This is a genomic window from uncultured Gordonia sp. (assembly GCF_937858515.1).
Lineage (GTDB): Bacteria > Actinomycetota > Actinomycetes > Mycobacteriales > Mycobacteriaceae > Gordonia.
In genome coordinates this window covers 1-43,187 of the sequence record NZ_CALLZT010000097.1, presented here as the reverse complement: position 1 = coordinate 43,187, position 43,187 = coordinate 1, and the positions used below count along the sequence as shown (strand labels likewise).

Sequence of the window (43,187 nt, the reverse complement as noted above, 5' to 3'; positions counted from 1 at the left end):
TCGATCTCGCCGACGATCTCCTCGGCGATGTCCTCGATGGTGATGATGCCGGCGAAGCCGCCGTATTCGTCGATGACGATGGCCAGTTCGCCGTCGGCGGCCTCGATCTGCTCGAGTACTTCGGTCAGCGGGAGGGAGTCGGGGATGGCGATGGCCGGGCGGCACAGCGCGCCCGCGGTGACGGCCGGGTCGGCGCCCGCATCGGACCAGTTCAGCAGGATCTGCAGGTCGATGATGCCGCGGACCTCGTGCGCACCGTCGACCACCGGGTACCGGGTGTGTCCCGAGCTCATCAGCTCGAGCACCTCGGAGGCGAGGTCGTCGACGGAGACGGTGTCGACGTTGCCGCGCGGGATCATCGCGTGCTCGGCGCTGCGAGTGGGAAAGTCGAGGACCCGATCGAGCAGCGTCGACAACGGCGCGGGCAGTTCCCCGGTTTCCCGCGATTCGGCGACGATGTGTTCGAGGTCGCGCGGGGTCGCCGAATGTTCGACGTCGTGGACGGGTTCGATGTGCAGCAGTCGCAGCAGGAGTTCGGCGGCCTTGTCGAAGACGGTGATGATCGGGCCGAATACCGCCAGGTAGATGGTGGTGGACCGGGCGAGCCAGCGGGCCACCGGGTCGGGTTTGGCGATGGCCAGGTTCTTGGGGACCAGCTCACCGAACACCATCTGCACGACCGTCGAGAATCCGACGGCCAGGACGGTGCCGATCGCGATGCCGACCGACACCGGGATCCCGATATCGCCGAACAGCTCGCCCACTCCGTTGCCGATGAGGGGTTCGGCCACGTAGCCGACGAGCAGGCCGGTGATGGTGATGCCGAGCTGGGCGCCCGACAGCATGAACGACGTGCGGCGCGTCACCGACAGGGTGCGTTTGGCAGCGGCGTCACCGGCTTCGGCGCGGGCGGCCAGGCGCGATCTGTCGACCGACATGAAGGCGAATTCCTGGGCGACGAAATAGCCAGTCAGCGCGGTGATCGCGAAGACGACCAGAATGCCCACCAGGATTCCGAGAACGGTCAGCACGGCAGATCCTCACAGCCCGTAGCCAGGACGTGGATGCCGGGCGGGGCGCAGACGTCAGAGGGGGTCGGGGTCGATCGTCGGCGGCGTTTTCGGCGCTTGGCGCGTCTCATTCTTCTCTCACTGTTCGGGCACCGGCTGTACGGAGCGCCTGGCAGCTCGGCTGCCCGGCAATCGTTCGATCCAGGGTGCCGAAACTCGGTCATCGGTGCAAGTCACTGCGACCCCGATCACCGATCGTCCACCAACCTGGGTGCGGCCGGTCAGGAATTGGCGTAATAGCGGCCGAGGAAGTCGTCGCGGTAGGCGATGTAGTCGCCCGACTCGATGGCCCGGCGCGCACCGTCGACAAGATTCACGACGAACGAGACGTTGTGCAGCGTCGCCAGCGTCGCGGCCAGGCCTTCCTTCGCCTTGAACAGGTGATGCAGGTAGGCGCGACTGTACTGCGAGGTGTAGTTCTCGGTGTCCGGGTCGAGCGGTCCGAAGTCCTTGCGGTATTTCGCGTTGGTGACGTTGTAGCGGCCGTCGCGCGAATAGATCGCGCCGTTGCGGGCGACGCGAGTGGGCGAGACGCAGTCGAAGGTGTCGACACCGTTCTCGATGGCGGTGAAGATGTCGTCGGGTTCGCTGATTCCGAGCAGGTGTTTCGGCGCATCCTGCGGCAGTTCGGAATTGACCCAGCCGACGATCGTGCCCAGGTTGTCCTTTTCGAGGGCGCCGCCGATTCCGTAGCCGCCGAAGCCTTTTCCGCCGGCGGCGCGGTCGGCGTCGCCGAGCGCCACCAGGTCACGAGATGCCTTGCGGCGCAGGTCCTCATACTGCGCACCCTGGATCACCCCCCACAGTGATTGCTGCGGACGGTGACTGCGCTGCACGCTGAGCCGATTGTGTTCGGCGAGGCAACGAATCGCCCACAGCCGGGTACGTTCAAGCGAACTCTCCTGGTACGCACGGGTATTCATCAACGTCGTGAGTTCGTCGAACGCGAAGATGATGTCGGCGCCGAGCTGATGCTGAATCTGCATCGACACCTCGGGGGTGAACCGGTGCTTGGACCCGTCGAGATGGGATTTGAAGGTGACACCGTCGTCGTCGACGTTGGAGAGGCGTTCCTTGCCGTTCGCTGTGAGCTCGTCGTCGGGTGCGTCGGTGGCATCCATCGAGATGACCTTCTTGAACCCGGCGCCGAGCGACATGACCTGAAAGCCGCCGCTGTCGGTGTAGGTGGGTCCGGACCAGTTCATGAATTTCCCGAGCCCGCCCGCCGCGTCGATGATCTCGGGCCCCGGCTGCAGGTACAGGTGGTAGGCATTGGCCAGCACGGCCTGCGCACCGAGCGCGGCCACCGACTCCGGCAGCACCGTCTTGACCGTCGCCTTGGTACCCACCGGCACGAACGCCGGCGTGTGGATGTCACCGTGCGGGGTGCTGATGACGCCGGTGCGGCCGAGAGTGCCGGGCAGCGATGTGCCGACCGTGTAGTCGACGGACGCGCCGGGCTGAATGTCTGATCCGATGGTCACCGGTGCATCTTCCCAGCTCACCACCGGCGGCCTCAAACCGGCGACGTGGGGTTCGCTACCGTAGGTAACCATGACGCGCCGTTTGCCCCGCATTGCCGTTTTCGTCGCCACCGCCGCCCTGGCGTTGTCGCTCGCGGCCTGCGGTTCGGAGGACGACGCGACCGGCTCCCCGTCGTCGGCGCCTTCTGCCTCCTCGTCCGATACGCCGGCTTCTGCCAAGACGTCGGCGAAAACGACGAAACCGCGCTCGGAGAATCCGTCCGCACCGATCGTCGGCGGCCCGGTCCCGGCGTCCCAGCGCAGCTCACACAAGCCGGACCCCGACCGCGAGACCCGCAAGACATCGTCGGCACCCACCCCCACGGACGGTGAATGCGGCACCACGCAGGGCCCCGACGGCGCGCTGCACGTGGTGATCCTCGCCGGCGACGTGACCTGCGCCGAGGCCAAGGACCTGACCAAGCAGTACAACGCCAAGGCGATCGCGACCGGTCAGCAGCAGACATTCGGCGACTGGACCTGCGGCCCGTCCCAGGTCCACGGCCTCCTCGCAGCCTGCCAGAAGGACCAGTCGGTCATCGGCTTCACCCCGTAGAACGTCGGCGCGAGGTAGCTATCCCCGAGCGGCTCGTTTGTCCGGCTTATCTGGTCTCGGTGTCGGTGCCGGCAGTAGTGTCAGTGGTCACTTGACTCAACTGCCCCACGCGTCCCCAACGGATTGGTAACCGCAGGATTCATGGACATCTTCAAGGTGCACCGCCAGCTGGTGGACGACTACAAATCGTTCACCACATCATCGGTTGACATCCGTGAACGACGACTCGCGCAACATGTCCGGGAGCTGGCCGACAGGGGCGAGCAGTGGCCGGAGCCGTGGCTGTCGCTGAATCCGCTGTTCGCCGGCGGCGGCTCGATCAGCGAGCTGGTCACCGAGGGCCTGCTGCACTCCGAGTGCGAACGGATCTTTCGCCCGAAGTCCTCGATGACCGATCCCGGTGGACGCCCGATCACGGTGCACCGGCACCAACGCGAGGCGATCGTCGCGGCACAAACCGGCGAATCGTATGTCCTCACCACCGGCACTGGTTCCGGTAAGTCCCTGGCCTACATCATCCCGATCGTGGATCGTGTCCTGCGAATGCGGGAGCGCCCACCGGGCGTCAAGGCGATCATCGTCTACCCGATGAACGCCTTGGCCAATAGTCAGATGGGCGAGCTGGAGAAGTTCCTGCGCTTCGGCTATGGCGAGGGCAACGAGCCGGTGACATTCGCGCGATACACAGGCCAGGAGAACGACAAGGACCGCGAGCGGATTCTGCGCGATCCGCCCGATATCCTGCTCACGAACTACATGATGCTTGAGCTGGTCCTGACGAGGCCGGAGGAACGCAAGCGCCTGGTTCAGGTCTCCCAGGGGCTGCAGTTTCTGGTTCTCGATGAGTTGCACACCTATCGCGGCAGACAAGGCGCCGACGTTGCAATGCTGGTCCGGCGGGTACGGGATGCGTGTAGCTCCGCAACTCTGCAGTGCGTCGGCACATCCGCGACGATGGCGAGCGCAGGCGATCTCGATGATCAGCGCAGCGTGGTCGCCGGCGTAGCGAGCCAGGTGTTCGGTGCTTCGGTAATCCCCGAACACGTGATCGGGGAAACCCTGACGCGCGCCACGACGGGCGATGTCGATGACTTGTCGGAGCTACGGAAGGAGATCCAGTCGGGGGGCGCCCGTGGCTCCTACGAGGATCTGACGGCGTCCCCGTTGGCAAGCTGGATCGAGTCGACGTTCGGCCTTGATACTGAAACAACATCAGGGCACACGACCCGGCGAAAACCGCAGCAGGTACGCGACACGGCCGCGCTACTGGCCGATCACAGCGGTTGCACCACGGACGAGTGCGGGACTGCGATCCGCGCAACGCTTCTCGCCGGCTCGAATGCGGTCCATCCGGATACCCATCGTCCGTTGTTCGCATTCCGGCTCCACCAGTTCTTGTCCAAGGGCGATACCGTCTACGTGTCAATCGAGTCGGAACGTACTCGGCATGTGACGTCGACGTACCAGGTCGCGGTGCCGGGTGAACCACACAAAGCCCTTATCCCACTGTCCTTCTGCCGCGAATGCGGTCAGGAGTATCTCGTTGTGGCCCGCATCGATGACCGTGGCACCGTCCGCTATCGGCCGAGGCGGGATCGCGATGCAAGTGGTGGCGACGATGCCAACGGGTACCTGTACATCTCCGAGGATCAGCCGTGGCCGCACGATCCGGTGTCCGAGGGCCGTTTTCCCGATTCGTGGATTGCCGATGGTTCGGTGATCGATCGCCTGCGACGTCACCAGCCCCGGATTGTCCGAGTCGCCGTCGACGGCACCGAAGATCCCGGCGGAATCGTCGCCACCTACGTTCCGTCGCCATTCCGATTCTGCTTGCGGTGCAAGGTTTCCTACGAGCAGACCCGCGGAAACGATTTCGCCAAGCTGGCCAGCCTCGACGCGGAGGGCCGCAGTTCGGCGGTGTCAGTGGTGAGTACTTCGATCGTCCGTTCGCTGAAAGAACTGCCCGAATCTGACCTGGACGCGGCCGCCCGCAAATTGTTGACCTTCGTCGACAACCGACAGGATGCCAGTCTGCAGGCCGGGCACTTCAACGACTTCGTTCAGGTGACGCAGATTCGCGGCGCGCTGTTTCGCGCGCTGGCCGATCGTCCGCTGCAGCACGATGAGGTGGCGCAGCGTGTGGTTGCCGCACTCGGCGTCCCGTTCGAGACCTATGCGGCCAATCCGGATGCCAAGTTCGGCCCGCGCACGTCGGCCCAGCGCGCGTTCACCGCGTTTATCGAGTACCGCCTGTACTCCGATCTGGAGCGGGGCTGGCGCGTGACGATGCCTAACCTCGAGCAGACGGCGCTATTACGCATCGAGTACGAGTCGCTGCCCGAGATCGCAGCAGATCCCGACCTGTGGGCATCGAGCCCGTCCGGCTTGCAGCATGCCGATGCAGGCGAACGAGAAGAGCTGTGCCAGATAGTACTTGACGAGTTCCGGCGCAGGCTGGCCGTTGATGTGGAGTGCTTGACCGACGACGGCTTCGAACGGCTACAGCGGCAGTCCGCCCAGCATCTCACCGGATTGTGGTCGGTCTCCGGACGCGACCTGCCCCGGGTGTCGACGGTGTCAGCACATTCCGGTGCGCCGGGCCTTCCCCGGTCGGATACCCGGATGACCGGACGGTCCGCGCTCGGTCGCTATATTCGTGACCGCAGCACGCTGCGCAATCTGGATGGCAGCAGACTCACCACCGACGATGCACAGCAGGTCATCGAAGTCCTTCTGTCCACTTTGGAACGGTGCGGGCTGCTGACTACGGTGCCGGTCCCCGATGATCCCGGTCCCAATTACCGGCTCAAGGCGTCGGCGATCATCTGGCATGCGGGGGACGGCGTCAACGCCGCACCGGATCGGCTGCGCCGGACTGCGAACGCAGATCAAGGCATTCGCGTGAATCCCTTCTTCCGCGATCTGTATCAGAAGGCCGCGTCCACACTGGTCGACTTGCACGCGCACGAGCACACAGCGCAGGTTCCGTCGCAGGTGCGTGCCGACCGCGAACACGAGTTCCGTTCCGGTGCACTGCCGTTGATGTACTGTTCGCCCACGATGGAGTTGGGTGTCGACATTTCCAGCCTCAACGCGGTCGGGCTGCGGAATGTACCGCCGACGCCGGCGAACTACGCCCAGCGTTCGGGTCGCGCCGGACGATCAGGACAGCCCGCATTGGTGGTCACCTACTGCGCAACAGGAAACTCCCACGACCAGTACTACTTCCGGCGATCACAGGACATGGTCGCGGGTTCGGTTGCCGCTCCGCGACTCGATCTGACCAATGAGTCGCTGCTGGCGTCGCACTTACATGCCCTGTGGTTGGCCGAGACCGGCGCGAGCCTCCATTCCCGCATGCCGCAGCTCCTCGATGTCGAGTCGCCAGATATGCCCCTCGTGCCTGATCTGGCGTTCACGTTGAGTCAGCCCGACGCCGTCACCCGGGCAACCACGCGTGCAGCGGCCATCATTGCGCCACTGCGTCCGGAGCTGGAGAGCACGTCCTGGTGGTACGAGGGCTGGACCGAGAAGATTATCGGTTCGGCCGCAACATCATTCAACTACGCCTGTGACCGTTGGCGCGAACTGTACCGCGCCGCCCTCGACGATCAGGTCGAACAGAACCGCATCGTGCTCGGCACCTCCACGAGTGCCAATGCCCGCCGAGCCGCCGAGTCTCGGCGCCGCGACGCCGAGAACCAGCTGAAGTTGCTGCGCAACGAGGACTCCGACACCGGCCATTCCGATTTCTACACCTACCGGTACTTCGCCTCCGAGGGATTCCTGCCCGGGTACAGCTTTCCCCGGCTGCCCCTCGCGGCGTACATCCCGGGCGGGAGGATGCCAGGTGCCGGGTCCGATCAGGGCAACTATCTACAGCGTCCGCGGTTCCTCGCCATCGCGGAGTTCGGACCGGGCGCGTTGATCTATCACGAGGGTGCCCGGTACGAGGTTCGCCGGATCCAGGTGCCGATGGCCGCAGGCGGTGTCGGCACCGTCGACCTGCAGGATGCCCGTCGATGCGAGGACTGCGGGTACCACCACGTCCGGCAGCCAGGTCTCGATGTGTGTGAGAACTGCGGAACGGTTCTGCCGGCACCCCGGCAGAACCTGATGCGCATGCAGACGGTGTTCACCCGGCGCCGCCAGCGCATCTCGTCCGATGAGGAGGAACGCCGGCGGGCCGGTTTCGAGCTCGAGACCTCCTACCGATTCAGCCAGCACGGACCGCAGGCGGGCCGCTCCGACGCCAAGATCACAGCCGATGATCTGCCGCTGGCACAGATCAGTTACGGCGACACCGCAGTAGTCCGGGTGACCAACCTGGGGCGCCGCCGACGGAGGAACCCGAACGAACTCGGGTACTGGCTCGACACGGTCAAGGGCAATTGGCTCAGCGAGAAGGACGCCTCCGATGCCACGCCCGATGACGACGGTCTCGAAGACGTGGACAAGGCGGGTATGGCGCAGAAGGTGATCCCGTACGTCGAGGACACCCGGAACATCGCCGTACTGCGGCTGGCCACTTCCCAGGACGAGACCGTGACCACCACGCTGCGCTATGCGCTGGAACGGGGCATCGAGGCGGAGTTCCAGTTGGAGGATTCGGAACTGTCGAGTGAATCGTTGCCGGACAGTACCGATCACGGCCGGATGCTGTTCACCGAGTCGGCCGAGGGCGGCGCGGGTGTCCTGCGGCGGCTGGTGACCGAACCCGACGCGCTGGCCCGGGTCGCAGCAAGGGCGCTCGGCATCGCACACTTCACCGCAGACGGAACCGATACCGAGGCGGGCAAGCAGCCCGCCGAACGCTGCGAGAAGGCGTGCTACGACTGTCTCCTCTCCTACGGCAATCAGCTCGACCACACTCGCATCGACCGTCATGCGGTACGCGATCTGCTGCTGCGGATGACCCGCAGCCAAACAACACCGAACTCTTCCGGCGCGAACAGCGACCCTTCCGAGCGGATGGCTGAGCTGCGCGCGCTGTGCGCGACCGATGCCGAACGCGCCCTCCTGGACGCGCTCGCGTCGAACGAGTACCGGCTGCCCGACGCAGTCCATGAAACAGTCGGTGATGCCCACGCCGACTTCGTTTTCCACAGCGACTCCGCCTCTGCCGCGGTGTTCGTCGACGAACCGTCCGGCGCTCCCGGACCTGGGCGTGACGATGTTGCCGAGGATTCACTGTTCGATCGGGGCTGGTCGGTGATTCGGTTGCGCGCCGATGAGGACTGGTTGACGCAGATCCGTGAGCACACATATGTATTCGGTACGGGAAGGAACTGAAGTGGGTTTTTCACCCGGCAATCTGGTGACCGCACGCGGCCGGGAGTGGGTGGTGCTGCCGGACAGCACCGACGACTTCCTCCTCCTGCGTCCGCTCGGCGGACTCGATGACGACATCGCGGGCGTGCTCGCCAGTGAGGGAGTGGAGCCTGCCTCCTTTCCGCCGCCGGCCGCCGACGACCTCGGCGACCACTTCAGCGCCCAACTCCTCACGAACGCTCTGCGGATCGGATTCCGTTCCACCGCAGGACCGTTTCGCTGTCTGGGTTCGATCGCGGTGCAGCCACGCGCGTATCAGCTTGTCCCGCTGATGCTGGCACTGCGTCAGGATGTGGTGAGGCTGCTGATCGCCGACGACGTGGGGATCGGCAAGACTGTCGAGGCAGGCTTGATAGCGACCGAGCTGCTGGCGGTCGGTGAGGCCCGCGGATTATCGGTACTGTGCTCGCCGGCACTCGCCGAGCAGTGGCAGTCGGAGCTGCGGGAGAAGTTCGGCATGGAAGCCGAGTTGGTGTTGTCATCGACGGTGCGACGGCTCGAACGAGGCCGGGTCGGCAGTGAGTCGATCTTCGAGCGCTATCCGATCACTGTGGTGTCCACCGACTTCATCAAGTCGTCGAGGAGGCGGCACGAGTTTCTGCGCACCTGCCCGGACATGGTGATCGTCGATGAGGTGCACACCTGCGTCGCCGCGGCCGGGCAGGGCGGGTCCGGCCGGACGCAGCGGTACGAACTGATGCAGGAACTTGCCAAAGACCCTCGACGTCACATGATCTTGGCGAGTGCCACACCGCATTCGGGCAATGAGGAGGCGTTCCGCAATCTGCTCGGGCTCCTCGACCCGGCGCTGGAGAGAGTAGATCTTGACGATCGCCGGGGCCGGGAGTTGCTGGCCCGCCATTTCGTGCAGCGTCGGCGGGGCGATATTCGCCGTTATCTGGACGAGGACACCCCGTTCCCGAAGGACCGGCTCACCAAGGAAGTCGCATACGCGCTGTCACCGGAACATAAGGCGCTCTTCGACAAGGTCCTGGACTATGCGCGGGAAACGGTCCGCACCGACGACGGTGAGCTGACCAAGCGGGTGAACTGGTGGTCTGCGCTGGCGTTGCTCCGTGCGCTCGCGTCGTCACCGCGTGCCGCTGCCCAAACCCTGCGTACCCGTGCCGCCTCGGCGGCAGCCGGAACGCCCCACGAGGCCGACATCATCGGGCGCGCCGTGGTTCTCGATCAGGCCGACGACGAGGCCGTCGAGGCATCCGACACCACGCCGGGCGCTGCGCCGGATTCGGGTCAGACCGCGACCGAACGCAGACTCCGTGGTTTTCTCGCGGAGGCACAGAAGTTGGAGGGCAAGGCTGACCGCAAGGTCACCGCCCTGGTCAAGGAGGTCAAGACGCTCCTCGCGGAGGGCTGCGACCCCATCGTCTTCTGCCGTTTCATCGACACCGCCGAGTACGTCGCCGAGCAGCTCGACAAGGCGTTGGGCCGCAATGTGACTGTGCGGTCGGTGACGGGCACACTGCCACCTGCCGAGCGTGTGTCGCGTATCGAGGAGCTGGCCGCAGAACAGGGACGCCACGTACTGGTGGCCACCGACTGCCTGTCCGAGGGCGTCAACCTGCAGGAGAGTTTCCAGGCTGTGGTGCACTACGACCTGGCGTGGAATCCGACCCGGCATGAGCAGCGGGAGGGCCGGGTCGACCGGTTCGGGCAGCGCGCCGATCAGGTGCGGGCGGTGACGCTGTACGGCCGCGACAACAAGATCGACGGCATCGTGCTGGAGGTGCTGCTGCGCAAACACGAGCAGATCCGTAAGGCGACCGGTGTGTCGGTTCCGGTGCCGGACAGCAACGGTGCGGTGGTCGAGGCACTGATGGAGGGGCTGCTGCTGCGGGGCGCCGACGCCGAGCAACTGTCGCTGGATCTGGGTGTCCAGGCCAAGCAGGGCAGCCTTTTCGACGAATGGCTCTCGAGCGCCGACCGGGAACGTCGTGCACAGACCAAGTACGCACAGCACGCGATCAAACCCGAGGAGGTGTCGGCGGAACTGACGGCGGCACGCGAATCGCTCGGCACCCGCGACCAGGTCCGCACCTGTGTCGAGAATGCTTTGCATGCTTTGCATTCCACGGTGAAGGCCACTGACGATGGCCTGGTTGCCACCCTCGCCCCGCTGCCGCTCGGACTGCAGGATGCGCTCCCACCGGGCAGGAATGATCCCCTGCTGTTCGCCGATGACCTTCCCGTCCGCCGTGGTGATGCCGTCCTGTCTCGCACTGATGCATCGGTGGAGGCCATCGCCGGCTATGTCATCGAGTCGGCACTCGATGACGGTCTCGACCCGGAACTGCGTCCGGCCCGGCGCTGCTCGGTGGTGCGGATGGCCGCGGTGTCGGTACGCACCACACTGATGGTCGCCCGCTACCGTTTTCACCTCGAACTCCCCTCCCGTACTGGGCTGCGCCAGTTGATTGCCGAGGACGCCGCTACGTTCGCGTTCGAAGGTTCCCCGGCCCAGGCCAAGTGGCTCGGCAAGGAGAGGGTCGCCGAATTGCTGGCCGCCGTACCGAGCGGAAACGTTCCCGCGCCGCAGGCCAAACAGTTCATGTCACGTGCGGTCGACGGAATCGATACTCTCCGGCCCTATTTGGAGGATCAAGGCACTGAGATGGCGCAGGAGTTGCTCGCCTCGCACCGGCGGGTGCGGCAGGCGTCGGCCGAGATCGTTCGTGGTCTGAAGGTGACCCCGGAACCCGGTGCCGACGTGCTCGGGGTGTTTGTGTTCGTTCCGGATTCGGGTGCAGGGAGTGCGCAGTGAGCGTGGATCAGTTTGTCGGATTGCGGATTACCGGCGGCCTGCTGCCCGCCGATCTTCCGTCTCAACTGTCGGTCGGGCACGATCCGTCGGGTAAGGTACTGTCCCCCAAGGACTATCACCTGGTGACGGGTGAGACCGTCCGCGATGCGGCGAACCGGGTGTGGGCATACCTTCGCGGTGCCTGGACCGCCTATCGTGAAGCGCTCGACCAGCTTCCCGCCGGCGCGCCCACCACCTCGCTCACCCGTGAACGTTTCCTGCTGGTTCTGCTCGACCAGCTTGGCTATGGGCGAGTACCCACCACCGGGCGTGGTGGCATCACCGTCGACGGTCAGTCCTTCCCCGTGTCGCATCTGTGGGGTGTCACCCCGATCCACCTGCTCGGTTCGGGTACGCCACTGGACACCCGAACCAGGGGCGTCGCGGGTGCTGCCGGGGCATCACCGCAGTCGATGGTCCAGGAACTGCTCAACCGCAGTGAGACGCACCTGTGGGCGATCCTGTCCAATGGTCAGACGCTGCGGTTGCTGCGCGATTCGACGTCGCTGGTCGGGTCGGCCTATGTGGAGTTCGATCTGGAAGCGATCTTCGACGGCGATCTGTTTTCGGATTTTCTGCTGCTGTACACGTTGTGTCAGGTCTCGCGGCTGGAGGTTCGTGACGAGGAGATCGGCGCGGCATCGTGCCGGCTGGAACAGTGGCGCACTGAGGCCGTCGAGTCCGGTTCTCGTGCGCTGAACCAGCTACGCGACGGGGTGGTGGTGGCGTTGCGAACCCTGGGCCACGGTTTCCTCACCCACCCCGACAACAGTGAACTTCGTGAACAGCTCGCGGCCGGTGAGCTGTCGGTGTCCGACGTGAATCATGCCCTGCTGCGCGTGGTGTACCGGCTGCTGTTCACGTTCGTCGCCGAGGACCGGGGCGCGCTCCTCGATCCGGCTGCCGATCCTGCCGCAAAAGCCCGCTACGCCGACTACTTCTCCACCGCACGCCTACGGAAAACGTCGCATCGCCGTCGTGGCGGTGGCCGGTACAGCGACCGCTGGCAGGCACTGACAGTGGTGTGGCGTGGACTGGGCAGCGAAACCGGCCGTCCCGAACTCGGCCTACCCGGTATCGGCGGACTCTTCGACATCGGCGAACTGGACTTTCTCACCGAGCATCAGGTCAGCAACGACGCCCTGCTGTCGGCGGTGCGGTCGTTGTCGTTGATCCGCGAACCCAAATCCGGTGTGCTGCGGGTTGTTGACTACCGCAACCTCGGCGCGGAGGAACTCGGCAGCATCTACGAGGCGCTGCTGGAGTTCGTTCCGCACTGGGACGGCGTGACCAAGAAGTACACCCTGGATATCGCGTCGGGTAATCAGCGCAAGGACACCGGCTCGTACTACACCCCGACGTCCCTGGTCGATTCCCTTCTGGACACCGCCCTCGAACCGATCCTCGATGACGCGGTCAAGTCGGCATCCGGCGCCGACGGCCAGATCGCCGCCCTGCTGGCCGTCACCGTCTGCGACCCTGCTTGTGGCAGTGGCCATTTCCTCGTGGGCGCGGCACGGCGCATCGCCAAACGGGTCGCCGCGATCCGCACCGGCGACCCTGAACCGGCACCCGAACCGGTCCGCACAGCGATGCGCGACGTCGTCGCGAAATGCATCTACGGTGTAGACGTGAATCCACTCGCCGCCGAACTGGCAAAGGTGTCGCTATGGATGGAGGCCCTGGAACCGGGCCGCCCGCTGACCTACCTCGACGGCCAAATCAAGGTGGGCAACGCCCTCGTCGGCGCAACACCCGCCCTCCTCGCCGACGAACTGCCCGATGCCGCGTTCAAACCGATCGAGGGTGACGACAAGAAGATCGCTTCGGCGATCACGAAGGCGAACAAAGCCGAACGCAACAGCCAGGGCAGCCTGTTCGGGTTCACCGACGCACTCCCCACCAATGCCGCCCTTGCCGACGAGGTGCAGCAAGTCGTCGGCCGGGATGCCCTGTCACTTGCCGACGTGCACGTCCAGCAGCAACGCCTGCGGTCCTACCAGGATTCACCCGAGTACCGCAACGCCCGGCTCATCGCCGACGCCTGGTGTGCGGCATTCGTGTGGCCTAAATCTGACGGCGCACCGAAACCGATCACCCACGCCACCCTCACCGGCTTACGCGATGGCACCACCTGGCTGGACAGCGAACAGGACTTCCAGCTCACGCGGCTGACTGCCGAGTACCGATTCTTCCACTGGCACCTGGAGTTTCCGCATATCTTCCCCACTGCCGCTACCGATTCGGGTTCGGTCAATGAGGTGACCGGCTGGGCCGGTGGATTCTCCGTGGTCCTGGGCAACCCTCCATGGGAACGGGTCAAACTGCAGGAGCAGGAGTTCTTCGCTGCCCGCGATCCCAAGATCGCGACCGCACCCAACGCGGCCGCACGCAAGAAGCTGATCGCGGCGCTACCCGACACCAACGACGTCCTGTACCGGTCGTTCGTCGCCGAGAAGCGACGCGCTGAAGGCATTTCGCACATCCTGCGTAACTCAGCGCGCTACCCGCTCACCGGCCGTGGCGATATCAACACGTACGCGGTGTTCGCCGAAACCGACCGAAACCTCGTCGGTAGCAAGGGGCGACTCGGCGTGATCCTTCCGACAGGTATCGCCACCGACGCGACCACCCAGTATTTCTTCAAGGACCTGGTCGAACACGGGTCAATCGCTAGCCTGTACGACTTCGAGAACTCCCGGCCCCTGTTCGAGGGCGTTCATCGAAGCTTCAAGTTCTGCCTGCTCACCCTCACCGGTCGGAACACCCGAGAGCCACAGGCCGATTTCGCGTTCTTCGCCCAGGAACCAACCGACCTACAGCGTCCCAACACCTGCTTCACGTTGAGTCCCGAAGAGATCAAGCTACTCAACCCCAACACCGGCACCTGCCCGGTGTTCCGGTCCCGCCGCGACGCCGAAATCACCCTCGGCATCTACAAGCGCGTCCCCGTCCTCATCAACGAGAACGACCCCAAAAACGGCAACCCCTGGGGCATCAAGTTCATGACCATGTTCCACATGTCGAACGACTCGGGCCTGTTCCACACCCGCGAAGAACTCGAAGCCGACGGCTGGACTCTGCGCGGCAATGTCTTCGAAAAGCAGACCCCCCCCCGAACTCAGGGGTCAAACGAATGATGCCGTTGTACGAGGCCAAGATGATCCATCACTTTGACCACCGCTGGGCCACCTACGAGCCCGACGGCACCACCCGCCTGGTCACCGCCGAAGAAAAAGCCGACCCCACCTTCGTCGTCATGCCAAGGTACTGGGTCGCGGAGTCGGAAGTTGACGAACGTCTCGACGGCAAGGTCGACACAGATTGGCTACTGGGCTGGCGCGACATCTGCCGCAGCACGGACGAACGCACCATGATCACATCCGTCCTGCCGCGTGCCGCCGTCAACCACAAACTACCGCTTGCCTTCACATCCCACCAAGACTCCCTGGCAGCAGTCTGGTCGTCGTTCGCGTTCGACTATGTCGCCCGGCAAAAGATCGGCGGCACATCGATGACCTACTTCTACCTGAAACAGTTCCCATCACCGACACCACGAACAATCAAGTCCTCAGCGTTTGGTCGGCTTGCCACCAGAAATACTTGCCACCTCAGGGAGTCCGAGCTGAGTCCCCAAGACCGCAACCAGGTTCGTGCCGAACTCGACGCCGCCCTCTTCCACCTCTACGGCATCGACCGCGACAACGTCGACTACATCATGGACACCTTCCCCATCGTCAAACGCAAAGACGAAGCCGAGTACGGCGAGTACCGCACCAAACGCCTGATCCTGGCCGCCTACGACGCAATGTCCGAAGCCGAAGCCACCGGCATCCCCTCCCACTCCCCGACCGGAATCGATGACACCGCCATGGAGGCCACCACATGACCACTCAGATCGACAAGGTGCTGCCGCTGTATGAGGGCAAGATGGGCAACATCTTTGACCACCGATCGGCCTACTTCGTCGGGATCGGCGACACCGACATCAAGCCGAACCCTGACCACGGCCCCACCACATCCGTCGTGCCAAGGTACTGGGTCGGCCCCGAGGTCACGAGGGCTCGCCAAGAGCGTCGCACTTGGGGCACACAAACTGCGATGCTCGGGTTCCGCCGAGTCGCCAGGAACACCGACGAACGCACCTGTATCGCCGCGATCCTTCCCTGGGGTGCGGCGTCCTACGGTTGGATCCTATCGGCCGGGCCATCCGCAGACGGTTTGGCGTTCCTTTGCGCGCAGTACAACTCATTCGCCTTCGACTACGTTCTGCGGCAGTTCCTCAGCCAACCGTCGATTCCGCAAGGAACTTTCGAGCAGCTTCCATGTGTCCCCCGCGATGCCTTCTCGACCAACCCTCACCTGACATTCGACTACCGATGGGTTGTCGAGCAATCGGTCCGCCTGTCGGCAACCGACGAGAAACTCGCGACCTGGGCAGCCGAATGCGGTGTCGACTCAGCACCATTCAAGTGGGATCCCGCCGAGCGAGCCCGTATTCGCACCGAACTGGACGCGGCGTTCTTCCACCTCTTCGCAGTCGACCGCGACGACGTCGACTACATCATGGACACGTTCAACTTGATAAGAGATCGGGACACGGCCAACCACGGCGAGTTCCGCACCAAACGCCTGGTCCTAGAGGCATACGACCAGATGGCACACTGAGACGGTGCCCCGCCCGATTCCGACCTATGTCGCGCACTTCACGCACGTCGACAATCTGGCCGGTATCGTCACCGATGGTCTCGTGTGTGATGCTCACTCGGCTGGGCACCTTGTCACCGAGGCCGGTGAGCCTCGCATCAAACGACGACGCAAACGTCGCACGGTCACGGTTGGCCCTGGTGGAGTCGTCGCCGACTACGTTCCCTTCTACTTCGCGCCGCGGAGCCCGATGATGTCCTCAATCCACCATCGCAGTGTCGCGACGTTCACTGGCGATGAGCACGATCTGGTCTACCTGGTGACAACGGTGGAGAGGCTCATCGACCGTGGTCACGACTTGGTGTTCACTGACCGCAACGCGGCGCTGGGTACTGCCACCCACTTCTGCGACACCGACCGCCTCAATGACCTCGTCGACTGGGATCTGATGGAGGCCCGGATATGGAGGAACACCGACACCGACTTTGAGCGCAAGGAGCGACGCATGGCCGAGTGCCTGGTCCACGGACGTGTCGATTTCGCAACATTCGAACAGATAAGCGTATACGACGAGGGTCGGGCGTCTACTGTCGAAACCACCTTGCGTAAGGTTGGAGCCCCCGTACCTCACATCCGAGTGAACCCGGACGCATACTTCTGAAGAGACGGAGCTGATCGTCATGCTGGCAGACGTTGATGGCAATCTGCTGCAAGCAGACGCCGACGCGCTGGTCAACACGGTGAACACGGTCGGAGTGATGGGCAAGGGTATCGCGCTGCAGTTCCGCAAGGCATACCCCGAGATGTTCAAGGCATACGAGAAGGCATGCAAGGACGATGCCGTCTCACTCGGCCGCATGCATGTGTGGGAGACCGGGATGCTGGACGGTCCCCGGTTCATCATCAACTTCCCAACCAAGGGGCATTGGCGTGCCCAGTCGCACCTTGACGACATCAAGACTGGTCTCACCGACCTGGTCCGGGTAATCCGCGACCGAGGAATCACGTCGATAGCGGTACCGCCCCTGGGTTGCGGCAACGGCGGCCTGGACTGGGCCGATGTGCGTCCTCTGATCGTCGATGCGTTCGCCGATCTAGCGGAAGTCGAAGTCCGTCTCTACCCGCCGGCAGATGCTCCTGCAGCCACAGAGATGCGTAACGCGACGAAAGCACCGAATATGACCGTAGGCCGTGCGGCACTCGTCACGCTGCTCGACGGCTACTCACGTGTCGCTCTCGACGCAAGCCTCATCGAGGTCCAGAAACTGATGTACTTCCTTCAGCTCGAAGGCCAACCATTGAAGCTCAACTACGTCAAGAACCTCTACGGGCCGTACGCCGACAACCTCCGCCATGTCCTCAGCCATATCGACGGCCATTTCATCAGCGGTTACGGCGACGGCAACACTCCGGTGAGGGAGGCTGAACCAATCCATGTGCTTCCCGGGGCAGTCCAGCAGGCACAAGCTGTGCTCGCCGAGCACCCGGACACACTCGCACGCATCGACAGGGTCTACGACATCATCGACGGTTTCGAGTCGATGTACAGTCTCGAGCTGCTGGCAACCGTGCATTGGGTGATGACCCACGACGACGCGGCCGCAAAGGATCCTGCCGCGGCGTTCGACCAGGTCCGCACGTGGAACAACCGCAAAGCACGAATGTTCACCAGTGATCACGTCACCACCGCGTGGACCGCCTTGCGCGACCGAGAGGTCGTCAGCGTTACCGACTAGCGGTTCCGATCCGTGCGCGGCGACCCTCCGATAGTGTGGTTGGCAACTGCCAACGTCATGCCGCAGTAGGAGAGGAACGTTCAACATGCCGTCTCTCCCCGTAGGCGTGCGTATCTCCGGTCTCGACTTCGACGACGAAGCCACTTACCAAGTGCTCGGCGAAAAGTTCCCCGATATGTTCATCGCAGGCGAGCAACCTCACGTCCTCATGATGTCGGTGTCCGACGCCGACCCGATCTCGGATGCAATCGAACGGGTACGGGCAGTGCAAGCCGAACTGCCGCAGCTTCGTGTGCACGGTGTCGATCGCGACCTCGTGGGGACTACCGATATCGCACACCGAGCGGGGGTAAGCCGTGAAGGCGCACGGAAATGGACTCAGGCCGAGGGGTTTCCGGTACCGTTTGCCCACATTCGCGCTTCCTCCATGCCGGTCTGGGTGTGGAGCGAGGTCGCACAGTGGTTGGAAACCGTTCGCAGCGTTACCGTCGACAACCCGCTACCCACTTTGGCGGCCCTATCCGAAATCGAGAGCCAGCTGGTACATAAATCTGGATTCAATAGTTCACCCGCAGGGTGATCGAATGGCATTCGCAGAGCAACCAGACCAAGCCGCAATCCGATGCAAGGAGCCGAACCACCTTGTCCGACAACGCAGACACCCTTGGCCCTACCCTGAACCGGCCCGCAGCCCCGGCCGTCGAGGCCGTCGGCCACCGCCTGGTTCACGACTGCCTGGGCGCGGGTGGTTCACTTCTCACACCTGGGATACCGGTGTGGACCGACCGGAATCTGACCGAGCTGCACGAGTACTTTGTCCAACGCCCGGATCTCAGTGCGAAATCCTTCTTCGAGAAGCTTGATGGACAGATAGGCAGCAGGTCTCACGGTGCGATCCAACTGTTCGCCGAGATCTTTATTCTGAACGTCCTACCGATCACGAATGTGAGCGGGCCGAAGAAGGTTGAGCAGACGAAGTCGATCCTCAGGATCGGTGGAGACTCCGTCGAACTCCCCGAGGATGTCCTGGACGCATTGATGTCGGGCGGCGTCTTCAACGGCGGCCAGGCGTTCACCACTCAGAAATGGAAGCAGATCAACTACCTGATTGAGCTGACCCGCGCGTTTCGGGAGCTGCCGGCGGAGGATGCAGCCGCTGTGTTGAGTGACCCGCTCACTTTCAGGGGTTTTGTCCGAACGATCAAGACCGGACAGGCCGCACAGCGTCAAGCACTGCTCTACCTGGCGTTTCCAGAGTTTTACCTTCCAGTCGTAAGCGCCACTCACCTGAAACTCATTCGCGACGCTTTCGCCGAGGAGTATCTCGGCCAAGAACCGACCGAAGATATCGACGTCGATCTCCACCATATCTACTCGAATATCATTGCTGCCGAAGGTAAGTCCGTCGACTTATATACGCCACCCTGGGCAGAAAAGTGGCAGCCATCGAAGTCTCAACCCGAACCGGACCCGGGCACGGCACACGCATGGCGAATCTACGGCTCCAATGTCGCAGGCACCGACATGGTGCCCGTCTGGCAGCAAAAGTCCTCGGTATCGCTTGCCGCGAAGTTCCTTCGTCCCGTGAATTCGGATATCAGCTTCGACAACCTGAAATCAATCGTCGACAAAGACTACTCAACAGTCAATTACACCGCCCGCAAGGAAAAGACCGAAGAGTTCTATTCGTTCCTCACCCAAATGAACCCCGGCGATCTGGTTGTCACCGTCAGCCAGGGCAAGGTCTACTTCGGCACCGTCACGGGCGACGCCACATACGCCGATGACAGCGCAGGGCGATCGAAACTGCGGCGGCCGGTTCACTGGTATGAAGAGTCCATCACCACCGCACAACTCCCACCCGAACTCTCGACTCGCCTCAATGAGAAAGGCGAAGTCCTCGACCTCACCGGGCAGATCGACACAATCCGAACACTCATCGACCTGCCACGACCGACACCAGCCGACTCCTCGCTGCACCTTCCCGACGCCGACGAGTACCTGGCCGAACAACTGAACGTCGACCAGGACTGGCTACAGGAATGTATCGACCTGATCCGCGACCGCCCCCAGCTCATCTTCTACGGCCCGCCCGGAACCGGAAAGACCTACATCGCAAAGACACTGGCCCGATATCTCGCCGGCGAAGACAAGGTCAAGATCGTGCAGTTCCATCCGGCTTACTCGTACGAGGATTTCTTCGAAGGATATCGGCCCGGGCAGCAGACCGGCGGCCAGGTCGGATTCGATCTCAGGAAGGGGCCCCTGCGGAGACTCGTCGACAGGGCCATCGAGAGCCCCCAGGCACCGTTCGTCCTCATCATCGATGAGATCAACCGCGGCAACCTCGCCAAGATCTTCGGTGAGCTGTACTTTCTGCTAGAGTATCGCAACGAGAGCATCGACCTCATGTACAGCACAGCCCCATTCACGTTGCCGCGCAACATCGTCATCATCGGCACCATGAACACCGCCGACCGATCCATCGCGCTGGTCGATGCGGCGATGCGCCGACGATTCTCGTTCGTCACATTGCACCCGTCCCAGGACCCGGCCAACGGGGTCCTGCGCAGTTGGCTCACCGCGACCGACCGCCCCACCGACGTCGCCGACCTCCTCGACGAGCTGAACGCACTCATCGAAGACGACGACTTCAAGATCGGGCCGTCGTACTTCATGCGTGAATCGGCCTTCACCGACACCGGGCTACAGCGGATCTGGCGCACATCAATCCTGCCGCTGCTCGAGGAACACCACTACGGTGACGGCATCAACATCGAACAGCGGTACGGACTGGACACCATCCGCAAGCGAGTAGCCGCCCACATCGATGCCCAAACGGAAAGCCTCGGCGATGCCACGATCACCGCTGACACTGACTGAAGGCGGATACGCCGAACGGCAACTCACCCCAGACGAGTACGTCGCGCTCCTCGGATCACCACTCGTCGACGTCACACCCACGCTCATCGAGGGAGTGTTCACGGTCCGCGCCGCAGCCAACAAGGTGGGCGCACTGGCCGTCGGGGATCTGCAGATCGTCGTCAGACCAAAGATCACCGACCTCAACCGGCTGATCTTCCTCCTCGGTTACGCGCAGAAGCCCGGTATCTGGCGAGACGATCCCGTACACCTGACCACCGAGGACGACCTGTTTCCCGCGCTCGCCGAAGCATTCTCCCGACTCGCCACTCACGCAACCGCCCAGGGTCTATTGCAGGGCTACCGAACTGTCACCGACAGCCTGCCTGTGCTCCGCGGCCGGGTTCTCGCCGGTGAGCAGACGACCCGCCACTATGGTTTCGCCGTACCGCTCGCCGTCGAATACGACGAGTTCACCACCGACATCGCCGAGAACCAGCTCCTGCTGGCCGCCACACTGCGCATGCTGCGCGTTGCCGGCATCACCACCACCGCCCGACGCCGCCTCCAGCGACTGCACCTCGCCTTCGCCGAGGTCACGCCCCCTTCTCGCGGTGTACCCACGCCCGCGTGGCGGCCCACCCGACTCAACGCGCGGTACGTCAACGCGCTACGCCTCGCCGAGGTAATCCTCGCCGCGCAATCGTTCGAACACCACGCCGGCGATCTCGCGGTCAGCGGCTACGTCTTCGACATGTGGAGAATCTTCGAGGACTTCGTCTGCACCGCGCTCGGCGAAGCGATGGCCAATCGAGGACAACGTACGGCCACCCAGCATCGGATCTATCTCGACATCGACGACAGGGTGGCGATGCGGCCCGATCTTCTCTGTTTCGACAGCACCCACAACGCCATCGCCGCCATCGACGCCAAGTACAAGGCCGAGAAGCCCGAAGGCTTCCCCGACGCCGACCTTTACCAAATGCTGGCGTACTGCACGGCCCTCGGTCTGTCACGCGGACACTTGATCTACGCCAAAGGCAACGAGCAGCCGACGGTACACACAGTTCGTCGCGCAGGCGTCACGATCCACTGCCACGCGCTCGACCTGTCGCTCACGCCACCTGAGTTACTCGGCCGCATCAACGGTTTGGCCGCATCGATCCTGATCACCCCAGCAGACAACTGACCGGGCCGCCACCTGCGGCCCACACCGCAGATTTCAGTACGCCAGGTCCGCCCAGTCGATGGCGATCGGGAGCGGAGCCCGGATGACGATGCCGGCGTCGTCCGCAGGGGTCCATTCGCCGGCGAGAAGGTAGTTGGCCTGCCGTAGCGGGCGGTCCCCGTCCGGCAGCGGGCCGGGTGTGGATTCGAGACCGTAGGCGCGGATCGAGGCGATGGCGCTCGCCGAACGATCCAGTGATGCCTCCCAGTACCAGGGGATCCCGGCCGACGCGTACCGGGCTCGTTTGGCTTCCATGTCGGTTTGGGAGTTGCCCGGCGACAGCACCTCACCGACCAGCACGACGTCGGGGGCGCGGAGGTCCTGATATGGCTTGTCGAGGCAGCGGTGTACGAGGAAATCCGGGGTGAGGAAGTCGTTCTTGCCGGTGGTTCCCAGAAAGACGTCGGTTTCGGTGGTGACCCGCAGGCATCGCTCCGGATTGTCCGTCCGATCTGCGCGAACGCACCGCTCCAAGGCCGCCCAGATCCGGTTGGTGAAGGTCTGGTGCTCGGCCGGTCCGCGGCGCATCCACACAACCCTGCCGTCCCACAGTTCCACCTGGGCGGCGATCTCCTCGGGAAGCTCGCCGAGTTCCTCCCACGTCATGCACTCGGGGAGGTCGGGGCGGTCGCCGTGCGGGACGGACATGGATCAACTGTAGCCGCGGGCCTGTCGGCTACGGCCAGATGACGCCGGTGGCCTTCTCCAGGTGCTTCCACAGCCGGTCGGCGGCTGCTTGATCGGTGGTGTACTTCCGTGCTTCGCCGATCTGGGTGGGGCCCTTGTAGCCCTTCGGCCCGACGAACTGTCCGCCGGCGACGGCCGGATCGACGGCTGCGCGGACCAGGGCGTGGGCCCCGAGTTCCTTGGTCTGGCTGAACGACGCCTGCAGCGTATCGACGATCCGTTCCTTCACGGTAGGTTCGTTGATGCCGGGTCCTACGGGGCCGCGGCCGCCGAGCGCGTAGCCGGGATGCGCGATGACGCTGACCAGCGATGATCCTGCCGCGGCGAACCTGCGGGCGGCCTCGGCGCCGACCATCGTCGTGGCGGCCTTGGAGTGGGCGTACACCTTCATCGGCTTGTAGGAGGCCGCGGCTCTGTCGAGTTCGGGGTCGGTGAAGTCGTAGTCGCCCTTGATGGCTGTCGAGCTGCCCAGCCACACGATGTGGGCGGCCTCGGCGAGCTCGCCGAGGACCGAACCGACGAACGCGAAGTGCCCGAGGATGTTGGTGGCGAACAGGAGTTCGTGGCCTTCGTCGGTGACGGTCCGCGTCTTGGGTCCTTTGACGAGGCCAGCGTTGAGGATGAGCCCGTCGAGTCGGGTTCCCGACTCGATGATGTCGTCGGCGGCCCGCTTCGACGACGCGACGGAACTGGTGTCGATGCGCAGCGTGCGGATTCCGGCGGCCGGCACCTTCGCCGATGCGCTGAGCGCGGCGATCGCGGCGTCGAGTTTGGCGGGATTGCGGCCCGCGACGATCACGTCGGCGCCGGCGTGCAGCAGTTGGTCGGCGGCGAAGTAGCCGATACCGCCGTTGGCGCCGGTGATCAGGTAGGTGCGGCCGGTGAGGTCGCCGATGTGTGCGGGGTCCCAGGTCATCGGGATTCTCCTTCGTTGGTGAGGGTGATGGTGACGGTGACGATCTCGCCGTCCTTGACGGCGACGGCATGCCCGGGGTGGGTGGTGCCGTCGACGAGGACGGTGACGTGCGCGCCGTCGCCGGTGAAGTTGCGCCACCACGTCTTGCCGTCGGTGCCGAACTTGGATTGCAGGGTGATGGTGTCTACGCCGGTGCGCTTGTAACCGACGGGTGTGCGGTAAGTGCGGCCGGTTTTTCTTCCGGTGAAGGTGAGGATGGTCAGCCCCTTGCCGAGCACACCGCCGACGACGGGCGCCTCAAGCAGCGACATCATGATCCGGTTGCCCAGCTTCGGTGTGGACGCCCCCATGTTCGCGCTCATGCGAAATCTGCCTTCCCCTGACACATCACCTGTTATATGGAGGATTTTCCTCCGATACAAGTGGAGAGTAATCTTCCGTTTAACGATCGGCAAGTGTTTGACGGGAGACAGCGATGAGATCTGACGCACGTGCCAACCGCACGGCCATCGTCGACGCCGCGCGCACCCTGTTCTCCGCGCGCGGGGTGGATGTTCCGTTGTCCGCGGTCGCCGACGCGGCGCGCATCGGGATCGCGACGCTCTACCGCAACTTCCCCACCCGCGACGACCTGATCCGCGCCGTCGTCGAGGACCTCGCCGACTGCTTCCGGGCAGTCGAAGACGACTACCTGACCCGGATCGACAAGGATCCGGATCAAGGCTGGCACGATTTCGTGCACGCGCTGGCGGCGCTGCGACCCGGAACGCTCATTCCCGCACTGGCGGAGAAGTTCGGCGACACCGGCACCCCCGACTACGTCGAACCGCTGCGCACGGGGGTGCTCGCCGCACAGGAAACGCTCCTGGAACGCGCCAAGGATGCAGGTCTGGTGCGAGATGATGTGTCCGCCAAGAACTTTCAACTCGGCATCGCGTCGATCACCCGACCACTGTCCGAACAGGACGAAGCCGACTGCGACACCCACACGTCCTGGCTCATCGACGTCTACCTGCGCGGCCTGCGCCCGTGAGCCAGCCGATCAGTGTTCGGTGGAGAACCCGGCCCGGCGGCGGTGATTCTCCAGTGCCAGCACCACGAGCCGGTCGATGAGGTCGGCGTAACCGAGACCGGCCGCGTCCCAGAGTTTCGGGTACATCGAGCCGGGGGTGAAGCCGGGGATGGTATTGATCTCGTTGAGGAGCCAGCCGCGGCCGCCCTCCTCGTAGAAGAAGTCGACGCGGGCCAGGCCGGCGCAGCGCAGCGCGAGAAACGACTCGACGGCCAGCTCCCGAACCTTCGCGATCTCTTCGGCGGGCAGGTCGGCGGGGATCGCCAGCTTCGCGGCGCCGGTCACGTACTTGTCCTCGTAGTCGTAGAAGTCGCTGCCGGGCAGGATCTCGCCGGGCACCGACGTTTCGGGGGCGGTGTTGCCCAGGACCGCGACCTCGATCTCGCGGGCGGTCACCGCCTCCTCGATGATGACGGTGTCGTCATAGCGCAATGCGACATCGATGGCTTTGTCGAGTTCGGATTCATTGTGCGCCTTACTGATTCCGACGGACGATCCGAGGTTGGCGGGTTTGACGAACAGCGGCAGACCCAGCGCATCGATGGCGCGGCCGACGATCTCGCGGGCGTCGTCGATGCCGTCGCGGAACTCGATCCATCGGCACTGCGGGATGCCGGCTTGCTCGGTGACGCGCTTGGCCATCGCCTTGTCCATGCACACCGCCGACCCGAGCACACCCGACCCGACGTACGGCAACTTGAACAGTTCCAGTAACCCCTGCATGGTTCCGTCCTCACCATGCGGGCCGTGCAGTAGCGGCAGTACCACGGTTATCGCTTCGGACTGCTCACCCCGCAGCACGGTCAGCGGGTCGACGGCCGTCCCGACGACATCAAGTGCGTTCGGCAGCGGCGTGCCATCGGCAAGCGCGGCCATCGCGTCGTCGTTGCGCACCCACGAGCCGTCCTTGCCGATGCCCACGGGCACCAGCTCGTACTTGGTGCGGTCTGCGGCTGCCAGCACGTGGGCCGCGGTCACACGGGAAACGTCATGTTCTGCCGAGACGCCACCGAACAGGACGACCAGACGCAGGAGGGGCGAAGCCATGCCGCATAGCCTAGTGTCCCCCAAACAGACGCTCTCAACTGCTACGATTGCTACACGCGCCGCGTCGCCTTCAGGAGGCAACTATGCGCACGATCCCGCACCGCGAACTCCGGAACAACTCGTCGAAGATCCTCGAGGAGGTCAGCAACGGTGAGACCTTCGAGATCACCAACCACGGCAAAGTGGTGGCAGTACTGTCACCTCCGGCCCTGACACCCTACGAGCGGCTTATCGCCGCCGGGAAAGTGCAGCGCGGTACGCAACGGAGAAATTTCTCATCCATCAAACCCACAATCGCCGATCGCGATCCGCTGGAAGTCCTCGATGAGATGCGCGGTCAGCGCGACGCGATGTTCGATGAGTGACGCGGCGGGCATCATCGGGTGATCGTCTACATCGACACGTCGGCATTCCTCCGGATGGTGGTTGTCGGGCGCGATGCACAAACCGTCACCGCCGGCGCTCGGGTCAGGAGTTACCTCGACCTGTTCGGAGCCGACGACATAGTCCTATCGTCCGCACTCCTGCGCACCGAAGTTCGCTGCCAGGCCAATCGCCAACCGGAGATCGATATCGATCTTGCAGACTCCACGCTGGCGGAGATCGACATCGTGGACATCGACCAGGATGACTTCGCAAACGCACCGCTGGTTCCCGGACAACTCCGCACGCTCGACGCCTTGCACCTGGCCGTAGCGCTCCGGTTGCGTGCGGACGTCATGGTGTCCCTCGACGCCGAGCTCCTCCGCGCGGCCCGGCTCGCGGGGCTGCGCGTCGGTCCGTGACGCGGGCGCCGACCGGGCGCCCAGTACATTGATCGGCATGCGTTTCACGGCAGCACAGATCGCTCAGGCAACCGGTGGTGAGGTGGTCGGCGACGCCGGCGCCGTGATCGACGAGGTGAACATCGATTCGCGCATCGTCGAACCGGGGCAGTTGTTCGTGCCGATCGTCGCCGAACGGGATGGTCACGCGTTCATCGGTAAGGCCGTCGACGCCGGGGCGACGGTGTATCTGTCGTCGGATACAGGTACCGACGTTCCGGGGGCGACGATCGTCCGGGTCGCCGACACCGCCCTGGCCCTGGCCGATCTGGGCCGCGCGGCCCGCACCCGGCTGCCCGACCGGGTCGTCGGCGTCACCGGCTCGGTGGGCAAGACCTCCACCAAGGATCTGCTGGCCGGGGTGCTGGCCACCACGTATCCGACAGCGGCGAGCGAGAAGTCGTTCAACAACGAACTCGGCCTGCCGATGACGCTGGTGAACGCCCCCGACGACACCGAGGCCGTGGTGCTGGAGATGGGTGCGCGCGGCGTCGGGCACATCGAGCTGCTCTGCGGCATAGGCCGGCCGACGGTCGGGGTGATCACCCGCGTCGAGTCGGTGCATCTGGAGATGTTCGGCTCGCTGGAAGCGGTGTCCCGGGCCAAGGGCGAGCTGATAGAGGCCCTTCCCGACAACGGCGTCGCGGTGCTCAATGCCGACGATCCGGTGGTCGCGGCGATGTCGGCACGTACGTCCGCACCGGTTCTGACGTACGGCCTGTCCGCCTCGGCCGACGTGTACGCGTCCGCGGTGTCGCTGGATGACGAACTGCGGGCGTCGTTCCGGCTGCACAGCCCGTGGGGTGAGTCGGACGTACAACTCGGTGCGCGCGGCGAGCATCAGGTACCCAACGCGCTCGCCGCGGCCGCTGCGGGTGGCGGGGTGGGCGTGCCGGTCGAACAGATCGTGCTCGGCCTGCGCAGTGCCGCGTTGTCGGGGCTGCGGATGGAACTGGTCACCACGCCGGGCGGCGTGATCGTCATCAACGACGCCTACAACGCCAACCCGACGTCGATGACCGCGGCACTGAACTCCCTCGCGACACTCCGGGCGGGCCGCCGGATCGCGGTGCTCGGCACGATGGCCGAACTCGGCGACGACTCCGACGCCGCGCACGCCGGCGTCACCCGCACCGCGCTCGACCTGGGTGTCGAGGTGATCGCCGTGGCCGCACCCGCGTACGGCGACGGTGCCCGGCACGTCGACAGCGTCGATGCGGCCGTCACAGCCCTCGAAGATCTGACCGACGGCGACGCGGTACTGGTCAAGGGCAGCCGCGTGGCTGCTCTCGAACGGGTCGCACAGGGGTTGCTCGGCTAGGCGGCGACCTCCGAGCGTCGGCAGGAAACAGCCCTCGCCGCCCGCAACCACGGCGTAGCATCGGGCCGGTGACGAATACCCTTCGCGTGCTCGTCTATTCGAGCGACTCCGACACGCGTGCCCAGGTGATCGGTGCATTGGGTACCCGCCTCGACGCCGATGGCCCCGAGTTGTCGTACTACGAGGTGGCCACCGCACCGATGCTGTTCACGCAGCTCGACTCCGGATCGGTGGACGCCGCGATCCTCGACGGCGAGGCCTCCCCGGTCGGCGGTCTGGGCATCGCCAAGCAGATGAAGGACGAATACGATCCGGCGCCACCCACGCTGGTGCTGCTCGGCCGCGCCGACGACCGCTGGCTGGCCGACTGGTCACGCACCGAGGCGACGGCCGTGCTCCCGGTCGATCCGCTGGCTCTGTCGGCGGCGTTCGCGCAGATGCTGCACACTGCGGGGATCACCGCCCGGTCATGACCCCGAGCCGGTCGACGAACCGGTCAGTGAGCCCGGCCCGCCGACGGTGAAGGTACCCACGCCGGGCAACGACGGCTGTCCGGCCCGCGGGCTCAGCGGCGAACCGATCACCTGGGTATGGATGACGACGCGGCCCTCCCCGACAATCGCCGTGAGCGAGGTGGGTGTGCTGCCGAGGTAGTTGCGGCACGCCTTGACCGTCGCCGCGCCCGTCCACATCCTCGTCAGGTTCACCCAGTACACCCGTACCAGGGCACCAGCTGCCGAGGTCGCACAGACCGTCGGTGAGGCCGGGGCCGAGAACCGGACGACGGCCGGATTGTCGGTGGTGGTGACGTTGACCGTGGCGAAGTACGGCCCGGGCACGACCAGTCCGCTCACCGCGAGCGCGGTGGACGGGATCTGATAGACGGGAATGCTGACCGGCGCGGCGCTCGCCGGCCCGGTACTCACTGCCGCGAGCGCGACCGCCGCGCATGTACCCGCGACCGCGCGAGCAGCCGTCGAGATCTTGGTCGTCGAGATCTTGGTCGTCGAGGTCTTGATCATGGCGAAATCTCTCCTTGTGGTCGATCCTTCGCACGTCCACGGCCTGGTCGCGACCGCGGGCGCGCATGCCAGATAGCACTCATCGCTTGTGTCGGGTGACACATATCCCTCGTTACACGAACCACCCCGGGCCCACCACCGGCTGTACGAAACCCCGGGAAACAGCAAACGTCCCCACCACGCCGATCACGCCTTGTAGGGTTGTGTTGTAGCTCACAGCCTGGGCTATAGGTAAGTCGACGCATCTCCCGGCGACCACGAGTCGCGGATGGAGGCCCGTTCATGAACGCTTACGTACCGATCATGGTGCTTGCGGCCATCGCCGCGGTGTTCGCCGTGGTGTCGGTGGGCATCGCGGTGTTCATCGGCCCGCGCCGGTACAACCGTGCAAAACTCGAACCCTACGAGTGCGGTATCGAACCGTCGATCAGCCGGACCGGGCAGCGAATACCGGTGAAGTTCTACCTCACCGCGATGCTGTTCATCATCTTCGATATCGAGATCGTCTTCCTCTATCCGTGGGCGGTGGCCGTCGATCAGCTCGCCTGGTTCGGTCTGCTGGCCGTCGGTCTGTTCATCGTCAACGTGTCCATCGCGTACGCCTACGAGTGGCGGCGCGGCGGCCTGAGCTGGGAGTAGACGATGGGACTGGAAGAGAAACTCCCCAGCGGTGTCCTGCTGAGCACCGTCGAGGGTTTGGCCGGGTTCATGCGCAAGGGCTCACTGTGGCCGGCGACGTTCGGCCTCGCGTGTTGCGCGATCGAGATGATGGCCACCACCTCGGGCCGCTACGACCTGGCCAGGTTCGGGATGGAGGCGTTCCGGGCATCGCCCCGGCAGGCCGACCTGATGATCGTGGCAGGCCGGGTGAGTCAGAAGATGGCGCCGGTGCTGCGGCAGATCTACGACCAGATGGCCGAACCGAAATGGGTTCTGGCCATGGGGGTTTGTGCGTCGTCGGGTGGAATGTTCAACAACTACGCCATCATTCAGGGCGTCGACCACGTGGTGCCCGTCGACATCTATCTGCCCGGCTGCCCGCCCCGGCCGGAGATGCTGCTCAACGCGATCCTGACCCTGCATCAGCAGATCCAGGAGATGCCGCTCGGTGTCGACAGGGAGAAGGCGATCTGGGCGGCCGAACGTGCCGCACTCGAAGCCAAACCGACCATCGAGTTCACGGGGCTGCTTCGATGACGACCGATTCTGAACGCAGGGCATCGGAACGCCCGGCGCCCGACCACGAGGTGATCGCCGTCCGGCGTGGCCTGTTCGGCGCGAAGGGTTCCGGTGATACCTCCGGCTACGGCGGGCTCGTCCGGCCGGTGACGCTCGCCGGCGCCTCGGCACGTCCCTATGGCGGCTACTTCGACGAGATCGCCGACACCCTCGCCGACGCACTCGCCGATCGCGGCGGTTCGTACGCCGACGCGGTCGAGAAGGTGGTGATCTACCGCGACGAGATGACCCTGCACATCCGGCGCCGCCACCTGCCGGTGGTGGCGCAGACACTGCGCGACGATCCGCGGCTGCGATTCGAACTGTGTCTGGGCGTCAACGGTGTGCACTATCCCGACGACGCCGAACGCGAACTGCACGCCAGCTATCCACTCTCGTCGATCACGCACGGCCGCCGCATCCGTCTGGAAGTTGCTGTCCCCGACCATGATCCGCATATTCCGACACTGACTCTGATCTATCCCACCAACGACTGGCATGAACGCGAGACCTACGACTTCTTCGGGATCGTCTTCGACGGCCATCGCGCGCTGACCCGTATCGAGATGCCCGACGACTGGCACGGCCATCCGCAGCGCAAGGACTATCCGCTCGGTGGTGTTCCGGTGGAGTACAAGGGCGCCCGTATCGCACCCCCGGATCGCAGGAGGTCGTACAAGTGACCACGCTGGATTCAGAGAACGACGCCCGCCCCGAGCGGGTGTTCACGGTGTCGGGGCAGGACTGGGACGACCTGGTCAACTCGGTGCGCGAGCGTGCCGCCGCCCAACCCGGCGACGAACGCATCGTGGTGAATATGGGGCCGCAGCATCCGTCGACGCACGGGGTGCTGCGGCTGATCCTGGAGATAGAAGGCGAGACGGTTACCGACGCTCGCTGCGGAATCGGCTACCTGCACACCGGGATCGAGAAGAACCTCGAGTACCGGAACTGGACGCAGGGCGTCACCTTCGTGACCCGGATGGACTACCTGTCGCCGTTCTTCAACGAGACCGCCTACTGCCTGGGTGTGGAGAAGCTGCTCGGTATCACCGACGACATCCCCGAACGCGCCACCGTCATCCGGGTGCTGCTGATGGAGCTCAACCGGATCTCCTCGCATCTGGTGGCATTGGCCACGGGCGGAATGGAATTGGGTGCGGTCACCCCGATGTTCGAGGGTTTCCGGGAACGTGAGATGATCCTGGACCTGTTCGAGCACATCACCGGCCTGCGCATGAATCACGCCTTCGTCCGGCCGGGCGGGCTGGCCGCCGACATGCCCGACGACGGCATCGACAAGGTCAAAGCCGTCATCGACGCACTGCCGGCCCGGCTGGCCAAGCTCAGCGACCTGCTCACCCACAATCCGATCTGGAAGGCCCGCACCCGCGACGTCGGGTACCTCGACCTCACCGGCTGCATGGCTTTGGGTATCACCGGGCCGGTGCTGCGCTCCACCGGCCTGCCGCACGATCTGCGCAAGTCCCAGCCGTACTGCGGCTACGAGGACTACGACTTCGACGTCATCACCGAGGACACCTGTGATTCGTACGGGCGCTACATGATCCGGGTGCGGGAGATGAGCGAATCCCTCAAGATCGTCCGCCAGTGCGTGGATCGGTTGGAGCCGGGACCGGTGATGGTCGACGACCGCAAGATCGCCTGGCCGGCCGAACTGTCCCTCGGTCCCGACGGTCTGGGAAACTCACCCGAGCACATCGCCGAGATCATGGGCACGTCGATGGAATCCCTGATCCATCATTTCAAGCTGGTCACCGAGGGTATCCGGGTGCCGGCGGGACAGTGCTTCGTCGAAATCGAATCGCCGCGTGGACAACTCGGCGTGCACATGGTGTCCGACGGCGGAACCCGCCCGTATCGCGTGCATTTCCGCGATCCGTCGTTCACCAATCTGCAGGCGGTGGCGGCGATGTGCGAAGGCGGCACGGTGGCCGATGTGATCACCGCCGTCGCCAGTATCGACCCGGTGATGGGAGGGGTGGACCGATGACCGACCAGGTATTCCTCGGCAGCGATATCGCTGTGGGACACAATAATTCGGGGCCCAAAGAGCCTGCCGCCAGGGAACTTCCGGTGGGAGTCCCGCAAATCACCTTCGGCGGTCCCGATCACTACCCGGACGACGTGCTCGCTCGCCTCACCGACGAGGCCACCGAGATCATCGCCCGCTACCCGCAATCTCGTTCGGCGCTGCTGCCGCTGCTGCATCTGACACAGTCGGTGGATTCGTACATCACCCGGGCCGGTATCGAATTCTGTGCCGCGCAACTGCATCTGACCGCCGCGCAGGTGGCAGCGGTGGCGACGTTCTACACGATGTTCCGGCGCACCCCCACCGGTGAATACCTCGTGGGCGTGTGTACCAACACGCTGTGCGCGGTGCTCGGTGGCGACGAGATCCTTGCCGCCGCAAAGGAACACCTCGGAATAGGGTGCGGCGACACCACAGCCGACGGCCGCATCACCCTCGAACACGTCGAATGCAACGCCGCATGCGATCACGCCCCGGTGGTGATGGTGAACTGGGAGTTCTTCGACGCTCAGGACCCGGAGTCGACGATCGAACTCATCGAGGATCTGCGCGCGGGCCTGAAAGTGCAGCCGTCCCGTGGCACCGGCGGCCTGTGCTCCTTCCGGCAGACCGAACGACTACTCGCCGGGGTACCAGAGGAGCCGGGGCAGTGACCACCACTCTCGATTCCACCACCGCCGAAGCTCCCGATGCCCGTGTGCTGAGCGCACATTGGGACGAGCCGGAATCCTGGACGCTGCGCAACTACCGCTCGCACGGCGGCTACGACGGTGTCCGGGCGGCGTTCGCGATGTCACCCGACGAGGTCATCGAACTGGTGAAGGCATCGGGTCTGCGGGGCCGCGGCGGCGCCGGCTTCCCCGTCGGCATGAAATGGAGTTTCATACCCCAATCCGACGACCCCGACGCCCCGCCACACTATCTGGTGGTCAACGCCGACGAATCCGAACCCGGCACCTGCAAGGACATGCCGCTGATGCTGTCGTCGCCGCATGCGCTGATCGAGGGAATCATCATCGCCTGCTACGCGATTCGGGCCGCCAATGCGTTCATCTACGTGCGCGGTGAGGTTGCTTCCGTGATCCGGCGGCTGCGCACCGCCGTAGCCGAGGCGTACGAGGCGGGGCTTCTCGGCCGCGACATCCTCGGTTCCGGGATCGACATCGACCTGGTGGTGCACGCCGGCGCGGGCGCCTACATCTGCGGCGAGGAGACGGCGCTGCTCAATTCGCTGGAGGGCCGGCGCGGGCAACCCCGGCTGCGGCCCCCGTTCCCGGCCGTGGCAGGCCTGTACGCGAGCCCGACGGTGGTCAACAACGTCGAATCCATCGCCAGCGTCGGACCGATCCTGCGCAACGGCGTCGACTGGTTCCGCACGATGGGCACCGAGAAGTCGCCCGGCTTCACCCTCTACTCGCTGTCCGGACATGTCACCCGCCCCGGCCAGTACGAGGCTCCGCTGGGAATCACGTTGCGCGAGTTGCTCGATCAGGCCGGCGGTGTCCGCGCCGGTCATCAGCTCAAGTTCTGGACGCCCGGCGGGTCGTCGACACCTATGCTCACCCCCGAACACCTCGACGTGCCACTCGACTACGAGGGTGTGGGGGCAGCCGGATCGATGCTGGGCACCAAGGCATTACAGATCTTTGACGACACCACGTGCGTGGTGCGGTGCGTGAGCCGGTGGACCGAGTTCTATGCCCACGAATCGTGCGGCAAATGCACCCCGTGCCGGGAGGGCACCTACTGGCTGGTGCAGGTGCTGCGCCGCATCGAGACGGGCGATGCCACGATGACCGATCTGGACATGCTCGCCGACATCACCGACAGCATCGTCGGAAAATCGTTCTGCGCATTGGGCGATGGTGCGGGCTCACCGATCACCTCCTCGCTCAAGTACTTCCGCGGCGAGTACGAGCAGCACATCACCGGCGGCGGTTGCCCGTTCGATCACGCCAAGTCCACAGTCTTCGGCAGGAAGGCAGGTGCACGATGACCGCTCTCGACGACCGCAAGGCGACCTCGACAACACATCTCACCATCGACGGAACCGAGATCGAGGTTCCCAAGGGCACCTTGATCATCCGGGCCGCCGAACAGGCCGGCATCCAGATCCCCCGGTTCTGCGACCATCCGCTGCTCGCACCCGTCGGCGCCTGCCGCCAATGCCTCGTCGACGTCGAGGGACAACGTAAACCGGTCGCCTCCTGCACCACCCCGGTCGCCGACGACATGGTGGTGCACACCCAGCACAGTTCGGAGGCCGCGGCGTCGGCGCAGCGCGGTGTGATGGAGTTGCTGCTCATCAATCATCCGCTCGATTGTCCGGTGTGCGACAAGGGTGGCGAGTGCCCGCTGCAGAATCAGGCGATGTCGTCGGGGCGCTCACAGTCGCGGTTCATCGACGCCAAACGGATCTTCGAGAAGCCGGTCGCGTTGTCCTCGGAGATCCTGCTGGATCGCGAACGCTGCGTGCTATGCGCCCGCTGCACCCGATTCTCCGATGAGATCGCCGGCGACCCGCTGATCGATCTGGCCGATCGTGGTGCGCTGCAACAGGTCAGCGCCTACGTCGACCAGCCGTTCGAATCGTATTTCTCCGGCAACACCGTGCAGATCTGCCCGGTCGGCGCCCTGACCGGCACCGCGTACCGGTTCCGGGCCCGCCCGTTCGACCTGGTGTCGACGCCGAGCGTCTGCGAACACTGTGCGTCCGGCTGCGCCCAGCGCACCGACCATCGGCGCGGAAAAGTATTGCGGCGCCTGGCCGGTGACGATCCCGAGGTCAACGAGGAATGGAACTGCGACAAGGGCCGGTGGGCATTCGCGTACACCACCGCCACCGACAGGTTGCGTCATCCGCTGGTCCGCGGCAAAGACGGTGAACTGCACGAAACGTCATGGGGTCAGGCGCTGTCGGCGGCCGCGACGGGTCTGCGAAGTGCGATCAGCGGCGGCGTCGGCGTGCTGACCGGCGGCCGGATCACCGTCGAGGACGCCTACACTTACTCCCGGTTCGCGCGAACAGTGTTGCACACCAACGACATCGACTTCCGAGTGCGGGAGCATTCCGACGAGGAGGCCGGCTTCCTGGCGGCACACATCGCAGGGCAGGGCTTCGAGGTCACCTACGACGATCTGTCGGCGGCCCCGGCGGTACTGCTCGTCGGGTTCGAACCGGAGGAAGAATCCCCGATCGTCTATCTGCGGCTGCGCCGCGCGGTGCGCACCGCGGGCCTACGCGTGCACACCGTCGCGCCATTCGTCTCCCCCGGAAACCACAAGCTGCGGGCGAAACTCGTCCGCACCCGCCCCGGCGGCGAGCCCGCGGTGCTCAATACCGCCGACAGGCTTGTCTCCCAGCCGGGTTCGATCGTCATCGTCGGCGAGCGGCTCGCCGCGACACCGGGCGGACTGTTCGCCGCGGCCGGGCTCGCCGCACGCACCGGGGCATCGCTCGCCTGGATTCCGCGGCGCGCCGGCGATCGCGGCGCAGTCGAGGCCGGGGTGCTGCCCAACTTGCTGCCCGGTGGAAATCCGGTGAACGACAACGCCGCCCGTGCCCGCTTCGCGCAGTTGTGGGGCACGGCCGACCTGCCCGCGACCCATGGCAGGCCCACCAGCGGCATCCTGTCGGCCGCCCGGTACGGGTACCTGTCGGGACTGGTCGTCGCCGGCGTCGACCTCGACGACCTACCCGATCCGACCGGTGCCGAAGCCGCGCTGGAGAACACCCCGTTCGTGCTCAGCCTGGAAACGCGACGCTCAGCCGTCACCGAACGCGCCGACGTGGTGCTGCCGGTGGCCACCGTCGCGGAGAAGTCCGGCACGTTCGTCGACTGGGAAGGCAGGCCGCGCCGATTCACCGCCGCGCTCGGGGAGACCGGGATGCTGCCCGAACATCGGGTGCTCACCGCACTCGCGCGGCAACTCGGTGTGGACCTCGACTGCGACAGCACCACCGCCATCGGCCGGCAGCTGGCCGACATCACGCCGTGGGCCGGCGCCCGCCCGGACCTCGAATCGGTTCTCCCCGCGGCCAGACCACGTCCCGGACGCGGTGAGGCGGTCCTGGCGTCGTGGCGGATGCTGCTCGACGCCGGGCGACTACAGGACAACGAGCCGCACCTGGCCGGGACCGCACGTACACCGGTGGTGCGCCTGTCGGCCGCCACGGCCGCCGAGATCGGCGCCCAGGACGGTGGCAGGGTGGCGGTGTCCTCGCTGTTCGGGTCCATCACGCTGCCGCTGGTGATCGACGATCTGCCCGACCGGGTGGTGTGGATACCGATGAATTCGCCGGGGTCGCAGGTGTATCGGACGCTGCGGGCCGGGGTCGGGCAGGTGGTCCTGATCGACCCGGAAACGGCCCGCGCCGGGACGCCCGGGGCGGGGAAGGCAGCGGCGGGGAAGGCGGGGCAATGACTACGCAGACGATCGCCACCGACTTTCCGGAACTGTCCGAATTCGGTCATGATCCGTGGTGGCTGGTCCTCGGCAAAGCGGTGGTGGTATTCGGCTTTCTCGTACTCACCGTGCTGGTGGGCATTCTGCTCGAACGAAAAGTGATGGCCCGCATGCAGTCCCGTACCGGCCCCAACCGGGTGGGACCGCGCGGAATCCTGCAGAGTGCCGCCGACGGGGTGAAACTGGCGCTCAAGGAAGGCATGATCCCCACCGGCGTCGACAAACCGATCTATCTGCTCGCCCCTATCATCGCGGTCATTCCGGCGGTCACGGCGTTCGCGGTGATCCCGTTCGGCCCGACGGTGTCGGTATTCGGGCACCACACACCCCTACAGCTCACCGATCTTCCGGTGGGCGTGCTCTACATCCTGGCGATGACGTCGATCGGGGTGTACGGGATCGTGCTCGCAGGCTGGTCGTCGGGGTCGACATATCCGCTGCTCGGCGGCCTGCGGTCGACCGCGCAGGTGATCTCGTACGAGATCGCGATGGGGCTGGCGTTCGCCGCGGTGTTCCTGCAGTCGAGCACCCTGTCGACGTCCGGCATCGTCGCGGCGCAGGGTGATCGCTGGTTCATCCTGCTGCTGTTGCCGTCGTTCCTGATCTACACCATTTCGATGGTCGGCGAAACCAACCGTGCTCCTTTCGATCTGCCCGAGGCCGAGGGTGAGCTGGTGGGCGGTTTTCACACCGAATACTCCTCGCTCAAGTTCGCCATGTTCATGCTCGCCGAATACATCAACATGGCGACGGTGTCGGCGCTGGCCACCACCCTGTTCCTGGGCGGGTGGCAAGCGCCGTGGCCGCTGAGCCTGATCGGCGCCACCAATGCGGGCTGGGTGCCGGTGCTGTGGTTCGTGATCAAGATGTGGGTGTTCCTGTTCGTATTCTTCTGGCTGCGCACCACGCTGCCGCGACTTCGCTACGACCAGTTCATGAATCTCGGCTGGAAAGTCCTCATCCCGATCTCGCTGGCCTGGGTGATGATCGTCGGCGTGATCCGCGTGGCCACCGCCGACTCCGACACCTGGGTGGGGGAGACGGTGTTGATCGTCGTCGGGCTGATGGTGGCCGCCGCGACCTGTTACGCGGCGACGATCCCCCTGCGCGCGGCCACCGCCGACCAGCCCGCACCGCCACCGCCGACATTCGACCCGATGGCCGGTGGCTTCCCGGTGCCGCCGCTGCCCGGTCAACGAGCAACCGACCAACCTGTGAAGGAGCGTCTGTAGCATGTCCGATTCTTCAAAACCCGCTCCCCTCAAGGCGCTCGCAGGTTTCGGGGTGACCTTCGGCGGGATCTTCACCGAATCGATCACCGAGGAATATCCGGAGGTCAAACGCCCACCCGCACCGCGTTATCACGGCCGCCACCAACTCAATCGGCATCCCGACGGGCTGGAGAAGTGCGTCGGCTGCGAACTGTGCGCGTGGGCGTGCCCGGCAGATGCCATCTACGTCGAGGGCGCCGACAACACCGAGGCAGAACGCTATTCGGTGGGCGAACGCTACGGCCGGGTGTATCAGATCAACTATCTGCGCTGTATTGGCTGCGGCCTGTGCATCGAAGCCTGCCCCACCCGCGCGTTGACGATGACATCGGAATACGAGCTGGCCGACAATAATCGCGCCGACCTCATCTACGAGAAGGATCAACTGCTCGCGCCGCTGCAACCGGAGATGACCGCACCACCGCATGCGATGGTGCCCGGCGCGACGGACGAGGACTACTACCAGGGCAAGGTACGGCCATGACGCCGGTGCCGGTATCCGGCGTACTCACGCTCGCGGCCGAACGGACGTCGACCGGCGAGGCCGTGCAGTTCTGGGTGCTCGGCACCGTCGCGGTACTCGGCGCACTCGGCGTGGTCACCGCCACCAAGGCCGTGTACTCGGCAATCTTCCTGGCCACGACGATGATCGTGCTCGCCGTGTTCTACGTGGCCCAAGGCGCGCTGTTCCTGGGCGTGGTGCAGGTGGTGGTGTACACGGGTGCGGTGATGATGCTGTTCCTGTTCGTGCTCATGCTGATCGGCGTCGACTCCTCCGACTCACTACGAGAAACGTTGCGCGGGCAGCGAACCGCCGCCGTGCTGATCGCCGCCGGGTTCGCCGGTCTGCTGTGCGCGGGCATCGCGAATGCGACCGTGGTGGCCACGACCGGCTCCGAACCAGGCCCCGTCGCGGCGGAAGGTGTCGGGTCGGTGGAAGAGATCGCCCGACTGATCTTCATCGACTACCTGTGGGCGTTCGAGCTCACAGCTGCCCTGCTGATCACGGCAACCCTCGGTGCGGTGGTTCTCGCGCACCGGGAACGGTTCGAGCCCAAGCGAACTCAGCGCGAAGTGTCCATCGAGCGGTTCCGGCGCGGCGGCAACGCCACCCCGCTGCCCAATCCCGGTGTGTACGCCCGGCACAATGCCGCCGACACCCCCGCCCGGCTGCCCAACGGTTCACTGTCCGAACTGTCGGTGCCCGGACATGTCATCACCAAACAGATCCAGACCGACAGTGCCGGATCCGCACGGGCCGGGGCCGGGCAGGTGCGGTCATGAATCCCGAGAACTACCTGTATCTGAGCGTCATTCTCTTTTCCATCGGCGCCGCCGGAGTGTTGGTGCGCCGCAACGCGATCGTCGTATTCATGTGCGTGGAGCTGATGCTCAACGCCGCGAACCTGTCGTTCGTCACGTTCGCTCGTATGCAGCACAGCACCAACGGTCAGGTGATCGCATTCTTCACGATGGTGGTGGCCGCCGCCGAAGTGGTGGTGGGCCTGGCGATCATCATGACGATCTTCCGCTCACGCCGGTCGGCATCCGTCGACGACGCAGATCTCTTGTCCCGCTAGATCCGCCCTGCCGCTAGGAGGTATGTGCCGATGGGTGCCACGGCGACCGCGAATCTGCTCTGGCTGATCTTCTGCCTGCCGCTGGCCGGGGCGGCCATCCTGCTGCTCGGCGGCAGACGCACCGACCGATGGGGACATCTGCTTGCGACGGCGCTGGCCGGATCATCGTTCCTGTTGTGCCTGCTGATGTTCGCGGGCATGGTGGGCCGCAACGCCGAACACCGCGGCGTCGGCGACGTCCTGTTCAGTTGGGTACCGGTGAGCGAGCTCGACGTCGACTTCGGTCTGCAACTCGACCAGTTGTCGGTATGTTTCGTGCTGCTGATCACCGGCGTCGGGACGCTGATCCATATCTATTCGATCGGGTACATGGAACACGACCCCGATCGCCGTCGATTCTTCGCCTACCTCAACCTGTTCCTGGCGGCGATGCTGATCCTGGTGCTCGCCGACAACTACCTCGGCCTGTATCTCGGCTGGGAAGGGGTGGGCCTCGCGTCGTATCTGCTCATCGGTTTCTGGCAGCACAAACCGTCGGCGGCCACCGCGGCCAAGAAGGCGTTCGTGGTCAACCGGGTCGGTGACATCGGGCTGGCCGTCGCACTCATGGTGATGTTCAACGCCTTCGGGTCGGTGTCGTTCACCGCCGTCTTCGAGGGCGCGCCCGGTGCGGGCGACGGTGTGCTCACCGGCATCGGTTTCATGCTGCTGCTCGCCGCGTGCGGCAAATCGGCGCAGGTGCCGCTGCAATCGTGGCTCGGCGATGCGATGGAGGGCCCCACCCCGGTGTCGGCGCTGATCCACGCCGCGACGATGGTCACCGCGGGCGTCTACCTGATCACCCGGTCCGGGCCGATCTTCGACCTCGCCCCGGCCGCACAGACCGGCGTGGTGGTGGTCGGTGCGGTCACCCTGCTGTTCGGCGCGATCATCGGCTGCGCCAAGGACGACATCAAGAAGGCCCTCGCGGCGTCGACGATGAGCCAGATCGGCTATATGGTGCTGGCCGCCGGACTCGGTCCCGCCGGATACGCGTTCGCCATAATGCACCTGCTCACCCACGGCTTCTTCAAGGCCGGACTGTTCCTGGGCGCCGGCTCGGTCATGCACGGGATGAACGACGAGACCGACATGCGCCGTTACGGCGGACTGCGCACCGTCATGCCGATCACGTTCGCGACATTCGGCGTCGGATATCTCGCGATCATCGGCGTGCCGCCGTTCGCCGGATTCTTCTCCAAGGACCACATCATCGAGGCCGCATTCGCCGAAGGCGGGGTGCGCGGAATCGTCCTCGGGTCCGCCGCTCTGCTCGGTGCGGGCATCACGGCCTACTACATGACCCGCGTCATGCTGCTCACCTTCTTCGGACCGAAACGCTGGGCACCCCAAGCACATCCGCATGAATCACCCGCGTCGATGACGTGGCCGATGATCATCCTGGGTATCGGCTCGGTCGCCGCCGGTGGTCTCCTGGTGTTCGGCGACGGGCTGCCCGGTTGGCTCGAACCCGTGGTGGGCGAACACCACAGCGAACTCGCCATCCCGGTCTGGTCGATGACCGTGATCGTGCTCGCCGCGGTGGCGGTCGGTGCCGCAATCGCCTGGCGGCAGTGCTCGGGTGAGGTACCGGTGGTCGCGCCCGAGGACGTGTCGCCGCTGACCATCGCCGCACGCCGCGATCTGTACGGCGACGCCCTCAACGAGAATCTCCTGATGCGTCCCGGTCAGCAGCTCACCGCTGCCCTTGTCGCGGTTGAGGATTCGGGCATCGACGGCACCACCGAGGCCACTGGACACGGCATCGGATCATTGTCGACACGCCTGCGCGGCTGGCAGAACGGCTTCGTCAGATCGTATGCACTGTCCACGTTTGCCGGTGCGGCAATCGTTCTCGCGACAACTCTGGTGGTGGTGTGGTGATGGGCTGGCTCACTGTTCTCTGGCTCGTACCCGCGGTCGCCGCCGCCGGTGTCGTCGCCATACCGTCGTCGCGGGCCGAGGTCGCGAAATGGGTGGGCCCGGCCGCGGCGATGATCACGCTCGGAATCGCCGGCGGACTGGCCGCCGCCTTCGACACCTCGCCCTCGGCACCCCGCTACCAGTTCACCGAAAACCACAGCTGGATACCCACATTCGGTGCCGGCTACGATCTCGGTCTCGACGGTATCGGCCTGGTGATGGTCCTGCTCACCGCCGCCCTGCTCCCCCTTCTCCTCCTCGCCGCCTGGCGCGACGCGGATTCGGTAGGCGTAAGTGGCGGCAGGATCGGCAGCGTCCAGACGTATGTGGCGCTCATCCTGGCCGTCGAGGCGATGGTCCTGATGAGCTTTGTGGCCCTGGACATCCTGCTGTTCTACATCTTCTTCGAAGCCATGCTCATCCCGATGTACTTTCTCATCGGCGGCTTCGGTGGAACGGCCAACCGGTCGGCGGCGGCACTGAAGTTCCTGCTGTACAACCTGTTCGGCGGACTCATCATGCTGGCCGCGGTCGTGGGCCTCTACATGGTCACCACCCGGTCCGACATCGGCGGCACCTTCAACCTGCCCGCGATCGCAGATGCCGCCGCAGCCGGGGAACTCGACGCCGGATCGGGCCTGCTGAAAGTCCTGTTCCTCGGTTTCCTGTTCGCATTCGCAGTGAAGGCCCCGCTGTGGCCGTTCCATACCTGGCTGCCCGACGCCGCCGTCGCCGCCACCCCGGCGAGCGCGGTGCTGATGATGGCGATCGTCGACAAGGTGGGAACCTTTGCGATGCTGCGGTTCTGTCTGCAGTTGTTTCCCGACGCGGCGTCGTATTTCGCTCCGGTGATCGCGGCGCTGGCGGTGGTCGGCATTCTGTACGGCGCGATCCTGGCGATCGGACAGCAGGATGTGATGCGCCTGATCGCGTACACGTCGATCTCCCATTTCGGGTTCATCATTCTGGGCATCTTCGCGATGACCGCGCAATCGCAGGCCGGCGCCACCCTGTACATGGTCAATCACGGAATCTCCACCGCCGCACTGTTCCTCGTCGCCGGATTCCTGGTGTCCCGACGCGGCAGTCGGCTCATCGCCGACTTCGGCGGGGTGCAGAAGGTGGCACCGGTGCTGGCCGGGACATTCCTGATCGCCGGACTGGCCACGCTATCGCTGCCCGGTCTGGCACCGTTCATCAGCGAATTCCTGGTGCTCATCGGCACCTATCCACGCTTCCCGATCGCGGCCGTGGTGGCGACGGGCGCACTCGTGCTGGCCGCGATCTACATCCTGTGGACCTACCAGCGGATGATGGGCGGCCCGGTACGGATACCGAATGCCCCGGCACGGGAAGGTCCCGGAACACAACGTGATCCGGCGCGGACGATGCGGGACATGCTGCCGATGGAGAAGCTGGTGATCGTCCCGATGCTGGTGGCCCTCGTCGCCCTCGGCGTCTATCCGAAACCGGTCCTCGACACCGTGACACCGGCGGTGCAGCACACCGTCACACTCACCGAACCAGGGGGACAGCGATGACTTACGATCCGCCGAGCATCGCCTACGGGGCGCTCTCTCCGATGCTGATCGTCCTGGGTGCCGCGGTGGTGGGAGTGCTGCTGGAGGCGGTGCTGCCACGTGCGGTACGGTTCCGGGCTCAGCTCGGACTGGCGCTGGTGGCTATTGTCGCGGCATTCGCGGCGCTGGTTGTCGTCGCATCGACCAAATCTGAAAGTGTGACCACGGTTTCGGGCGCCGTCGTCCTCGACGGTACGGCGATGTTCCTGCAGGGCACGGTGCTGCTGGTATCCCTTGTGGCGGTGGCCTTCATGGGCGAACGACGACTCGAACGGGTGGTCAGGCAACCCGAGTTGGTCGGCGCGGCAACAGGTTCCGGAACCAATGGCACCGGCGACATCACCGACGCCGACATGTTCACCTCGTCGGGTGCGTCGGTGCCCGGCAGCG

At 65.0% G+C, this 43,187-nt stretch carries 34 protein-coding genes and 2 pseudogenes; 29 read left to right on the top strand and 7 right to left on the bottom strand.

What is annotated here, in order from left to right:
• Nucleotides 1–1,031: hemolysin family protein (locus Q0627_RS08905; RefSeq protein WP_298809153.1), on the bottom strand; the 1,031-nt coding region annotated here is incomplete at its 3' end.
• A 260-nt stretch (nucleotides 1,032–1,291) separates the two neighbouring features.
• The gene (tgt, locus tag Q0627_RS08900; RefSeq protein ID WP_291013179.1) at nucleotides 1,292–2,554 is read right to left on the bottom strand and encodes a tRNA guanosine(34) transglycosylase Tgt; all 1,263 of its coding nucleotides are present in this window, start codon (nucleotides 2,552–2,554) and stop codon (nucleotides 1,292–1,294) included.
• Between the two features lie 70 nt (nucleotides 2,555–2,624).
• On the opposite strand from tgt, the gene Q0627_RS08895 reads away from it, so the two are divergent.
• From Q0627_RS08895 to Q0627_RS08845, 11 genes are all read left to right on the top strand, one after another.
• Nucleotides 2,625–3,149 (top strand): hypothetical protein, encoded by a 525-nt coding sequence (locus Q0627_RS08895; RefSeq protein WP_298809149.1) that lies wholly within the window; start codon nucleotides 2,625–2,627, stop codon nucleotides 3,147–3,149.
• Nucleotides 3,150–3,290: 141 nt separating this feature from the next.
• On the top strand, nucleotides 3,291–8,441 hold the full coding sequence (locus Q0627_RS08890; protein ID WP_291012629.1) for a DEAD/DEAH box helicase: 5,151 nt from the start codon (nucleotides 3,291–3,293) through the stop codon (nucleotides 8,439–8,441).
• 1 nt (nucleotide 8,442) lies between these two features.
• A complete protein-coding gene (locus Q0627_RS08885; RefSeq protein WP_291012627.1) occupies nucleotides 8,443–11,262 on the top strand; it encodes a helicase-related protein in 2,820 nt (939 codons plus the stop codon).
• Nucleotides 11,259–14,441, top strand: coding sequence for a DNA replication factor Cdt1 C-terminal domain-containing protein (locus Q0627_RS08880; protein ID WP_298809144.1), 3,183 nt, complete (start codon nucleotides 11,259–11,261; stop codon nucleotides 14,439–14,441). Before Q0627_RS08885 ends, Q0627_RS08880 begins: the two co-directional genes overlap by 4 nt.
• 20 nt (nucleotides 14,442–14,461) lie before the next feature.
• Entirely contained in the window at nucleotides 14,462–15,190 is a 729-nt protein-coding gene (locus Q0627_RS08875) for a hypothetical protein (RefSeq protein ID WP_298809142.1), read from the top strand.
• The gene (locus tag Q0627_RS08870) at nucleotides 15,187–15,969 is read left to right on the top strand and encodes a hypothetical protein (protein ID WP_291012622.1); all 783 of its coding nucleotides are present in this window, start codon (nucleotides 15,187–15,189) and stop codon (nucleotides 15,967–15,969) included. The genes Q0627_RS08875 and Q0627_RS08870 overlap by 4 nt, the downstream gene beginning before the upstream one ends.
• A gap of 4 nt (nucleotides 15,970–15,973) precedes the next feature.
• The gene (locus Q0627_RS08865) at nucleotides 15,974–16,609 is read left to right on the top strand and encodes a DUF4433 domain-containing protein (protein WP_291012619.1); all 636 of its coding nucleotides are present in this window, start codon (nucleotides 15,974–15,976) and stop codon (nucleotides 16,607–16,609) included.
• 19 nt (nucleotides 16,610–16,628) lie between these two features.
• Nucleotides 16,629–17,684 (top strand): macro domain-containing protein, encoded by a 1,056-nt coding sequence (locus tag Q0627_RS08860; protein ID WP_298809137.1) that lies wholly within the window; start codon nucleotides 16,629–16,631, stop codon nucleotides 17,682–17,684.
• 85 nt (nucleotides 17,685–17,769) lie between these two features.
• Nucleotides 17,770–18,264 (top strand): AlpA family transcriptional regulator, encoded by a 495-nt coding sequence (locus Q0627_RS08855; protein WP_298809134.1) that lies wholly within the window; start codon nucleotides 17,770–17,772, stop codon nucleotides 18,262–18,264.
• A gap of 194 nt (nucleotides 18,265–18,458) precedes the next feature.
• On the top strand, nucleotides 18,459–20,567 hold the full coding sequence (locus Q0627_RS08850) for an McrB family protein (RefSeq protein ID WP_298809131.1): 2,109 nt from the start codon (nucleotides 18,459–18,461) through the stop codon (nucleotides 20,565–20,567).
• Entirely contained in the window at nucleotides 20,539–21,735 is a 1,197-nt protein-coding gene (locus Q0627_RS08845; RefSeq protein WP_291014049.1) for a 5-methylcytosine restriction system specificity protein McrC, read from the top strand. Before Q0627_RS08850 ends, Q0627_RS08845 begins: the two co-directional genes overlap by 29 nt.
• 33 nt (nucleotides 21,736–21,768) lie before the next feature.
• On the opposite strand, the gene Q0627_RS08840 is transcribed toward Q0627_RS08845, so the two are convergent.
• The 3 genes from Q0627_RS08840 to Q0627_RS08830 are packed head-to-tail and all read right to left on the bottom strand — an operon-like array spanning nucleotide 21,769 to nucleotide 23,739.
• Nucleotides 21,769–22,422, bottom strand: coding sequence for a Uma2 family endonuclease (locus tag Q0627_RS08840; protein WP_291014047.1), 654 nt, complete (start codon nucleotides 22,420–22,422; stop codon nucleotides 21,769–21,771).
• A gap of 28 nt (nucleotides 22,423–22,450) precedes the next feature.
• Complete coding sequence (locus tag Q0627_RS08835) at nucleotides 22,451–23,377, bottom strand: SDR family NAD(P)-dependent oxidoreductase (RefSeq protein ID WP_298809126.1); 927 nt, start codon at nucleotides 23,375–23,377, stop codon at nucleotides 22,451–22,453.
• Nucleotides 23,374–23,739: a nitroreductase/quinone reductase family protein gene (locus Q0627_RS08830; RefSeq protein ID WP_291014041.1), complete on the bottom strand. Its 366-nt coding sequence runs from the start codon at nucleotides 23,737–23,739 to the stop codon at nucleotides 23,374–23,376. Before Q0627_RS08830 ends, Q0627_RS08835 begins: the two co-directional genes overlap by 4 nt.
• Before the next feature lie 113 nt (nucleotides 23,740–23,852).
• Here Q0627_RS08830 and Q0627_RS08825 point away from each other — a divergent pair, with 113 nt between their 5' ends.
• A complete protein-coding gene (locus tag Q0627_RS08825; RefSeq protein WP_291014038.1) occupies nucleotides 23,853–24,410 on the top strand; it encodes a helix-turn-helix domain-containing protein in 558 nt (185 codons plus the stop codon).
• Nucleotides 24,411–24,419: 9 nt separating this feature from the next.
• Here Q0627_RS08825 and Q0627_RS08820 read toward each other — a convergent pair whose 3' ends face one another.
• A complete protein-coding gene (locus Q0627_RS08820) occupies nucleotides 24,420–25,496 on the bottom strand; it encodes a D-alanine--D-alanine ligase family protein (protein WP_291014035.1) in 1,077 nt (358 codons plus the stop codon).
• A gap of 83 nt (nucleotides 25,497–25,579) precedes the next feature.
• Between Q0627_RS08820 and Q0627_RS08815 the strand changes: the two genes are divergently transcribed.
• The 4 genes from Q0627_RS08815 to Q0627_RS08800 all read left to right on the top strand — a co-directional run bounded on the left by Q0627_RS08815 (nucleotide 25,580) and on the right by Q0627_RS08800 (nucleotide 28,114).
• The gene (locus Q0627_RS08815; RefSeq protein ID WP_291014033.1) at nucleotides 25,580–25,861 is read left to right on the top strand and encodes a type II toxin-antitoxin system prevent-host-death family antitoxin; all 282 of its coding nucleotides are present in this window, start codon (nucleotides 25,580–25,582) and stop codon (nucleotides 25,859–25,861) included.
• 18 nt (nucleotides 25,862–25,879) lie between these two features.
• Complete coding sequence (locus Q0627_RS08810) at nucleotides 25,880–26,281, top strand: type II toxin-antitoxin system VapC family toxin (RefSeq protein ID WP_291014030.1); 402 nt, start codon at nucleotides 25,880–25,882, stop codon at nucleotides 26,279–26,281.
• Between the two features lie 37 nt (nucleotides 26,282–26,318).
• On the top strand, nucleotides 26,319–27,641 hold the full coding sequence (gene murF, locus Q0627_RS08805; RefSeq protein ID WP_291015661.1) for a UDP-N-acetylmuramoyl-tripeptide--D-alanyl-D-alanine ligase: 1,323 nt from the start codon (nucleotides 26,319–26,321) through the stop codon (nucleotides 27,639–27,641).
• Nucleotides 27,642–27,709: 68 nt separating this feature from the next.
• The gene (locus tag Q0627_RS08800) at nucleotides 27,710–28,114 is read left to right on the top strand and encodes a hypothetical protein (RefSeq protein WP_291015659.1); all 405 of its coding nucleotides are present in this window, start codon (nucleotides 27,710–27,712) and stop codon (nucleotides 28,112–28,114) included.
• On the opposite strand, the gene Q0627_RS08795 is transcribed toward Q0627_RS08800, so the two are convergent.
• A complete protein-coding gene (locus Q0627_RS08795) occupies nucleotides 28,109–28,663 on the bottom strand; it encodes a hypothetical protein (protein ID WP_298809116.1) in 555 nt (184 codons plus the stop codon). The two genes, Q0627_RS08800 and Q0627_RS08795, sit on opposite strands and share 6 nt — an antisense overlap.
• A 282-nt stretch (nucleotides 28,664–28,945) precedes the next feature.
• Between Q0627_RS08795 and Q0627_RS08790 the strand changes: the two genes are divergently transcribed.
• The 13 genes and pseudogenes from Q0627_RS08790 to Q0627_RS08730 all read left to right on the top strand — a co-directional run.
• Nucleotides 28,946–29,302: an NADH-quinone oxidoreductase subunit A gene (locus Q0627_RS08790; RefSeq protein ID WP_291015655.1), complete on the top strand. Its 357-nt coding sequence runs from the start codon at nucleotides 28,946–28,948 to the stop codon at nucleotides 29,300–29,302.
• 3 nt (nucleotides 29,303–29,305) lie between these two features.
• Nucleotides 29,306–29,860, top strand: coding sequence for an NADH-quinone oxidoreductase subunit B family protein (locus Q0627_RS08785; RefSeq protein WP_291015653.1), 555 nt, complete (start codon nucleotides 29,306–29,308; stop codon nucleotides 29,858–29,860).
• The gene (locus tag Q0627_RS08780; protein WP_298809110.1) at nucleotides 29,857–30,564 is read left to right on the top strand and encodes an NADH-quinone oxidoreductase subunit C; all 708 of its coding nucleotides are present in this window, start codon (nucleotides 29,857–29,859) and stop codon (nucleotides 30,562–30,564) included. The genes Q0627_RS08785 and Q0627_RS08780 overlap by 4 nt, the downstream gene beginning before the upstream one ends.
• Nucleotides 30,561–31,895, top strand: coding sequence for an NADH dehydrogenase (quinone) subunit D (nuoD, locus tag Q0627_RS08775; RefSeq protein ID WP_291020749.1), 1,335 nt, complete (start codon nucleotides 30,561–30,563; stop codon nucleotides 31,893–31,895). Before Q0627_RS08780 ends, nuoD begins: the two co-directional genes overlap by 4 nt.
• Nucleotides 31,892–33,933, top strand: a pseudogene (gene nuoF / locus Q0627_RS08770) (NADH-quinone oxidoreductase subunit NuoF). Before nuoD ends, nuoF begins: the two are co-directional and overlap by 4 nt.
• Complete coding sequence (locus tag Q0627_RS08765; RefSeq protein ID WP_298809101.1) at nucleotides 33,930–36,362, top strand: NADH-quinone oxidoreductase subunit G; 2,433 nt, start codon at nucleotides 33,930–33,932, stop codon at nucleotides 36,360–36,362. The pseudogene nuoF and the gene Q0627_RS08765 overlap by 4 nt, the downstream one beginning before the upstream one ends.
• Complete coding sequence (gene nuoH / locus Q0627_RS08760; RefSeq protein ID WP_291014834.1) at nucleotides 36,359–37,636, top strand: NADH-quinone oxidoreductase subunit NuoH; 1,278 nt, start codon at nucleotides 36,359–36,361, stop codon at nucleotides 37,634–37,636. The genes Q0627_RS08765 and nuoH overlap by 4 nt, the downstream gene beginning before the upstream one ends.
• Nucleotide 37,637: 1 nt before the next feature.
• Nucleotides 37,638–38,159, top strand: coding sequence for an NADH-quinone oxidoreductase subunit NuoI (gene nuoI / locus Q0627_RS08755; RefSeq protein WP_291014832.1), 522 nt, complete (start codon nucleotides 37,638–37,640; stop codon nucleotides 38,157–38,159).
• Nucleotides 38,156–38,959 (top strand): NADH-quinone oxidoreductase subunit J, encoded by an 804-nt coding sequence (locus Q0627_RS08750; protein WP_291014830.1) that lies wholly within the window; start codon nucleotides 38,156–38,158, stop codon nucleotides 38,957–38,959. The genes nuoI and Q0627_RS08750 overlap by 4 nt, the downstream gene beginning before the upstream one ends.
• A complete protein-coding gene (gene nuoK, locus Q0627_RS08745; protein ID WP_291014828.1) occupies nucleotides 38,956–39,255 on the top strand; it encodes an NADH-quinone oxidoreductase subunit NuoK in 300 nt (99 codons plus the stop codon). Before Q0627_RS08750 ends, nuoK begins: the two co-directional genes overlap by 4 nt.
• Before the next feature lie 30 nt (nucleotides 39,256–39,285).
• On the top strand, nucleotides 39,286–41,178 hold the full coding sequence (nuoL, locus tag Q0627_RS08740; RefSeq protein ID WP_291014826.1) for an NADH-quinone oxidoreductase subunit L: 1,893 nt from the start codon (nucleotides 39,286–39,288) through the stop codon (nucleotides 41,176–41,178).
• On the top strand, nucleotides 41,178–42,758 hold the full coding sequence (locus tag Q0627_RS08735; protein ID WP_298809094.1) for an NADH-quinone oxidoreductase subunit M: 1,581 nt from the start codon (nucleotides 41,178–41,180) through the stop codon (nucleotides 42,756–42,758). The genes nuoL and Q0627_RS08735 overlap by 1 nt, the downstream gene beginning before the upstream one ends.
• A pseudogene (locus Q0627_RS08730) lies at nucleotides 42,755–43,187 on the top strand (NADH-quinone oxidoreductase subunit N); the annotation flags it as partial. The gene Q0627_RS08735 and the pseudogene Q0627_RS08730, both read left to right, overlap by 4 nt.

Coding starts and splice junctions, on each gene's coding strand:
- Q0627_RS08820 (WP_291014035.1), bottom strand. CDS start 25,496: ATGGCTTCGCCCCTCCTGCGTCTGGTCGTCCTGTTCGGTGGCGTCTCG.
- Q0627_RS08765 (WP_298809101.1), top strand. CDS start 33,930: ATGACCGCTCTCGACGACCGCAAGGCGACCTCGACAACACATCTCACC.
- Q0627_RS08735 (WP_298809094.1), top strand. CDS start 41,178: ATGGGCTGGCTCACTGTTCTCTGGCTCGTACCCGCGGTCGCCGCCGCC.
- Q0627_RS08780 (WP_298809110.1), top strand. CDS start 29,857: ATGACGACCGATTCTGAACGCAGGGCATCGGAACGCCCGGCGCCCGAC.
- Q0627_RS08750 (WP_291014830.1), top strand. CDS start 38,156: ATGACGCCGGTGCCGGTATCCGGCGTACTCACGCTCGCGGCCGAACGG.
- Q0627_RS08855 (WP_298809134.1), top strand. CDS start 17,770: ATGCCGTCTCTCCCCGTAGGCGTGCGTATCTCCGGTCTCGACTTCGAC.
- Q0627_RS08835 (WP_298809126.1), bottom strand. CDS start 23,377: ATGACCTGGGACCCCGCACACATCGGCGACCTCACCGGCCGCACCTAC.
- Q0627_RS08840 (WP_291014047.1), bottom strand. CDS start 22,422: ATGTCCGTCCCGCACGGCGACCGCCCCGACCTCCCCGAGTGCATGACG.
- nuoI (WP_291014832.1), top strand. CDS start 37,638: ATGTCCGATTCTTCAAAACCCGCTCCCCTCAAGGCGCTCGCAGGTTTC.
- Q0627_RS08870 (WP_291012622.1), top strand. CDS start 15,187: ATGACCACTCAGATCGACAAGGTGCTGCCGCTGTATGAGGGCAAGATG.
- Q0627_RS08845 (WP_291014049.1), top strand. CDS start 20,539: ATGCCACGATCACCGCTGACACTGACTGAAGGCGGATACGCCGAACGG.
- Q0627_RS08815 (WP_291014033.1), top strand. CDS start 25,580: ATGCGCACGATCCCGCACCGCGAACTCCGGAACAACTCGTCGAAGATC.
- nuoL (WP_291014826.1), top strand. CDS start 39,286: ATGGGTGCCACGGCGACCGCGAATCTGCTCTGGCTGATCTTCTGCCTG.
- nuoH (WP_291014834.1), top strand. CDS start 36,359: ATGACTACGCAGACGATCGCCACCGACTTTCCGGAACTGTCCGAATTC.
- Q0627_RS08860 (WP_298809137.1), top strand. CDS start 16,629: ATGCTGGCAGACGTTGATGGCAATCTGCTGCAAGCAGACGCCGACGCG.
- Q0627_RS08785 (WP_291015653.1), top strand. CDS start 29,306: ATGGGACTGGAAGAGAAACTCCCCAGCGGTGTCCTGCTGAGCACCGTC.
- murF (WP_291015661.1), top strand. CDS start 26,319: ATGCGTTTCACGGCAGCACAGATCGCTCAGGCAACCGGTGGTGAGGTG.
- Q0627_RS08890 (WP_291012629.1), top strand. CDS start 3,291: ATGGACATCTTCAAGGTGCACCGCCAGCTGGTGGACGACTACAAATCG.
- Q0627_RS08790 (WP_291015655.1), top strand. CDS start 28,946: ATGAACGCTTACGTACCGATCATGGTGCTTGCGGCCATCGCCGCGGTG.
- Q0627_RS08830 (WP_291014041.1), bottom strand. CDS start 23,739: ATGAGCGCGAACATGGGGGCGTCCACACCGAAGCTGGGCAACCGGATC.
- Q0627_RS08825 (WP_291014038.1), top strand. CDS start 23,853: ATGAGATCTGACGCACGTGCCAACCGCACGGCCATCGTCGACGCCGCG.
- Q0627_RS08795 (WP_298809116.1), bottom strand. CDS start 28,663: ATGATCAAGACCTCGACGACCAAGATCTCGACGACCAAGATCTCGACG.
- nuoK (WP_291014828.1), top strand. CDS start 38,956: ATGAATCCCGAGAACTACCTGTATCTGAGCGTCATTCTCTTTTCCATC.
- Q0627_RS08875 (WP_298809142.1), top strand. CDS start 14,462: ATGATCCATCACTTTGACCACCGCTGGGCCACCTACGAGCCCGACGGC.
- Q0627_RS08895 (WP_298809149.1), top strand. CDS start 2,625: ATGACGCGCCGTTTGCCCCGCATTGCCGTTTTCGTCGCCACCGCCGCC.